At 61.9% G+C, this 56,915-nt stretch carries 50 protein-coding genes and 1 other RNA gene (2 of these 51 only partly in view); 22 read left to right on the forward strand and 29 right to left on the reverse strand.

Translation table 11 applies throughout. The features are described 5' to 3' along the window. The 5 genes from smc to ffs form a co-directional block, all read left to right on the forward strand. Window positions 1–3,216 carry the 3' portion of a chromosome segregation protein SMC gene (smc, locus tag AC07OJ_RS16095; RefSeq protein ID WP_106802954.1) on the forward strand. The gene continues 273 nt to the left of window position 1, outside the view, so 3,216 of the gene's 3,489 nt are visible here — the last part of the coding sequence; its start codon lies off the left edge, out of view; it ends in the stop codon at window positions 3,214–3,216. Between the two features lie 299 nt (window positions 3,217–3,515). Then, entirely contained in the window at window positions 3,516–4,379 is an 864-nt protein-coding gene (zipA, locus tag AC07OJ_RS16100) for a cell division protein ZipA (protein WP_065909559.1), read from the forward strand. A gap of 87 nt (window positions 4,380–4,466) precedes the next feature. After that, window positions 4,467–6,836, forward strand: coding sequence for an NAD-dependent DNA ligase LigA (ligA, locus tag AC07OJ_RS16105; RefSeq protein ID WP_495094802.1), 2,370 nt, complete (start codon window positions 4,467–4,469; stop codon window positions 6,834–6,836). Window positions 6,837–6,985: 149 nt separating this feature from the next. Further along, window positions 6,986–8,149 (forward strand): zinc-binding metallopeptidase family protein, encoded by a 1,164-nt coding sequence (locus AC07OJ_RS16110; RefSeq protein ID WP_065909563.1) that lies wholly within the window; start codon window positions 6,986–6,988, stop codon window positions 8,147–8,149. 142 nt (window positions 8,150–8,291) lie between these two features. Further along, window positions 8,292–8,388, forward strand: an RNA gene (gene ffs, locus AC07OJ_RS16115) — signal recognition particle sRNA small type. Between the two features lie 86 nt (window positions 8,389–8,474). Here the strand turns inward: ffs and AC07OJ_RS16120 are convergent. Continuing rightward, a complete protein-coding gene (locus tag AC07OJ_RS16120) occupies window positions 8,475–9,032 on the reverse strand; it encodes an HI_0983 family protein (RefSeq protein WP_495094803.1) in 558 nt (185 codons plus the stop codon). Between the two features lie 258 nt (window positions 9,033–9,290). Between AC07OJ_RS16120 and AC07OJ_RS16125 the strand changes: the two genes are divergently transcribed. Both AC07OJ_RS16125 and AC07OJ_RS16130 read left to right on the forward strand, forming a co-directional pair. Continuing rightward, window positions 9,291–10,337: an N-acetylmuramidase family protein gene (locus AC07OJ_RS16125; protein WP_065909567.1), complete on the forward strand. Its 1,047-nt coding sequence runs from the start codon at window positions 9,291–9,293 to the stop codon at window positions 10,335–10,337. 1 nt (window position 10,338) lies between these two features. Next, complete coding sequence (locus AC07OJ_RS16130; RefSeq protein ID WP_106802975.1) at window positions 10,339–10,926, forward strand: SH3 domain-containing protein; 588 nt, start codon at window positions 10,339–10,341, stop codon at window positions 10,924–10,926. 56 nt (window positions 10,927–10,982) lie between these two features. On the opposite strand, the gene AC07OJ_RS16135 is transcribed toward AC07OJ_RS16130, so the two are convergent. After that, window positions 10,983–11,885 carry a DUF2167 domain-containing protein gene (locus AC07OJ_RS16135; protein WP_065909570.1) on the reverse strand — a complete coding sequence of 301 codons (903 nt, stop codon included), beginning with the start codon at window positions 11,883–11,885 and terminating at the stop codon, window positions 10,983–10,985. A gap of 61 nt (window positions 11,886–11,946) precedes the next feature. Next, entirely contained in the window at window positions 11,947–12,810 is an 864-nt protein-coding gene (locus AC07OJ_RS16140; RefSeq protein ID WP_201145696.1) for a LysR family transcriptional regulator, read from the reverse strand. A gap of 101 nt (window positions 12,811–12,911) precedes the next feature. On the opposite strand from AC07OJ_RS16140, the gene AC07OJ_RS16145 reads away from it, so the two are divergent. Next, a complete protein-coding gene (locus AC07OJ_RS16145) occupies window positions 12,912–13,871 on the forward strand; it encodes a DMT family transporter (protein ID WP_495094804.1) in 960 nt (319 codons plus the stop codon). Here AC07OJ_RS16145 and AC07OJ_RS16150 read toward each other — a convergent pair. Then, the gene (locus AC07OJ_RS16150; RefSeq protein WP_065909579.1) at window positions 13,785–14,156 is read right to left on the reverse strand and encodes a VOC family protein; all 372 of its coding nucleotides are present in this window, start codon (window positions 14,154–14,156) and stop codon (window positions 13,785–13,787) included. The genes AC07OJ_RS16145 and AC07OJ_RS16150 overlap by 87 nt on opposite strands. 54 nt (window positions 14,157–14,210) lie before the next feature. Beyond that, window positions 14,211–14,978: a substrate-binding periplasmic protein gene (locus tag AC07OJ_RS16155; RefSeq protein ID WP_065909580.1), complete on the reverse strand. Its 768-nt coding sequence runs from the start codon at window positions 14,976–14,978 to the stop codon at window positions 14,211–14,213. A gap of 133 nt (window positions 14,979–15,111) precedes the next feature. Between AC07OJ_RS16155 and dnaX the strand changes: the two genes are divergently transcribed. The 5 genes from dnaX (at window position 15,112) to AC07OJ_RS16180 (ending at window position 20,788) form a co-directional block, all read left to right on the forward strand. Continuing rightward, window positions 15,112–17,172: a DNA polymerase III subunit gamma/tau gene (dnaX, locus tag AC07OJ_RS16160; RefSeq protein ID WP_495094805.1), complete on the forward strand. Its 2,061-nt coding sequence runs from the start codon at window positions 15,112–15,114 to the stop codon at window positions 17,170–17,172. A 43-nt stretch (window positions 17,173–17,215) separates the two neighbouring features. Next, window positions 17,216–17,554 carry a YbaB/EbfC family nucleoid-associated protein gene (locus tag AC07OJ_RS16165; protein ID WP_003193199.1) on the forward strand — a complete coding sequence of 113 codons (339 nt, stop codon included), beginning with the start codon at window positions 17,216–17,218 and terminating at the stop codon, window positions 17,552–17,554. A gap of 182 nt (window positions 17,555–17,736) precedes the next feature. Next, window positions 17,737–18,771 carry an NADPH-dependent curcumin/dihydrocurcumin reductase gene (gene curA / locus AC07OJ_RS16170; RefSeq protein ID WP_065909583.1) on the forward strand — a complete coding sequence of 345 codons (1,035 nt, stop codon included), beginning with the start codon at window positions 17,737–17,739 and terminating at the stop codon, window positions 18,769–18,771. A gap of 66 nt (window positions 18,772–18,837) precedes the next feature. Then, window positions 18,838–19,440 carry a recombination mediator RecR gene (gene recR / locus AC07OJ_RS16175; RefSeq protein ID WP_015885312.1) on the forward strand — a complete coding sequence of 201 codons (603 nt, stop codon included), beginning with the start codon at window positions 18,838–18,840 and terminating at the stop codon, window positions 19,438–19,440. A gap of 199 nt (window positions 19,441–19,639) precedes the next feature. Continuing rightward, entirely contained in the window at window positions 19,640–20,788 is a 1,149-nt protein-coding gene (locus tag AC07OJ_RS16180; RefSeq protein WP_495094806.1) for an acyl-CoA dehydrogenase family protein, read from the forward strand. A gap of 108 nt (window positions 20,789–20,896) precedes the next feature. Here the strand turns inward: AC07OJ_RS16180 and AC07OJ_RS16185 are convergent, their stop codons facing one another. After that, entirely contained in the window at window positions 20,897–21,445 is a 549-nt protein-coding gene (locus AC07OJ_RS16185) for an adenine phosphoribosyltransferase (RefSeq protein WP_495006252.1), read from the reverse strand. A gap of 81 nt (window positions 21,446–21,526) precedes the next feature. Beyond that, window positions 21,527–22,261, reverse strand: coding sequence for a fumarate/nitrate reduction transcriptional regulator Fnr (fnr, locus tag AC07OJ_RS16190; RefSeq protein WP_065909589.1), 735 nt, complete (start codon window positions 22,259–22,261; stop codon window positions 21,527–21,529). 153 nt (window positions 22,262–22,414) lie between these two features. Between fnr and AC07OJ_RS16195 the strand changes: the two genes are divergently transcribed. Next, entirely contained in the window at window positions 22,415–22,879 is a 465-nt protein-coding gene (locus tag AC07OJ_RS16195) for a hypothetical protein (RefSeq protein ID WP_201145692.1), read from the forward strand. Window positions 22,880–22,886: 7 nt separating this feature from the next. Here AC07OJ_RS16195 and hemN read toward each other — a convergent pair whose 3' ends face one another. From hemN to ccoN (AC07OJ_RS16275), 16 genes are all read right to left on the reverse strand, one after another. Beyond that, window positions 22,887–24,269: an oxygen-independent coproporphyrinogen III oxidase gene (gene hemN, locus AC07OJ_RS16200; protein ID WP_495094807.1), complete on the reverse strand. Its 1,383-nt coding sequence runs from the start codon at window positions 24,267–24,269 to the stop codon at window positions 22,887–22,889. A gap of 103 nt (window positions 24,270–24,372) precedes the next feature. Next, a complete protein-coding gene (locus tag AC07OJ_RS16205) occupies window positions 24,373–25,056 on the reverse strand; it encodes a sulfite exporter TauE/SafE family protein (protein WP_495094808.1) in 684 nt (227 codons plus the stop codon). Continuing rightward, window positions 25,049–25,267 (reverse strand): cbb3-type cytochrome oxidase assembly protein CcoS, encoded by a 219-nt coding sequence (gene ccoS, locus AC07OJ_RS16210; protein WP_282396990.1) that lies wholly within the window; start codon window positions 25,265–25,267, stop codon window positions 25,049–25,051. Before ccoS ends, AC07OJ_RS16205 begins: the two co-directional genes overlap by 8 nt. A 22-nt stretch (window positions 25,268–25,289) precedes the next feature. Next, window positions 25,290–27,740, reverse strand: coding sequence for a heavy metal translocating P-type ATPase (locus tag AC07OJ_RS16215; RefSeq protein WP_495094809.1), 2,451 nt, complete (start codon window positions 27,738–27,740; stop codon window positions 25,290–25,292). Between the two features lie 115 nt (window positions 27,741–27,855). Next, on the reverse strand, window positions 27,856–28,395 hold the full coding sequence (locus AC07OJ_RS16220; RefSeq protein ID WP_106802984.1) for a FixH family protein: 540 nt from the start codon (window positions 28,393–28,395) through the stop codon (window positions 27,856–27,858). Window positions 28,396–28,410: 15 nt separating this feature from the next. After that, window positions 28,411–29,826, reverse strand: a complete 1,416-nt coding sequence (ccoG, locus tag AC07OJ_RS16225; RefSeq protein ID WP_495094810.1) for a cytochrome c oxidase accessory protein CcoG — start codon at window positions 29,824–29,826, stop codon at window positions 28,411–28,413. 207 nt (window positions 29,827–30,033) lie between these two features. Continuing rightward, window positions 30,034–30,444, reverse strand: a complete 411-nt coding sequence (locus tag AC07OJ_RS16230; protein WP_065909602.1) for a type II toxin-antitoxin system VapC family toxin — start codon at window positions 30,442–30,444, stop codon at window positions 30,034–30,036. Next, window positions 30,445–30,699 (reverse strand): type II toxin-antitoxin system Phd/YefM family antitoxin, encoded by a 255-nt coding sequence (locus tag AC07OJ_RS16235; RefSeq protein ID WP_065909603.1) that lies wholly within the window; start codon window positions 30,697–30,699, stop codon window positions 30,445–30,447. Window positions 30,700–30,858: 159 nt separating this feature from the next. Further along, entirely contained in the window at window positions 30,859–31,836 is a 978-nt protein-coding gene (gene ccoP, locus AC07OJ_RS16240) for a cytochrome-c oxidase, cbb3-type subunit III (RefSeq protein WP_065909604.1), read from the reverse strand. Further along, window positions 31,833–32,018, reverse strand: coding sequence for a CcoQ/FixQ family Cbb3-type cytochrome c oxidase assembly chaperone (locus tag AC07OJ_RS16245; protein ID WP_005790274.1), 186 nt, complete (start codon window positions 32,016–32,018; stop codon window positions 31,833–31,835). Before AC07OJ_RS16245 ends, ccoP (AC07OJ_RS16240) begins: the two co-directional genes overlap by 4 nt. A gap of 5 nt (window positions 32,019–32,023) precedes the next feature. Beyond that, window positions 32,024–32,632 (reverse strand): cytochrome-c oxidase, cbb3-type subunit II, encoded by a 609-nt coding sequence (gene ccoO / locus AC07OJ_RS16250; protein WP_003193167.1) that lies wholly within the window; start codon window positions 32,630–32,632, stop codon window positions 32,024–32,026. Then, window positions 32,632–34,074 (reverse strand): cytochrome-c oxidase, cbb3-type subunit I, encoded by a 1,443-nt coding sequence (ccoN, locus tag AC07OJ_RS16255; RefSeq protein WP_065909606.1) that lies wholly within the window; start codon window positions 34,072–34,074, stop codon window positions 32,632–32,634. The genes ccoO (AC07OJ_RS16250) and ccoN (AC07OJ_RS16255) overlap by 1 nt, the downstream gene beginning before the upstream one ends. A gap of 417 nt (window positions 34,075–34,491) precedes the next feature. After that, window positions 34,492–35,406 carry a cytochrome-c oxidase, cbb3-type subunit III gene (gene ccoP, locus AC07OJ_RS16260; protein WP_065909608.1) on the reverse strand — a complete coding sequence of 305 codons (915 nt, stop codon included), beginning with the start codon at window positions 35,404–35,406 and terminating at the stop codon, window positions 34,492–34,494. After that, window positions 35,403–35,603: a cbb3-type cytochrome oxidase subunit 3 gene (locus AC07OJ_RS16265; RefSeq protein WP_495094811.1), complete on the reverse strand. Its 201-nt coding sequence runs from the start codon at window positions 35,601–35,603 to the stop codon at window positions 35,403–35,405. The genes ccoP (AC07OJ_RS16260) and AC07OJ_RS16265 overlap by 4 nt, the downstream gene beginning before the upstream one ends. Window positions 35,604–35,606: 3 nt before the next feature. After that, the gene (gene ccoO, locus AC07OJ_RS16270) at window positions 35,607–36,215 is read right to left on the reverse strand and encodes a cytochrome-c oxidase, cbb3-type subunit II (protein ID WP_017134815.1); all 609 of its coding nucleotides are present in this window, start codon (window positions 36,213–36,215) and stop codon (window positions 35,607–35,609) included. A 10-nt stretch (window positions 36,216–36,225) separates the two neighbouring features. Further along, entirely contained in the window at window positions 36,226–37,650 is a 1,425-nt protein-coding gene (ccoN, locus tag AC07OJ_RS16275; protein WP_065909616.1) for a cytochrome-c oxidase, cbb3-type subunit I, read from the reverse strand. A 79-nt stretch (window positions 37,651–37,729) separates the two neighbouring features. Between ccoN (AC07OJ_RS16275) and AC07OJ_RS16280 the strand changes: the two genes are divergently transcribed. Then, window positions 37,730–38,422, forward strand: a complete 693-nt coding sequence (locus AC07OJ_RS16280) for an alpha/beta family hydrolase (RefSeq protein WP_120449420.1) — start codon at window positions 37,730–37,732, stop codon at window positions 38,420–38,422. Window positions 38,423–38,506: 84 nt separating this feature from the next. On the opposite strand, the gene AC07OJ_RS16285 is transcribed toward AC07OJ_RS16280, so the two are convergent. Beyond that, a complete protein-coding gene (locus tag AC07OJ_RS16285) occupies window positions 38,507–40,072 on the reverse strand; it encodes a methyl-accepting chemotaxis protein (RefSeq protein ID WP_282396992.1) in 1,566 nt (521 codons plus the stop codon). Window positions 40,073–40,145: 73 nt separating this feature from the next. Continuing rightward, complete coding sequence (locus AC07OJ_RS16290; RefSeq protein ID WP_065909622.1) at window positions 40,146–40,937, reverse strand: CPBP family intramembrane glutamic endopeptidase; 792 nt, start codon at window positions 40,935–40,937, stop codon at window positions 40,146–40,148. A gap of 421 nt (window positions 40,938–41,358) precedes the next feature. On the opposite strand from AC07OJ_RS16290, the gene AC07OJ_RS16295 reads away from it, so the two are divergent. Continuing rightward, a complete protein-coding gene (locus AC07OJ_RS16295; protein WP_495094812.1) occupies window positions 41,359–42,219 on the forward strand; it encodes a DMT family transporter in 861 nt (286 codons plus the stop codon). 65 nt (window positions 42,220–42,284) lie between these two features. On the opposite strand, the gene AC07OJ_RS16300 is transcribed toward AC07OJ_RS16295, so the two are convergent. Both AC07OJ_RS16300 and AC07OJ_RS16305 read right to left on the reverse strand, forming a co-directional pair. Beyond that, a complete protein-coding gene (locus AC07OJ_RS16300) occupies window positions 42,285–43,172 on the reverse strand; it encodes a DMT family transporter (RefSeq protein ID WP_495094813.1) in 888 nt (295 codons plus the stop codon). A gap of 64 nt (window positions 43,173–43,236) precedes the next feature. Then, window positions 43,237–44,862 (reverse strand): methyl-accepting chemotaxis protein, encoded by a 1,626-nt coding sequence (locus AC07OJ_RS16305; RefSeq protein WP_106802989.1) that lies wholly within the window; start codon window positions 44,860–44,862, stop codon window positions 43,237–43,239. Window positions 44,863–45,254: 392 nt separating this feature from the next. Here AC07OJ_RS16305 and aceK point away from each other — a divergent pair, with 392 nt between their 5' ends. Beyond that, entirely contained in the window at window positions 45,255–46,976 is a 1,722-nt protein-coding gene (gene aceK / locus AC07OJ_RS16310) for a bifunctional isocitrate dehydrogenase kinase/phosphatase (protein ID WP_495094814.1), read from the forward strand. Between the two features lie 73 nt (window positions 46,977–47,049). On the opposite strand, the gene AC07OJ_RS16315 is transcribed toward aceK, so the two are convergent. Beyond that, complete coding sequence (locus AC07OJ_RS16315; protein WP_495094815.1) at window positions 47,050–47,664, reverse strand: hypothetical protein; 615 nt, start codon at window positions 47,662–47,664, stop codon at window positions 47,050–47,052. A 693-nt stretch (window positions 47,665–48,357) separates the two neighbouring features. On the opposite strand from AC07OJ_RS16315, the gene hrpA reads away from it, so the two are divergent. From hrpA to AC07OJ_RS16335, 4 genes are all read left to right on the forward strand, one after another. Then, on the forward strand, window positions 48,358–52,269 hold the full coding sequence (gene hrpA, locus AC07OJ_RS16320; protein ID WP_495094816.1) for an ATP-dependent RNA helicase HrpA: 3,912 nt from the start codon (window positions 48,358–48,360) through the stop codon (window positions 52,267–52,269). Window positions 52,270–52,889: 620 nt separating this feature from the next. Continuing rightward, complete coding sequence (locus tag AC07OJ_RS16325) at window positions 52,890–54,011, forward strand: beta-ketoacyl-ACP synthase III (protein WP_065909636.1); 1,122 nt, start codon at window positions 52,890–52,892, stop codon at window positions 54,009–54,011. Window positions 54,012–54,169: 158 nt separating this feature from the next. Then, window positions 54,170–54,784, forward strand: a complete 615-nt coding sequence (locus AC07OJ_RS16330) for an RNA polymerase sigma factor (protein ID WP_065909639.1) — start codon at window positions 54,170–54,172, stop codon at window positions 54,782–54,784. Next, window positions 54,778–55,023, forward strand: coding sequence for a zf-HC2 domain-containing protein (locus AC07OJ_RS16335; RefSeq protein ID WP_495094817.1), 246 nt, complete (start codon window positions 54,778–54,780; stop codon window positions 55,021–55,023). Before AC07OJ_RS16330 ends, AC07OJ_RS16335 begins: the two co-directional genes overlap by 7 nt. A gap of 107 nt (window positions 55,024–55,130) precedes the next feature. Here the strand turns inward: AC07OJ_RS16335 and AC07OJ_RS16340 are convergent, their stop codons facing one another. After that, the gene (locus tag AC07OJ_RS16340) at window positions 55,131–56,477 is read right to left on the reverse strand and encodes a putative porin (protein ID WP_065909643.1); all 1,347 of its coding nucleotides are present in this window, start codon (window positions 56,475–56,477) and stop codon (window positions 55,131–55,133) included. 283 nt (window positions 56,478–56,760) lie between these two features. Between AC07OJ_RS16340 and AC07OJ_RS16345 the strand changes: the two genes are divergently transcribed. Beyond that, window positions 56,761–56,915, forward strand: partial view of a GNAT family N-acetyltransferase gene (locus AC07OJ_RS16345; protein WP_282397832.1) — the beginning only. Its footprint extends 970 nt past the window's final position; 155 of the gene's 1,125 nt are visible here — the first part of the coding sequence; its start codon is at window positions 56,761–56,763; its stop codon lies beyond the right edge, outside the window.

Consider the following 56,915-nt stretch of genomic DNA (forward strand, 5'->3'; position numbering starts at 1 on the left):
ATCGGCGAGTACGCGGCCTACGCGGAAATCTCGATCCGCCGCAAAGTGACGCGCGACAGCCAGAACAGCTACTTCCTCAACGGCACCAAGTGCCGTCGCCGCGACATTACCGACATCTTCCTCGGCACCGGCCTGGGCCCGCGCAGCTACTCGATCATTGAGCAGGGCATGATCTCCAAGCTGATCGAAGCCAAGCCCGAAGACCTGCGCAACTTTATCGAAGAGGCGGCCGGCATCTCCAAGTACAAGGAGCGCCGCCGCGAGACCGAAAACCGCATTCGCCGCACCCACGAAAACCTCGCCCGCCTGACTGACCTGCGCGAAGAGCTGGAGCGCCAGTTGGAGCGCCTGCACCGCCAGGCCCAGGCGGCCGAGAAGTATCAGGAATACAAGGGCGAGGAGCGTCAGCTCAAGGCGCAACTCTCGGCCCTGCGCTGGCAGGCGCTGAATGATCAGGTCGGCCAGCGCGAAGCGATCATCGGCACCCAGGAAATCAGCTTCGAAGCGCTGGTGGCCGAGCAGCGCAATGCCGATGCGAGCATCGAGCGCCTGCGCGATGGCCACCATGACTTGTCCGAGCGCTTCAATCTGGTGCAGGGGCGCTTCTACTCGGTGGGGGGCGACATTGCACGCGTCGAGCAGAGCATCCAGCACGGCCAGCAGCGTCTGCGCCAGTTGCAGGACGATCTGAAGGAAGCCGAACGCGCGCGCCTGGAAACCGAATCGCACCTGGGTCATGACCGCACGTTGCTGCTGACCCTCGGCGAAGAGCTGGACATGCTCACCCCCGAGCAGGAAATCACCAACGCCGCCGCCGAAGAAGCTGCCGCCGCGCTGGAAGACTCCGAAACCACCATGCACGGCTGGCAGGAGCAGTGGGACACGTTCAACCTGCAATCCGCCGAGCCGCGCCGCCAGGCAGAGGTGCAGCAGTCGCGCATCCAGCAGCTGGAAACCAGCATGGAGCGCCTGGCCGAGCGCCAGCGTCGCCTGCAGGAAGAGCGCGTGCTGCTCGCCGCCGATCCGGAAGACGCGGCGATCATGGAGCTCAGCGAGCAACTCGCCGAAAGCGAGATGACCCTCGAGGAGCTGGAAGCCAGCGAAGAACAACAAGTGGAGCGCCTGGAGCAATTGCGTCAGCAACTGCAACAGGCGACCCAGGCCCAGCAGCAGGCCCAGGGCGATTTGCAGCGGCTCAACGGCCGGCTCGCCTCGCTCGAAGCCTTGCAGCAGGCCGCATTGGACCCAGGCACCGGCACCGCCGAGTGGCTGCGCGACCAGCATCTGGCCGAGCGCCCGCGCCTGGCCGAGGGCTTGAAGGTCGAAGCCGGTTGGGAGCTGGCGGTGGAAACCGTGCTCGGTGCCGACCTGCAGGCGGTGCTGGTAGATGATTTTGGCGGTTTCGACCTGGCCGGGTTTGCCCAGGGTGACCTGCGCCTGCTCAGCCCCGCCGCCGATGGCACACGGGTGCCAGGCAGTTTGCTGGATAAAGTCGAGGCCGCGATTGATCTGTCGCCGTGGCTGGGGCAGGTCAAGCCGGTTGAATCCCTTGAGCAAGCCTTGGCGCAGCGCGGTCAACTGGCGGTCGGTGAAAGCCTGATCAGCCGCGACGGCTATTGGGTTGGCCGGCATTTTCTGCGTGTGCGCCGCGCCAGTGAAGCGGAAAGCGGCGTATTGGCCCGTGGCCAGGAAATCGTCAACCTGATCGCCGAGCGTGAAGAGCGCGAGGCCACCCTGGAAAGCCTCGAGACCGAACTGCAAACCCTGCGCGCCACCCAGCGCCAGCAAGAGACCGGCCGCGAACACCTGCGCCGGCTGTTGCAGGACGAAGCGCGCCAGCAGGGCGAATTGAAAGCCCAGCTGTCGGCGAGCAAGGCCAAGGTCGAACAACTGACCCTGCGCCGCACCCGTCTTGACGAAGAAGTCGCCGAGATGGGCGAGCAGCGCGCCCTCGAACACGAACAGATCGGCGAAGCGCGCCTGCAACTGCAGGAAGCCCTCGACAGCATGGCGCTGGACACCGAGCAGCGCGAACTGCTGCTGGCCCAGCGCGACAGCCTGCGCGAGCGCCTCGACCGCGTACGCCAGGAAGCCCGGCAGCACAAGGATCACGCGCATCAATTGGCGGTGCGCCTCGGCTCGCTGCGCGCCCAGCACGCGTCGACGGCCCAGGCCCTTGAGCGCCTGGAGATGCAGTCCGAACGCCTCACCGAAAAGCGCGAGCAACTGAGCCTCAACCTCGAAGAGGGCGAAGCGCCGCTGGAAGAGTTGCGGCTCAAGCTGGAAGAGTTGCTCGACAAGCGCATGACCGTCGACGAAGAGCTCAAGACCGCGCAGATCGCCCTCGAAGACGCCGACCGCGAACTGCGCGACGCCGAAAAGCGCCGGACCCAGGCCGAGCAGCAATCCCAGCTGATTCGCGGCCAACTCGAACAACAGCGCATGGAATGGCAAGCCCTGACCGTGCGCCGCAAGACCCTGCAAGACCAATTGCTCGAAGACGGCTACGACCTGCACGGCGTGCTCAACACCCTGACCGCCCAGGCCAACGAAAAAGAAGCCGAAGAGGAACTTGAACGCATTGCCGCGCGTATCCAGCGACTCGGCGCGATCAACCTCGCGGCCATCGACGAGTACCAGCAACAGTCCGAGCGCAAACGTTATCTGGATGCCCAGGATGCCGACCTGGTCGAAGCCCTGGACACTCTGGAAAACGTGATCCGCAAGATCGACAAGGAAACCCGTAATCGCTTCAAAGATACCTTTGATCAGATTAATGGCGGTTTACAGGCGTTATTCCCGAAAGTTTTCGGTGGTGGCAGCGCTTACTTGGAACTGACGGGCGAAGATCTACTCGATACAGGGGTAACGATCATGGCGCGGCCACCGGGCAAGAAGAACAGCACCATCCATTTGTTGTCCGGCGGCGAGAAAGCCCTGACCGCATTGGCCCTGGTATTTGCCATCTTCAAGTTGAATCCGGCGCCGTTCTGCATGCTCGATGAAGTTGACGCCCCGCTGGATGACGCTAACGTTGGACGTTACGCACGACTGGTCAAGGAAATGTCCCAGACGGTGCAGTTCATCTATATCACCCACAACAAGATCGCCATGGAAATGGCCGATCAGTTGATGGGCGTGACGATGCACGAACCCGGTTGTTCGCGATTGGTCGCGGTGGATGTGGAAGAGGCGATGGCGATGGTGGACGCCTAGCGGCGAGTTGCTAGTTGTCAGCGGCTGGCGGCAAGTACTTGAGGCTTATAGCGTGCAGCTTGTAGCTCACAGTTGGCGTCGGGTGTAAGAGGTCGATCAGCGTGTCGAAAGATGGCAAATCGACACATTTCGCGCCAACTGTGTAAAGTTATCTTTGGTCGTGCTAGTTTAATGTCAATTTTTCGTATGCGTGGGCAAAACGTCAGTCAGAACATAGAGTTGGCGCCACGTTTTAAAGCGGTTTGCACGGTGCTAAACCCCTTATTTTTCAGCATTTTTTATTAGAGGCACGGGATTACATGGAAATCGGTCTGCGCGAGTGGCTGATCGTCATCGGCATTATTGTCATTGCCGGTATTCTTTTTGATGGCTGGCGCCGCATGCGCGGTGGCAAGGGCAAGCTCAAATTCCGTCTGGATCGCAACCTGTCCAACTTGCCCGACGACGACGGCGGCGCCGAGCTGCTGGGGCCGCCCCGTGTGCTGGATACCCATAAAGAACCACAACTGGACGAGCATGACTTGCCGTCGATGAGCGCGCCGGTGCGTGAAGCCCGCGAGCCGTCCTCCAAGCGTGGCAAGCGCGCCAACCCTGCCGTGGCCGAGCCACATCAGGGCGACCTCAACCTGGATGTGGACGAAGGCCCGAGCTTCAGCAGCCGCGACGACGACTTCCCGGACGAAAACGTCGGCAAGAATGCCCCGCGCCAATCGGTCAACGATCAGCCGGCCGCCGAAGAAGTGCTGGTGATCAGCGTGATCTGCCGCGACGCCGCTGGCTTCAAGGGGCCGGCGCTGCTGCAGAACATCCTCGAAAGCGGCCTGCGTTTCGGCGAGATGGACATCTTCCACCGTCACGAAAGTATGGCCGGCAACGGCGAAGTGCTGTTCTCCATGGCCAATGCGGTCAAGCCGGGCACCTTCGACCTGGATGATATCGACCTGTTCAGCACGCCGGCCGTGAGCTTCTTCCTCGGCCTGCCGGGTCCGCGTCACCCTAAACAGGCGTTCGATGTGATGGTGGCCGCCGCCCGCAAGCTGTCCCAGGAACTCAACGGCGAGCTCAAGGACGACCAGCGCAGCGTCCTGACCGCCCAGACCATCGAACACTACCGTCAGCGCATCGTCGAGTTCGAGCGTCGTGCACTGACACAGAAACGCTGAGGATTGGTCCTCAGCGTTGTCAGTAGAATAAGCGCACTAACATATTGAGCAGCTTCGGCTGCTCTTTTGCTTTCTGAGAGAACACCCATGACCGCCGCCCCTACCCGCATCCTCGAACTGCGCGCTGAACTGGATCAGCACAACTACCGTTACCACGTCCTCGACGAGCCGAGCATTCCGGACGCCGAATACGACCGGCTGTTCCACGAACTCAAGGCCCTGGAGGCCGAGCACCCGGAGCTGGTCACGCGTGATTCACCGACGCAGCGGGTCGGCAGCGCGGCACTCTCGGCCTTTACCCAGGTGCGCCACGAAATTCCGATGCTCAGCCTGGGCAACGCCTTCGATGAAACCACCATGCTCGAATTCGATCGGCGGGTCACCGAAGGGCTCGACCTGCCGGTGGGCGATCTGTTTGGGGGCGGCGCGGCGGTGGAGTACAGCTGCGAGCCGAAGCTGGACGGGCTGGCGGTCAGCCTGCTGTACCAGGATGGCGAGTTGGTGCGCGGCGCCACGCGCGGCGACGGTACGACCGGCGAGGACATCAGCGTCAACGTGCGCACCGTGCGCAATATCCCGCTGAAACTGCACGGCAGCGGCTGGCCGGCGACGCTCGAAGTGCGCGGTGAAGTGTTCATGTCCAAGGCCGGTTTCGAACGGCTCAATGCCTCGCAGCTGGAAGTCGGCGGCAAGACCTTCGCCAACCCGCGCAACGCCGCGGCCGGCAGCCTGCGCCAGCTGGACTCGAAGATTACCGCCAGCCGCCCGCTGGAATTCTGCTGCTATGGCATTGGCCAGGTGACGGCGGATATCAGCGACACCCATATCGGCAACCTCAAGCAGTTGCAGAAATGGGGCATGCCCATCAGCCATGAGTTGAAACTGGCCAAGGGCATCCAGGAATGCCTGGCGTACTACCACGACATTGGTGAGCGGCGTAACAGCCTGGCGTACGAAATCGACGGTGTGGTGTTCAAGGTCAACAGCATTGCTGCCCAGCGTGAACTGGGCTTTCGCGCGCGTGAGCCGCGTTGGGCGATCGCGCATAAATTCCCGGCCATGGAAGAGCTGACCGAGTTGCTCGATGTGGAATTCCAGGTCGGCCGCACCGGCGCCGTGACCCCGGTGGCGCGCTTGAAGCCGGTCAAGGTTGCGGGCGTCACTGTGTCCAACGCCACCCTGCACAACATGGATGAGGTTGCGCGCCTGGGCCTGATGATCGGTGACACAGTGATCATCCGCCGCGCCGGTGACGTGATTCCGCAGGTGGTCTCGGTGGTGCCCGAGCGCCGCCCGGAAAACGCCCGCGCGGTGCAGATCCCCGAGAGTTGCCCGGTGTGTGGCTCGCATGTGGAGCGCACGCAGCTGGTCAAGCGCAGCAAAGGCAAGGAAACCGTCAGCGAAGGCGCGGTGTACCGCTGCGTCGGGCGCCTGGCCTGCGGGGCGCAGCTCAAGCAGGCGATTATCCATTTTGTCTCGCGCCGCGCCATGGACATCGACGGTCTGGGCGACAAGACCATCGAGCAATTGGTGGATGAAAAACTCATCGGTTCGCCGGCCGACCTCTACAAGCTCAAATACGAGCAGATCATCGACCTGGAAGGCTTTGCCGATATCTCCAGCAAGAAGCTGATCACTGCTATCGAAAACAGCAAGTCGCCGACCCTGGCGCGCTTTATCTACGCGCTGGGCATTCCCGACGTGGGCGAGGAGACCGCCAAGGTGCTGGCACGCTCGCTGGCGTCCCTTGAGCGGGTGCAGAAGGCCTTGCCGGAAGTGCTGACGTACTTGCCGGACGTCGGCCTGGAAGTGGCGCACGAGATCCACAGCTTCTTCGAGGACAGCCACAACCAGGACGTGATCGGCGCGCTGCTGTCGCCGGATGAATGCGGCCTGCAACTGCAGGATCAAGGCGAGCTGAGCGCCGAGTTCGCCGCCAGCACCACGCTGGGTGGTCTGCTCGACAAGCTGCATGTGCCGAGTGTGGGCCCGGGCGCCGCGCAGAAACTCGCGGACAAGTTCGGCAGCCTCGAAGGCGTGATCAAGGCCGACTGGCTCGACATGCGCCAGGCGCTGCCCGAGAAGCAGGCCAAGGCGGTGCGCGAGTTCTTCGACAACGAGGACAACGCCAAACGCGCCCTGGCCATCGAGCAGCAGCTCAAGGACTTCGGCATGCACTGGCAGAGCGAGAAAAAGGTGGTCGAAGGCTTGCCAGAAGCCGGTCACACTTGGGTGCTCACCGGCTCCCTGGAGCTGATGAGCCGTGACGTGGCCAAGGACAAGCTCGAAAGCCTGGGCGCCAAGGTCGCCGGGTCCGTGTCGGCGAAAACCCACTGCGTGGTGGCAGGGCCAGGCGCCGGATCGAAACTGGCCAAGGCCAGCGAGCTGGGCCTGAAGGTCATGGACGAAGAGGCCTTTGTAGCCTTCCTGGCCAAGCACAACATCACTGTCGACTGACACCCCTCCACTGCAGGAGCCCGGCTTGCCGAATAGCGCCTTCACGTGCGCCATCGCCGGCAGCCGGGCTCCTGCAGGATATGGTTATATTTTCGGAACGTTCTTCGGCGCGAATTGATCTAGTCTTCGTCACCCAGGGAGAGACCGCCATGTTCCGCTACTTCGAGCAACTCAGTTCGCGCATCGCCGCGCCGTTCATGCCGGGCTCATCGCGCGATAGCAAGGTGTGGCAATGCCGTTGCGGGCAATCGCTGTTCTTTCGCAACAGCCAGTGCCTGGCCTGCCAGGCCGTGCTCGGCTACCAGCCGCAGCAAAGCCGCTTGTCCTCCCTGCAACCCGGCCCCGTCGCCGGCACGTGGCTGCAGGATGACAACCTTGACGCCGGCGCCTTCCGCCGCTGCGCCAACCTCGACACGCCGGCTGCCTGCAACTGGCTGATCCCTGCTCACAGCACCGCGCCACTGTGCGTGGCGTGCAGCCTCAACCGCACCATCCCGGACCTTTCTGTCGCGGAAAATCCCGAGCGCTGGCGCAAGGTCGAGACCGCCAAGCGCCGCCTGGTGGCGCAATTGATCAGCCTCGGCCTGCGCGTGGTGCCCAAGAGTGAGGATGAGGACAACGGCCTGGCCTTCGACTTCGTCGGCATCGACCTGGAAGGCAATGCGCCGATGACCGGCCATGCCAACGGCCTGATCACCCTCGACATCAAGGAGGCCGACGACGCCCATCGCGAGAAAATCCGCGTGCAGATGCGTGAGCCGTATCGCACGCTGCTCGGCCATTTTCGCCACGAGGTCGGCCATTATTATTGGGATCGCCTGATTGCCAATAGCCACTGGCTGGAGCCTTTTCGCCACCTGTTCGGCGACGAACGCGCCAGTTACGCGGATGCCCTCGACCAGCACTACCAGAACGGCCCGCGCCCCGACTGGCAGCAAACCTGCGTCAGTGCCTACGCCACCATGCATCCCTGGGAAGACTGGGCCGAAACCTGGGCTCACTACCTGCACATGATGGACGCCGTCGACACCGCGCTGGGCTTCGGCATGAGCGCCCGCGAGATGGACCTGGATTACCAGCCATTCCCGCTCTCCACCCTGTACGACCCTGAGCATCCCGGCGGCGTGGCGTTCCTGTCGTTCGTCAACGCCTGGATCGAACTGGCCGGCATGCTTAACGAACTGTCGCGCAGCATGGGCCAGCCGGATTTCTATCCCTTCGTGTTACCCCCCGCGGTGATCGCCAAGTTGCACTTCATTCATCTGGTCATCCAGGAAGAGGGCGGCCGCGCTGACGACGCGGTGATCCTGTAGGCGCCGGCAAGCCAGCTCCTACGGGTGGACACAAGTGCTTGAACCGTCGAATATTTTTAATCCGGCACCAACGGTTGTAACTTCCGATGAGATCGGTACAATGGCGCGGCTTGCCGAGAGGCCAGCGTCGTTATGGTGACCCCATCGGTCCCCCCGCAACGATTACCCGTGAACCTGGTCAGAGCCGGAAGGCAGCAGCCACAGCGGGAACATTGTGTGCCGGGGTGTGGCTGGTGGGGTTGCCTCCATAACGCTCTTGCGCAACTCCCCTCAAAAATCCTTTCAGTTCCAATCGCCATTGGCGAATCGATGTCTGCTGCGCGCTTTATGGCCGATACAGTGGAAAGGCCTTGAACGTCGGCACCAATTCCGCGCCCATCTTTTGCGTGCTCTCTACCGGGTCATCCGGTGTGGGAATATTCCTGGCGAAGTGAAAGATGATGATCTGGTCGGTGGCGCTGTCCTTGTAGTACTTGAAGAAGCTGATTTCAGAGAACTGCCCATCCTTGCGCAGTGACTTGGGGAAGAACAGCATCAGGTACAAGACCCCGGTCCTGTTGTCCGTCGTCAGGATCGCCGGCATGTTCGGGTTTTCCTGCTGGTGGAGTTGCACGGTGCGTTTGCCCAGGTCGAGCGGCTCGAAGCGGTTCTGATCGCGTGGGACGATGGTGAAGTCGAGCATTTCACTCCAGGCATCGACGCTTTCCTGCGGCGGGAAAAACTCCCACAGCCCCGGTTTGCGGAATTTGAGTACAAACGTCTTGCCAGCGAACTGCACCGACTGCGTGTCGGCGATGGAGGGGCGTGACAGGTCGGGCGTCGGTGTGGAGGCGCAGCCGGCCAGCAGGGCCACGAGCGACACGATAAGCAGGGTGGCTTTCATTTCAATCCTTGAATGTTTTCAGGTACGAGCGTCATGCGCCCGTGACAGTAGCCGAATGCGCCGGCAAATACCTCGCTTAATGGTCATTGCACGGTTTAACCGCACCCTGGTGAGGGCTCTTTCACAGGTTTTAATACTCACTCTGGACAACCCAAAACCACCTTGCTAGTTTGCGCCGGCTACTTGTTTCAGATTATGACAAGAGCACGCAATGATATTGAAGTGCTATCACTTCTTTAACTCACAAGGATGTCTGTGATGAAAAGCCTGCAAGGGTTGCCCCGTCTTATCAGTGCTTCGGTAGGTGCTCCCGGTAAAGCCCGTAACTTGCCCGCCGATGTTCAGTGCATCCAGTATCTATTCAACTTGATCATTCCCAAGATGGGCTTTCCACTGGCCGAAAACGGCAAGTGTGACGGCCAGTTGGTGCAGTGCATCAGCCAGTATCAGTTTCGTCACCTTAAATATGCCCACCCCGATGGCGTGATCGACCCCACCGGCCGGACCTTCAACAGTCTGATCGAAGAGGCGGTGAAGGTGCCGGTCAAAGCCTTCCCGACCCTGCGCATCCCCAGCTTCTTGAATGCGTTCGGCAATAACCAGGGCGATGCAGTGCAGGCGACGGTCAATGTGTACCTGGACCGCGTTCGCGCGACGATCGAGGCCGAGCGGCGTAACCGGCAGCTGATGATGCAGGCCACGTGCGACGGGGGCATGACGCTCAGCGATACAGACTTCCAGAACGCCGCCACGCAGTTGGGCAACGGTATTTCGGTGAATGTGATCAAGGCTTTCGCGACCATCGAGTCTGGCGGGCGCTTTGGGTTCGGGCCGGCCAAGTTGCCGATCATCGCCTTCGAAGGGCACCACTTTCGCAAGTACACCAATCATATCTACGACCAGGCGCACCCGCTGCTGTCTTACCGCTACAAGAGAAAAGCCGGGCCGCAGTGGCAGGTCAACAACAAGGACCAGGTCAAGGCCTGGGAAACCATGGCGACCGCCTTCGCCCTCGATCAGGAAGCGGCGTTGATGTCGGCGTCCTGGGGGATGTTTCAGGTCATGGGCTTCAACTTCGGATCGTGCGGTTACAAGACCGTGTTTGAATTCGTCGCGGCATTAAAGGTGAATGCCGGCAACCAACTTAAAGCGTACTTGAGTTTTTGCAGCAAGAGCCCGGCGCTGATGAAGGCAATGAAGGCCAAGGATTTTACCGCCATGGCCTACAACTATAACGGCGAGGACTACGGCAACTATGACGTCCTTATGAAAAAAGCCTACGAAGAATTTGAAAGGAAGAAATAAGATGATCCGTTTTCTTGCTGTTGGCGTGTTGTCATTGTGCGCGGTTGCGCCTGCATTTGCTGGCACCCCTGCGTTGCATTCGGGCAAGTACGAGGGCCTGATGTTGGCAGTGACGCCTGACCATCAAGTCGAAGGTTTCTACGCCGAGGAACTGGGCGAGGGCGTGACCCGCAGTTGCGCGTTTTACCTGCAAGGCCAGCCCGGCGCACTGACCACCTGGCACGACGAAGCCTACCCCGGCAGCGTGGCCCCGTCGTCCGACGGCGTTACCCTGACGGTGGAGCAGGGCCGCCAGCATCCCGGCTGCATGAACGTGCTGATGCCGGAGATTGCCACCGGCCTGGAGCTGACCCGGACCGCCAGCAAAAACTGGATCGGCCTGGTCACGGTGGCCGCCGACAAGGCGTATTTGCAGAAAACCCCTGGCGCCAAGGCCGCCAAGCGCCCGTATATCGTCAAGGGTGATGTGGTGGGCGTGCTGGCCGTCAAGGATGGCTGGGCCCAGGTCGAGTTCATCAATGCCCAGGACCGTTCGTTCAGCGGCTGGATCAGCCAGGGCCAATACAGCCGTCTCGCGCCGCCGCGCTGAGACCTCCCCAACGCCGCTGCGTGCCTGGCACGCAGCGGCGTTTTTGTGTCCGGGTTTCAGGCCTTGTTGCGGTTGAACAGCTTGCGCACACCGGCGAGCAGCGCCACGACGCCGATCACCAGAAACTTCTTCGCCGCCAGCAGGAAGATGCCGATCTTGGCGAACAAGCCGGCCTTGGCGGCAATCCCGCCGGCTACCAATGCCGCGAGGCCGTAAGTGGCCAGCTTGTCGGTTTTCGGGTTGAAGTCGGTGTAGAGGTTGCCGTCGGTGAAGTTGGTGAAGGCCAGGACCTTGGGCATTTCCTGCTTGATCGTGGACAGGTCGGCCATCGCGGCGACGGCATTGAGTTCCAGCACGCCTTCACGGCCCAGCACACGGATGCTGTAGTTGAGCGTGGTTTGCTCGGCGTCGTCGGCCTTCAGTTCGCGGGCCCAGTACATCTTGTGGGTGGTGTCGTCGTAGCGCGGCGGCTCGGCCCAGCCCAGCAGGTGCAGGCCCGCGTAGCCTTGTTTCTGGCGTTCCTGGTTCTCGGCTTCGTCTTCTTCCTGCATTTGCTTGAGCAGGTCGGCGTAGTCGATTTTCGCCGCATCCTCGTCGGAAATGTGCCCGTCGGCCTTGTAGCTGACGATCACGCCCCAGCCGCGCTCCGACAGCGGGCTGACGGCTTTCGGCACGATCATGCCCAGGGTCTTGAAGCCTGGCGGGTTGCCCCAGCCATCGGTCAGCAGACGCTCGGTGTCAGCCGGGTCGAGGTAGTAGAACTCGTCGTTGAGCTTGAGCGTGGCGATGCCGCTGGGCAGGCTGATGGTGCCGGTCTTCTGCTTGAGTGATGCAAGAAAGTGCTCAGCCGTTTCCGCGGGGGCGCTGGCTTCTACGGGGGCAGGTGGGGCGGCTGCGAAAGCGGGGGCGACAGGCAGGCTCAGGGCGGCCGCCGCCAGTAACAGGCGGAAGTAATTCATGGTAGTCCCTTACATTTTGAATTAATTTCGCGGGAGGATAATACGAAATAGCTGCTACGGGTTAGCCAAACGTCTCGCGCAGCAGCCCGGCGAAGGCGTCCCGTGCCAGGTGCCGCTGGGTGTCCTTATGCCAGAACAGCAGGTTGTCCACGGCCTGCAGTTCCTCGAACCGGTACGACGCCAACTGGTTGGCCTGCTCATAGCGGGCCAGGATGCCTTCGGGCGCGAGTGCCACGCCAATCCCGGCGCTGACGCAGCCGATAATCGTGCCCCAGCTGGCGTAACTGGCGATGGTCGGCTTGAAGTCATGGGGCTTGACCCAATTTTCGAGTGCCGCGCGGTAGGGGCAGCCGGGTGGCCAGACCAGCAAGGTGCGCCCGGCCAGGTCCTGGGCGCTCTGGATGGGGGCGCTGGAGGCACTGGCGATCAGCACCAGGCGCTCGCTGTAGACCACGCTGTGTTCCAGCTTCGCGCGTTTATTGCCCGAGGCCACCAGTGCCACGTCCAGGCGGTGGTGCTGCAGGTCATCGAGCAGCTGGCCCCAGGCACCGGTCACCAGTTCCAGGCTGACCTCCGGGTAGCGTCGATGATATTCCGCCAGCAGCGGCGGCAAGCGGCCGCTGGCGCTGGACTCCACCGCCCCGATCCGCAAGGTCCCACGCGGGATGGCATTCGCGTCCACGGCGCGTTTGGATTCATCCACCAGGGCGAGGATGCGCTCGCAGTATTCGAGGAAGATCTCACCGGCCGCGCTGATCGCCAGCCCGCGCCCGGCGCGGATGAACAGCGGGGTGCCCAGCTCGCTCTCCAGTTGCTTGATGCGCGTGGTGATATTGGACGGCACGCAGTGCAATTGCAGGGCGGCCTGGGCCACGCTGCCGGTTTGCGCCACGGCTCGCACCATTTTCAGTTGGGCCAGTTCCATCGCTCAGTTCCAGTGATTTCAGAAGTCAGAAACGGTTAATTGTCCTGCGCCTTGGCCGGGCCAAGACTGACGGCATTCCTTCTCAGTTCCGGATGCCGTCGATGAATACCCCGTCACCCGTAAAGCTTACGCTAGTCATCGCCAGCGTCATCCTCTGTTGGGCCTATTCGCCGATTGGCGTGCACATGGGGCTGCACAGCTACAGCCCCGGCCAGTTGGCGTTGCTGCGGTTCTTGATTGCCTCGGTGTTCATGGGCGCTGTAGCCCTGGTGCTGGGCATCGGCCGGCCGCGCCTGCGGGATGTGCCGTGGTTGCTGGTGCTGGGGTTCTTCGGGGTGTTCCTGCACCACACCAGCCTCAATTATGGGCAGCAATGGGTGACGGCGGCAGCCTCCAGTGTGCTGGCGCAGTCGGCGCCATTGTTCAGCGTGCTGATCGCGTTTGTCTGTCTCAAGGAGCGGGTCAGCCTGTGGCGTTGGAGCTGCGTCTTGCTGGGATTGCTCGGCGTGCTGGTGGTGATCTGGGGTGACCAGGGCATCAGTGATATCGACCCGCGAGGCTTGCTGATACTGCTCGCGGCAGTGTCGTGGAGCGTGTATTTCGCCATCCAGAAACACTATGCCCACCGCTACAGCCCGCTGACCATGGCGTGCTACATGGTGTGGGCCGGCACGCTGATGCTGTGCGTGAACCTGCCGGGCCTGCCCGCCGCCGTGGCGCAGGCACCGTTGGCGGAAAACCTGGCGGTGCTGGTCCTGGGTATCTTCCCCAGCGCCCTGGCCTACCTGGCCTGGGGCTACGTGTTGAAGCATGTCGAGGTCAGCCGTGCGTCGGTGGCGATGTACCTGATTCCACCGGTGGCCATGGTGATGGCCGCGACGCTGCTGGGCGAGCACATTGCCGTGCAAGTGATGCTCGGCGCGGTGATCGTGCTGGCCAGCGTCGCGGCCATCAGCCTGGAAGGGCGCTGGCGCTCAGTCGTTCAGGCTGAACGCACGCAGGCGGTGGCCGTCGAGGTCCTGGGCGACAAAGGTGTAGCCGAAATCCACGGCGGTCGGTGATTGAATGATCGTCGCGCCACGTTCGACCCACACGTCGTGCAACGCGTCCACGGCGCCGGTGTCGGGCAGCGAGAAGCCCACTTCACCACCGCCGCCGGTCAACTGCGCTGCCGGCGCCACGGTATGACGCGACCACAGCCCGAGTTTCACGCCATTGCCCAGAATGAACAGGGCAAACGTCGGGTTGAGTTCCACCGGCGGCTGGTCCAGCAGGCGGCTATAGAAGTTGGCGCTTGTGGCCGGGCTGTCGACGTACAGCAGGAAATAATGAGCGACGGTGTGCATGCTGGCTCCTTGAGGACGGGCGTTTGAGTGGGGCCAGTCTATAAGGCGGTACTGTCAGTTCCTGTCAGGAGTGTGCAGGGGCTGCGCGCCTTCCCCGGTGTACAGCTGGATGATGTCATCGATCTCGCCCGACATCTTCATCCGCAGCAGCGTGCGCAGGATGCGCTGCACCGGCACGTCCGGGTCATTGCGCACGGTGCAGCCGAGGTTCTGCTCATCGATCACCGCGACCTTGTGCAGCTTTTGGCCGATCGGCATGCGCTGGTTGAAACGGTCGAGAATCCATTCGTTGATCACCGCAAACTTGAAGCGCCCGGCCACCAGTTTGTGCAGCACCTGTTCTTCGCTGCGCGCATCGTCGCGGGTGAGTTGGCCGCTGGCAAACAGCGGGTCGAGCGTGGCATAGCGATAGTTGAGCACCGTGCCGATCGATTGCGCCGGCAACTGCTTTACATGGACCGGTTGCGCGGGCACCTGGGTGCTGACCAGCAGGTTGCGCTGCACCATCAGCGGGATGCTCCAGGTGTAATCACCGGACAGGTTATCGAACCAGGCCTGGGTGACATAACAGCGCACGTCGATCTCGCCGTGTTCCATGGCCGCCGAGATACGCGCCCGTGCCAGCACGTGGAATTGCGCCGGTCGGCCGACCTGGGTGGCCAGGCTCAACATCAAGTCATACAAAATCCCCTGGGTGGGCCGGCCGTCCTCCAGTTGCACCATGGGCATCGCCCAGCTGTCGGAAACCGAGAAGCGCAGCGGTGCGGGCGCCGCCAGGCTGGCCGAGGCAATCATCCATAAAGCGCCCAGGACTACGCGCATAGACTCTCCGGGTTCAGGCCTTTTCGGGGCCAATCAGCAGAGCTTAGTCAGATTAGACGAGCGTGCCGGATGCAATTTCCCCCTTGCTCCGCTAGCATTACCGGCTCCCGCTTCCCAGTTGCGACGGTTTTCGATGAGTTATCAGGTTCTTGCACGTAAATGGCGTCCGCGCTCGTTCCGCGAAATGGTCGGCCAGACCCATGTGCTCAAGGCTCTGATCAATGCCTTGGACAGCCAACGGCTGCACCACGCCTACCTGTTCACCGGTACTCGCGGGGTGGGCAAGACCACCATTGCGCGCATCATCGCCAAATGCCTGAACTGTGAAACCGGTATCACTTCCACGCCCTGTGGCACGTGTTCGGTGTGCCGGGAAATCGACGAAGGGCGTTTTGTCGACCTGATCGAGATCGACGCCGCGAGCCGCACCAAGGTCGAAGACACCCGCGAGCTGCTCGACAACGTGCAGTACGCGCCGAGCCGTGGTCGTTTCAAGGTCTACTTGATCGACGAAGTGCACATGCTTTCCAGCCACTCTTTCAACGCCCTGTTGAAGACGCTGGAAGAGCCGCCGCCCTACGTCAAGTTCATCCTGGCCACCACCGATCCGCAGAAACTCCCTGCAACGATTCTGTCGCGGTGCCTGCAGTTCTCCCTGAAAAACATGACCCCCGAGCGTGTGGTCGAGCATCTGACCCACGTGCTGGGCGTCGAGAACGTGCCGTTCGAAGACGACGCACTGTGGCTGCTCGGCCGTGCGGCGGATGGTTCGATGCGCGACGCCATGAGCCTCACCGACCAGGCCATCGCCTTTGGTGAAGGCAAGGTCATGGCCGCCGATGTGCGCGCCATGCTCGGTACCCTGGACCACGGCCAGGTGTTCGACGTGCTGCACGCGCTGATCGAAGGCGACGCCAAGGCGTTGCTCGAAGCCGTGCGCCACTTGTCGGAGCAAGGCCCGGACTGGAACGGCGTGCTCTCGGAAATCCTCAATGTGTTGCACCGCGTTGCCATCGCCCAGGCGTTGCCGGAAGGTGTCGACAACGGCCATGGCGACCGCGACCGCGTGTTGGCGCTGGCCCAGGCGCTGCCGGCCGAAGACGTGCAGTTCTACTACCAGATGGGCCTGATCGGGCGCCGCGACCTGCCGCTGGCGCCGGACCCGCGAGGTGGCTTCGAGATGGTCATGCTGCGAATGCTGGCCTTCCGGCCCGCTGACTCGGCGGACGCACCGAGACAGCCGCTAAAGCCAGTGGGGATCAGCCAGGCCACAGTTGATTCCGCCAAACCAGTGGCTGGCGCGGCGGTGGTTGCGCCAGTGGTTGCTGCACCTGTTGCGCCGGCGCCTGAGCCTGCGCCCGTGGTGGCAGCGCCGGTGGTTACGCCGCCTCCGGTGGCCGAGCCCGAGCCCGAGTCTGCGCCTGTTGTCGACCTGCCCTGGAATGATCCGGTAGAGCCTGAAGTCGAGCCCGAACTGCAGCCTGCGGTGGAGCCCGTGCTGGAAACGGCCGGCGAGCAGCCGGAACTGACGCCGATGCCCACGCCGACCCCTGACAGCGTGGTGCCGGATGCGCCGGAGTGGGTCGCCGCGCCTGTGCCGGAACCGACCGTCGCTCAGGTCGAGGCCGCCGTTCCAGGGATCGACCTGGATGACGAGCCGCCGCTGGACGAAGACTACATCGAGCCGGACATGGATTCGGCCTACAGCTACCTGGACGACCTGGCCAGCGAGCACACCGCCGAGCCGGCCCCGGAGCCCGAGGCCGAGCCCGCTGCGGCGCCGGCCACCGGCCTGGCCCTGCAATGGCTGGAGCTGTTCCCGAAGTTGCCGATCTCCGGCATGACCGGCAGTATTGCCGCCAACTGCACCCTGATTTCCATCGAGGGCGACCACTGGCTGTTGCACCTGGACCCGGCCCACAGTGCCCTGTTCAACGCGACCCAGCAACGTCGCCTCAACGATGCCCTGAACCAGTACCATGAGCGCACGCTGACCGTCGCCATCGAGCTGATCAAGCCTGAGCAGGAAACCCCGGCCCAGGCCGCGACCCGCCGGCGCATCAACCGCCAGCGCGAAGCCGAGGACTCGATCCAGGCTGATCCGCTCATCCAGCAAATGATGCAACAGTTCGGCGCCGTCGTTCGCCACGATACAATTGAACCTGTCGAAGCCCCGGTGCCCCAGGCGTCCTGACACCGGGCTACTAAATTGATCCACGTACTTTGAGGTGATTCCCATGATGAAAGGTGGCATGGCCGGCCTGATGAAGCAGGCGCAGCAGATGCAGGAAAAGATGGCCAAGATGCAGGAAGAACTGGCCAACGCCGAAGTCACCGGTAAAGCCGGTGGCGATATGGTCAGCGTGGTGATGACCGGTCGTCACGATATCAAGCGCGTGAGCATCGACCCAAGCGTGTTGCCAGGCGTGGGCGAAGATGACCTGGAAATGCTCGAGGCGCTGTTCGCCGCGGCCGTCAACGACGCCGTGCGCAAGATCGAAGCCAACAGCCAGGACAAAATGTCCGGCGTGACCGCTGGCATGCAATTGCCACCGGGCATGAAGCTGCCGTTCTGATCGGCGAGCTTTAGCTAGACTCCAGTGCCAGGCCTCGTGCCTGGCATTTTTTTTGGGTGTGACGTCGGTTTGCCACGCCGCTGCGATGCACACGCGGCGGGGCGATAGACGAAACATCGAACCGCAAGCGCTCTACCATGGTCTGCACCCTATACCGATGAATTCGATAAAGGAGCCCCCTGATGCCTCAAGAACCGATTCTTAACCAGCGCATCGTCCTGGTCTCACGCCCGCAGGGCGCCCCGACCCCGGAAAATTTCCGCCTGGAACGCGTGAACCTGCCGGAGTTGGCAGACGGCCAGGTTCTCCTGAAAACCCTGTACCTGTCCCTCGACCCCTACATGCGTGGCCGCATGAGCGATGCACCGTCCTACGCCGCGCCGGTGGAAATCGACGAGGTGATGACCGGTGGTGCTGTCAGCCGTGTCGAGCAGTCGCGTAATCCGAAATTTGAAGTGGGCGACCTCGTCGTCGGTTCCACCGGCTGGCAGAGCCACAGCATTTCCGATGGCCGCAACCTGATGCCGGTGCCGAAGGGCCTGGCCAGCCCGTCCATGGCCCTTGGGGTGCTGGGCATGCCGGGCATGACCGCGTACATGGGTCTCACGGACATTGGCCAGCCACAGGCCGGCGAAACCCTGGTGGTGGCGGCAGCGTCCGGCGCCGTGGGCTCGGTGGTGGGGCAGGTGGCCAAGCTCAAGGGCTTGCGTGTGGTAGGTGTGGCGGGAGGCGCGGACAAGTGCCGCTACGTGGTCGAGGAGTTGGGTTTTGACGCCTGCATTGACCACAAGAGCGCGGATTTTGCCAACGAGTTGGCCCTGGCGTGCTTCAAAGGTGTGGACATCTATTTCGAGAACGTCGGCGGCAAGGTGTTTGACGCGGTCGTGCCGCTGCTCAACCCCAAGGCGCGGATTCCGCTGTGTGGGCTGATTGCCGGTTATAACGCGCATGAACTGCCGAGTGGTCCTGACCGTCTGCCGGCGCTGCAGCGGACCTTGCTGACCAAGCGGGTGCGTATCCAGGGCTTTATCGTGTTCGACGACTACGGTGATCGCCATCCGGAGTTCATCAGTGCCATGGCGCCATGGGTGCGCGAGGGCAAAGTGAAATTTCGCGAAGACGTGGTCGATGGCCTGGAGCAGGCGCCCGAAGCGTTTATCGGTTTGCTGGAGGGACGCAACTTCGGCAAGTTGGTGGTACGTGTCGCGCAGGATTGAGGATTTGACGCTCATCCGGGGCGCGGGTATAAACCGCGTCTCGTTGTTTTGTCGGACCATTGCCCCATGAGCTTCAGCCCTCTGATTCGCCAACTGATCGACGCCTTGCGCACATTGCCGGGCGTTGGCCAGAAAACCGCCCAACGCATGGCGCTGCAGCTGCTGGAGCGTGACCGCAGCGGCGGCACCCGGCTGGCCCAGGCCCTGAGCCAGGCCATGACTGGCGTGGGTCACTGCCGCCAGTGCCGCACCCTCACCGAAGAAGAACTTTGCCCGCAATGCGCCGACCCGCGCCGCGATGACACCCTGCTGTGCGTGGTGGAAGGGCCGATGGATGTGTACGCGGTGGAACAGACCGGCTATCGCGGGCGCTACTTTGTGCTCAAGGGCCATCTGTCGCCGCTGGACGGCCTGGGCCCGGAGGCCATCGGCATTCCGCAACTGGTGGCGCGCATTGAAGAGCAGGGCACCTTTACCGAGGTGATCCTGGCGACCAACCCTACGGTGGAAGGTGAAGCCACGGCGCATTACATCGCGCAACTGTTGACCAACAAAGGCCTGATCACCTCGCGCATCGCCCACGGCGTGCCGCTGGGTGGCGAGCTGGAGCTGGTGGATGGCGGGACGCTGGCTCACTCGTTCGCAGGTCGCAAGCCGATCGCGCTGTAAAAAACACCGCAGCTCAAAATGTGGGAGCGGGCTTGCTCGTGAAAGCGGTCTGTCAGTGCCAAATGCACTGACTGTTCCACTGCTTTCGCGAGCAAGCCCGCTCCCACAGTGGTTTTGTATTGTCAGCAGAATGTGCGCATAACTTGATAACCAAGCAAGCGCTTGGTAAGTTCGCTCCACCTCACCGTGGAGCTTGCCGATGTCTGCCTACCAGGACTACTTCGACCCCAGCCACCAAATGGTCCGCGACAGCGTGCGCCGTTTTGTCGAGCGCGAAATGCTGCCGGACATCGAGCAATGGGAGGAGGCCCACAGCTTTCCCCGTGAGCTGTACCTCAAGGCCGGTGCGGCGGGAATCCTGGGGATTGGTTATCCCGAGGCCCTTGGCGGTAGCCATGAAGGTGACCTGTTCGCCAAGGTGGCAGCCAGCGAGGAGCTGATGCGCTGCGGTTCCGGCGGGGTAGTGGCGGGCTTGGGGTCGTTGGATATCGGCTTGCCGCCGATAGTCAAATGGGCGTTGCCATCGGTGCGCGACCGGGTGGCACCCCAGGTGCTGTCGGGCGAGAAGATCATCGCCCTGGCGGTGACCGAGCCGGGCGGCGGCTCCGATGTGGCCAGCCTGCAGACCCGGGCCATTCGGGAGGGCGAGCATTACCGCGTCAGCGGCAGCAAGACCTTTATCACCAGCGGCAGCCGTGCCGACTTCTACACCGTTGCCGTACGCACCGGCGGGCCGGGCTTTGCCGGTATCAGCCTGCTGCTGATCGAGAAAAACACCGCCGGTTTCACCGTTGGCCAGCCCCTGAAGAAAATGGGCTGGTGGGCGTCGGACACCGCTGAATTATTCTTCGACGATTGCCGCGTGCCCGTAGGCAATCTGATTGGCGCCGAGAACATGGGCTTCGCCTGCATCATGGGCAACTTTCAGAGCGAACGCCTGGCGCTGGCATTGATGGCCAACATGACTGCGCAGATGGCGCTGGAGGAAAGCCTCAAGTGGGCTTCCCAGCGCGAAGCATTCGGCAAACCCATCGGCAAGTTCCAGGTGCTCAAGCATCGCCTGGCGGAAATGGCTACCGCTGTGGAGGTGTCCCGCGAGTTCACCTACCGCCAGGCGGCGAAGATGGCGGCCGGCAAAAGTGTGATCAAGGAAATCTCCATGGCCAAGAACCTCGCCACCGACACCGCCGACCGCGTCACCTATGACGCTGTGCAAATCCTCGGCGGCCAGGGCTACATGCGCGGCAACCTGGTGGAGCGGCTGTACCGCGACAACCGCATCCTGTCCATCGGCGGGGGCACCCGCGAGGTGATGAATGAGATCATCAGCAAGCAGATGGGGTTGTGATCATGGGTACTCTCTCGAGCGCTATCGCTGGCAAGCCAGCGCCTACGGGTAGGCGCATGCCAACGTGGGAGCCGGGCTTGCCCGCGATGAGGCCGGTGCAGGCAGCGATTAACGTTCGTCCAACGCGAACCGCGTCAGGCAGAAGGTCGGGATACCCATGTCTTCCAGGCGTTGCGACCCACCCAGCTCCGGCAGGTCGATGATCGCCGCCGCTTCGAAGATCTTCGCCCCCATGCGCCGCACCAGGTTGGCCGCCGCAATCAGGGTGCCACCGGTGGCGATCAGGTCATCGAACATCAGTACCGAGTCGCCCTCGCAGAGGCTGTCGGCGTGGACTTCCAGGAACGCTTCGCCGTATTCCGTCTGGTAACCCTCGGCCAGGACGTCAGCCGGCAGCTTGCCCTGCTTGCGGAACAGGATCAGCGGTTTGTTCAGTTGATAGGCGATGATCGAACCGATCAGGAAGCCCCGCGCATCCATCGCGCCGATATGGCTGAAATCGGCCTCGACGTAACGGTGAGCAAAGGTGTCGGCCACCAGGCGCAGGGCCTTGGGCGATTGGAACAAGGGCGTGATGTCACGAAAGATCACCCCAGGCTTGGGGAAGTCGATGACGGGACGGATCAGGGATTTGATGTCGAACGAATCGAAGGTCATCGGCGCAGAGTCCTGGGCGTGGAAAACGGACGCCAAGTATACCTGCGGCCTTGCCAATTGGCGCGGCCGCAGGCGTCTGCCTCAGGTCTCCAGGGAGCCACCGGCGAGTGCGCACAACTGGATCGGATCGAGGATATGCACTTCCTTGCCTTCGGCGGCGATCAGCTCGTTCTGCTGGAAGCGGGTAAACACGCGAGACACGGTTTCCACGGCGAGGCCCAGGTAGTTGCCGATTTCATTGCGCGACATGCTCAGGCGGAACTGGTTGGCCGAGAAACCCCTGGCGCGAAAACGTGCTGACAGGTTGACCAGGAACGTGGCGATACGCTCGTCGGCGGTTTTCTTCGACAACAGCAGCATCATTTGCTGGTCGTCGCGAATCTCGCGGCTCATCACGCGCATCAACTGGCGGCGCAGTTGCGGCAACTGCAGGGCCAATTCGTCGAGGCGCTCGAAGGGAATTTCGCACACCGACGTCGTCTCCAGCGCCTGGGCCGACACAGGGTGAATCTCGGTGTCCATGCCCGACAAGCCGACCAGTTCGCTGGGCAGGTGGAAACCGGTGATCTGTTCCTCGCCGCCGTCGCTCAGGCTGAACGTCTTCAGGGCGCCCGACCGTACTGCATAGACGGAGTCGAACTTGTCGCCCTGGCGAAACAGAAACTCGCCTTTTTTCAGTGGGCGACCGCGTTTAACGATCTCGTCCAGCGCATCCATGTCTTCCAGATTCAGCGAAAGTGGCAGGCAGAGGGGGGCCAGGCTGCAATCCTTGCAATGAGCCTGGCTGTGAGCGCGCAGTTTAACTGGCTCGGACATTTCTTAAATCCTTGTGGGAAAACACACATAAGACGTAAGGGTAACGCACTGGGGGGCGCCGAGGCCAGCCTGTACAAAAAACCGGCAGCGGTATAAAGGTTTTTGTAACAGGGTCGATACAGTGGTGTACCTCCATGAGCCGGAGCTCAGAACATGTCCGTTATCGCTGCCAACAACCCTGCCATCCGCCTGCCGATCGTGCCGGATACGAAACCTGCCGCAGGGGCCGATGAAAAGGCCGAAGCCCCCGCGCCTGCTGCTGAAACCAAGGCGGTCGAGGGTGTGGCGGTGAAGATTTCCAGTGCCGGTTTCCAGGCTGCCAAAGCCGATTCCAACAAGGACATCGACGACAGCAACCTGAAGGACAGCATCAAGCAACTGCTGAAAATGATTCGTGAGCTGAAGAAGCAGATTGCCGACAAGATGGCCGAAATCGCGGCGGCTTCGGCGGATAACTCCTTGACCCCCGAAGCGCGCCAGGCGCGGGTCGGCAACCTGCAGGCCTCGCTGGCGGCCTTGCAAAGCGGCCTGACGATGGCCCAGATGCAACTGGGCAAGGCCTTGAAGGACGAGCCAGCCGACGCGCAGATGCAAGCCATGAGCCTGGCATCGAAGTAGCGCCCGCTCAGATCACCCGCGAAAATCGCTGCCTGTTCTGATGTTCCAGATAGGCATCGAACACCATGCACACTGAGCGTACCAACAGCCTGCCAGCCGGCAGCACGCGGATGCCCTGCGCGTCCAGTTCGATCAGGCCGTCCTGCGCCATGGTCTCGAGTTGGGGCCAGACGTCGTCAAAATAACCGCGAAAATCAATGTTGAAAGCCTGCTCGACCCGATCGAAGGCCAGGCTGAAATTGCAGATCAATTGCTGAATCACCTCGCGTCGCAGCCGATCATCGGTGGTGCACAGCAAGCCACGGCTGGTGGCCAGTTGAGCGCCGGCGAGGGTGTTCTGGTAGCCATTGAGGTCGCTGGTGTTCTGGCAGTACAGGTCACCGATCTGGCTGATGGCGGACACGCCGAGCCCGATCAGGTCGCAGTGCCCATGGGTGGTGTAGCCCTGGAAGTTGCGCTGCAGGGTGCCTTCTTCCTGGGCGACGGCGAGTTCGTCGTCCGGCAGGGCGAAGTGGTCCATGCCGATGTAGCGATAGCCGGCCTGGGTCAGTTGTTCGATGGTGGTTTGCAGCATCAGCAACTTGGACGCCGGTGACGGCAGTTCGTCGGTGTTGATCCGCCGCTGGGGCATGAAGCGCTCAGGCAGGTGGGCATAGTTGAATACCGACAGGCGGTCCGGTTGCAGCCTGATCACTTCCTCCACGGTGCGCGCGAAATTGATCGGCGTCTGCTTGGGCAGGCCGTAGATCAGGTCGATATTGATCGAGCGAAACTGCAGGGTGCGCGCCGCATCGATCACCGCGCGGGTCTCTTCCAGGCTTTGCAGGCGGTTGACCGCGCGCTGCACGTCCGGGTCGAGGTCCTGCACGCCGATGCTGACGCGGTTGAAGCCCAGTTCGCGCAGCAGGCCCATGGTCGCCCAGTCGGCCTCGCGCGGGTCGATCTCGATGCCGTAGTCGCCGGAGTCATCGTCAAGCAGATTGAAGTGCCGGCGCAGGCTGCCCATGACCTGGCGCAGTTCGTCGTGGCTGAGAAAGGTCGGAGTGCCGCCGCCCAGGTGCAGTTGTTCCACCGGCTGCTTGGGGTCGAGGTGGCAGGCCACCAGTTGGATCTCCTGCTCCAGGCGTTGCAGGTACGCCTGGGCGCGGCCACGGTCCTTGGTGATCACCTTGTTGCAGGCGCAGTAGTAGCAAATGTTCGCGCAGAACGGCACATGCACATACAGCGACAGCGGGCGCACCGCCTTGCGGCTGTCGCGCAGGGCGTGGAGCAGGTCGAAAGTGCCGACCTGGCTGTCGAATTGTACGGCGGTGGGGTAGGACGTGTAGCGCGGTCCCGCCAGGTCGTAGCGGTGAATCAGATCGGTGTCCCAACGAATGGCGTCGAGCATGCGGGCGTTCCCCCGGATAGGCTAGTGGGCCGAGTCTAGGGGTGTGACCTGGAGGGCATGTTGATTTGCATCAACGGGGAGCGGCGCTATGCCACATGGCCTTTTAATGGCCCATTAGCCAGTGCTGATGCGGGCCGGGCAATGTCCAGACGCCGAACAGGATCACCAGCAAGCCGCCGGCCATGCGCACACTGCGTTTGCGCAATAACGAAGTGACCCGTTCCGCTGCCAGGCCGGTGGCCAGCAGCACTGGCCAGGTGCCCAAGCCGAATGCCAGCATCAGCAACGCGCTGTCCAGCGCATTGCCCTGGCTCGCCGCCCACAGCAGGGTGCTGTAGACCAACCCGCACGGCAACCAGCCCCACAGCGCGCCCAGCAGCAATGCGCGGGGCAGGCTGGACACCGGCAGCAAACGGTTCGCCACCGGCTGTATATAGCGCCACAGGCCGCGTCCGAGGCTTTCGATGCGCGTCAGGCCGCTCCACCAGCCGGCCAGGTACAACCCCATGCTGATCAACAGCAACCCTGCGAGTACTCGCATGAACATCGCCGCCGGGCTGTTGGCCACGGCCCAGCCGGCCAGGCCGATCAACAACCCCGCCGTGGCATAGCTGAGAATGCGCCCCAGGTTGTACGCCAGCAGCAGGCGAAAGCGGCGGCTGCGTTGCTCCTTGGGAATCGCCAGGGTCAGCGCGCCCATCAGCCCGCCGCACATGCCCAGGCAGTGGCCACCGCCCAGCAGGCCGAGAATCAGCGCGGAGACCAGCAGCGGCGCGAGTTCAAGCATGGGGCGGATCTTTGGGCGCGGGCGGCTGCTCGGGGCCGTTGGCCTCGTCGATGGCGGCCAGGTGGTTGGGGTCCTGATCGTCGAACAGCACGCTGTGGGCCGGGCCGTCGAGGTCATCGTACTGGCCGCTGTCCACCGCCCAGAAGAAGACGTAGATAGCGACACCGACTAACAGCAGCGCCGCCGGAATCATCACGTATAGAGCTGGCATCTGCACTCCATGCCCGCGCGGCTCAAGCCGGCAGCGGGCGGGTTACTGAGGGGGCGCTGTGGGCCGGCGCGCTCGGCAGGCGAGTCAGGCGCAGGGCGTTGAGCACCACGGTCAACGAACTGAGGGACATGCCGATCGCCGCCCAGATCGGGGTGATCCAACCGAGGGCGGCAAACGGCAGCATCAGGCCATTGTACAGCCCGGCCCACAGCAGGTTCTCAATGATTACCCGGCGGGTGCGCCGCGCCAGGCTGAAGGCTTGCACCAGCGCGTCGAGGCGGTTGGAGAGCAACACCGCATCGGCGCTGGTTTTGGCCAGATCAGTGGCCGAGCCCATGGCCACGCTGATATCGGCAGCGGCGAGCACCGGCACATCGTTGACGCCATCGCCGAGCATCAGCACCGTGCGGCCTTGCTGGTGCAAGCGTTGCAACACCTGCAGTTTGTCGTCGGGGCGCAGGCCGCCGTGGGCTTCGTCGATGCCCAGCTCAGCGGCGACACTCGCGACCATCGGCGAGGTGTCCCCCGACAGCAGCAGCGTGCGCCAGCCACGCGCCTTGCACGCGGCCAGCAACGCGGGTGCGTCGCTGCGCAGGCGGTCGTCCAGCACGAACCAGGCGAGGGCGCCGTCACGGTCACCGAGCAGCAGCCATTGGCCGGCTTCGTTCGGCGAGGCCGGCATCGGGCAGCCACTGAGTTCGCAGACAAACCCCGGCTGGCCGATGCGCAGCAGGCTTTCACCGACGCGGCCTTCCAGGCCGAGCCCGGGGAAACTCAGCACTTCATCGGCGGCCATGGGCGCGCGGCCAAACGCGCGGGCAATCGGGTGTTCGGAGCGATTTTCGAGGGCGGCGGCGAGGGCCAGGCACAAGTCGCTGCTGGTGGCGCCCAAGGTGCGGATGGCTTTGAGTGCCAGGCGGCCTTCAGTGAGGGTGCCGGTCTTGTCGAAAATCACCGTGTCGATCTGGTTCAAGCCTTCGAGCACGTGGCCCCGGGTCAGCAGCAGGCCGAGTTTGTGCAGGGTGCCGGTGGCGGCGGTGAGGGCGGTCGGCGTGGCCAGGGACAGCGCGCACGGGCAGGTCGCAACCAGCATCGCCAGCACGATCCAGAACGCCCGCGACGCATCCAGCTCCCACCACACCAGGCCGATCACCGCCGCGGCGATCAGCGAGCACAACAGGAACCACTGCGCGGCGCGGTCGGCGATCTGCGCCAGGCGCGGTTTCTCGGCCTGGGCTCGCTCCAGCAGGCGCACGATGGCGGACAGGCGCGTGTCGTGGCCCAAGGCCCGCACCTCGACCTTCAGGGCGCCTTCGACATTCAGGGTGCCGGCAGTCACCGCATCGCCCGTGCGCCGGGGTTGCGGCAGGTATTCGCCGGTGAGCAGCGACTCATCGATGCTCGATTGACCGTCGAGGATCACCCCGTCCGCAGGCAGTACCGCGCCAGGATGCACCAGCACCCGGTCGCCCACCGCCAGTTCGCTCAAGAGGATGCGCTCGCTCTGGCCATCCCCCTTGAGGCGCAGGCACGAGGCCGGCAGCAGGTTGACCAATTGCGCGGTGGCCGCCGCCGTCCGCTCGCGTGCGCGGCGCTCCAGGTAACGCCCGGCGAGCAGGAACAGGGCGAACATGCCGACGGCGTCGAAGTACAACTCGCCGACCCCGGTGATCGCCGTCCAGATACCGGCCAGATAGGCCCCGCCAATCGCCAGGGAGACCGATACATCCATGGTCAGGTGGCGCGTGCGCAGATCGCGCAGGGCGCCTTTGAAAAACGGCGCACAGCTGTAGAACACGATGGGTGTTGTCAGAAACATCGCCACCCAACGCAGGATCACGTGCAGCTCGGGGCTCAGGTCGATATTGAATTCCGGCCAGGTGGCCATGGTCGCCATCATCGCCTGGAACCACAGCAAGCCGGCCACGCCCAATTGGCGCAGGGCCAGGCGGTTTTCGCTGGCCAATTGCTCGGCGGCACGGTCGGCCTGATACGGGTGCGCGGCGTAGCCGATGTGGCGCAGTTCGCTGAGCAGTTGGCTCAACGGCAACTGGCCATCGGCCCAGCGCACCTGCAGGCGATGGTTGGACAGGTTCAACCGCGCCTCGGCGACGGCGGGCAGGCTGCGCAGGTGTTTTTCGATCAGCCAGCCACAGGCGGCGCAACTGATGCCTTCCATCAACAGCGTCGCTTCGGCGAGATCGCCGTCGTGGCGCACGAAGGGTTTTTGCACGTCGGCGCGGTCATACAGCGCCAGTTCGTCGACCAGTTGCACGGGCAGCGCCTCGGGGTTGGCCGAGGCTTCGCTGCGGTGCTGGTAATAGCTTTCCAGGCCCCCGGCCACGATGGCTTCGGCCACGGCCTGGCAGCCGGGGCAGCACAGCTCGCGGCGCTCGCCGAGGATCACCGCCGTGAAGCGGCTGCCGGGCGGGACGGGGAGGGCGCAGTGGTAGCAGGGGGTTGGGCTGGTCATGGGTAGGGATTCTAGCCGGCTGGAAGGGCCGCATCGCCGGCAAGCCGGCTCCTGCAGGGTAACGCGTCAGGCCTGTAGGCGCCGGCTTGCCGGCGATGCGCGAAGCGCAGGTGGATTATTTTTTCAGGTCTTCGGCACCCTGCAGTGGCTCATCACCCAACAGCAAGTCCTTGTCGTGGCTGACCTGTTCTTCTTCGAACATGCGCCAGGTGCGGTCACCTTCCACGCCGAGCAACTCGACGAAACGACGGCCTTCGACTTTGTCGGTGACCTGGCCGATGTAGCGGCCGGCTTCGCTGTCGCTGCGGGCCAGGTTGATCTTGCGATCCTTTTCCGGCTGGGTCGGGGAGATCAGGTTCAGTTCCAGGGTCGCCGGGTTGCTGTTGCCGGTCAGGTGCACGTCGACTTCGCCGGTCAGTTCGTCCAGATGCACCTTGGCGCGCAGTTGCAGGGTCTGGGCCAGCAGTTCGCGGTCCAGTGAGCGGTTGATGCCTTTGCCGGCCTCGTAGTAGTTGTCGTTGACCAGGTTGTCCGGGTTGTTCACCGCGATGGTCACCATGGACAAGGTCAAGGTCACCGAGCAGGCCAGGATCCCAATGATGATCCAGGGCCAGAGGTGCTTGTACCAGGGGCTTGCGGCAGTAGCTACGGACATTCTCATGCTCTCTGTTTAACGGACTTGTGGGCCGATGAATCGGCTCTTGGCTTCGATCTGGACGCTGGTGTCATCAGCATCGCGCAGGATGAAGGTCACCTCGTTGGTGCTCGACGGCAACTGCTCCGGTGCACTCGACAACTCCACCGGCATGCTGACGATATCGCCGGCGGCCACCTTGATTTCGCGCCGGCCCTGCAGCTTGAGATCCGGCAGGCCGGCGGCGTCGAGCAGGTAGGTGTGGTCGCGCTGGTCCTTGTTCATGATCTTCAGGCTGTAGACGTTTTCGATCCGGCCCTCGGCGTTTTCGCGGTACAGCACGCGGTCTTTGCTGACGTCGAAACCCACCAGCGAGCGCATGAAAAATGCCCCGACCAGCAGCCCTATCATCGCCAGCAACACCAGCGCGTAACCGATCAGGCGCGGGCGCAATTTGTGGGTCTTCTGCCCGGACAGATTGTGCTCGGTGGTGTAGCTGATCAGCCCGCGCGGGTACTCCATCTTGTCCATGATGTTGTCGCAGGCATCGATGCAGGCGGCGCAACCGATGCACTCGATTTGCAGGCCGTCGCGGATGTCGATGCCGGTGGGGCAGACCTGCACGCACATCGTGCAGTCGATGCAATCGCCGAGGCCCTGGGCCTTGTAGTCGACACCCTTTTTACGCGGGCCACGCACTTCGCCACGGCGGGGGTCGTAGGAGACGATCAGGGTGTCCTTGTCGAACATCACGCTCTGGAAGCGCGCATACGGGCACATGTAGATACACACCTGTTCGCGCAGCCAGCCGGCATTGCCGTAGGTGGCGAGGGTGAAGAACCCGACCCAGAAATACGACCAGCCATCGGCCTGGCCGGTGAAGAAGTCGAACACCAGTTCGCGGATCGGCGAGAAGTAGCCGACAAAGGTCATGCCAGTGACAAACCCGATCAACAGCCACAGGGTGTGCTTGCTGAATTTGCGCAGGAACTTGTTGATGCCCATTGGCGCTTTATCGAGCTTGATGCGCTGGTTGCGGTCGCCTTCGGTGACTTTTTCGCACCACATGAAGATCCACGTCCACACGCTTTGCGGGCAGGTATAACCACACCACACGCGGCCGGCGTACACCGTGATGAAGAACAGGCCAAACGCCGCCACGATGAGGATGCCCGAGAGCAGGATGAAGTCCTGGGGCCAGAAGGTTGCGCCAAAAATGAAGAACTTGCGCTCCGGCAGGTTCCACCACACTGCCTGGTGTCCGCCCCAGTTCAGCCACACCGTGCCGAAGTAGAGCAGGAACAGGCCGGCGCCACCGAGCATGCGCAAGTTGCGGAACAGGCCGGTGAAGGCGCGGGTGTAGATTTTCTCTCGCGACGCATAAAGGTCGACGGATTGACTGGCGTTTTTGGCAGGCGGGGTAACGTCATGTACCGGTATCTGGTTGCTCATCATTGCATCCCACGGCGGTGGAGATTTGCCTCGGCCAGTACGTGCCAACCGGGGTCAAATTAAGGGTGTTGCAGTGGTCTAATGATACGCCCCCGACAGTGCGCAAAGGGTGCGACCTTTGGTCGCGTTGGGGGAAATCAATTGATGGTGTACGTGACCTGGATCAATTGACTTGAGAAGTATGGACGGTTTTTGCCGGTGAGCAGGTCATTCGTCCCACGGATTTATCAGGGCAACACCGCTGGACTTGAAGTCGCTGATGTTACGCGTCACCACGGTGAGCCCATGCACCAGCGCAGTTGCGGCAATCAATGCGTCACTTTCGTTAGCTTGGTCCGGCACCTGAAGATGGGCGCAACGCAGCGCAACGGCGGCATCAACCGGCAATATTCTGGCATCGAACGCTGGCATTACATGACGTTTGAGCCACGTACGCAGCACTTTCCCCTGGGCCGGGTCTCGGCGCTCCATCCGCAGTACGCCGGTTTCCAGTTCTTTCAGCGTAATTGCTGAGATAAACATGCGCGGGGCGATAACGCTTTTTGCCCAGGCGACCACTCTTGCGTCAGCCTGAGGTTTACGAAGTTCAGAGATTACGTTGGTGTCGAGTAGGTACATTCAAGAGAAGTCCACGGGGCGGTGAGTGACCACGGCACGTTCGGTTTCAAAGTCGATTTCGGCCGCTTCCGGCATCACCAACAGGTCAACGATGTCGACATTCAGACCTGTCAGTTTCTGGTAGTCCTCAATGCTTAGCAGTACATGGGCTGGCTTGCCGCGATCAGTGATAAAAACCGGCCCCTGACGGGCGGCTTTTTTGGCACCGCTTGTGTCTTGGTTGAATTCCCGACTGGAAATGGTGGTGATAGTCATGGGCATCCCCCCTTCGGTAGATTTAATGTAGTTACGTTACTACTTTGTGGCGGTGGGCGACAAGCTCGATATTACGAGCGGTTGAGCATTCGGCCGTTGAAATGGCAGCAGCCAGAAACGACAAAGCCCCGTGATTCGGGGCTTTGTCATGACTAAGGCTTACTGCTCTTCAGTCTTCTTGTCCCCATGGGACAAGCTGTACACATACGCCGCCAGCAGGTGCACCTTGTCGTTGCCCTGCAGTTGCTCCTGCGCAGGCATCTGGCCCTGGCGGCCCCAGCGGATGGTCTGCTGCAGTTGCGCGAAGCTCGAGCCGTAGATGAACGCGCCCGGGTGAGTCAGGTCGGGTGCGCCCATGGCGGGGGTACCTTTGCCGGCCGGGCCGTGGCAGGCCACGCAGTTGGCGGCGAAGAGTTTCTCGCCGTTGGCCACGTCGGCCTTGGTGCCTTCCGGCAGCTTGCGCCCATCGAGGTTGGTGACGACGAAGGCAGCCACATCGGCCACGCCCTGTTCCTTGAGGATATCCAGCCAGGCCGGCATCACCGCATGGCGGCCCTTCATGATGGTTTCCTTGATGGTGGCCGGCTCGCCACCCCAACGCCAGTCGGCGTCGGTCAGGTTGGGGAAGCCATAGGCACCCTTGGCGTCGGAGCCGTGGCAGACCGAGCAGTTGGAGGCGAACAGGCGGCCACCCATCTTCAGGGCCTGTGGGTCCTTGGCGACTTCCTCAATTGGCATCGACGCGAATTTGGCGAAGATCGGCCCGAACTTGGCGTCCGACCTGGCCATTTCCTTTTCCCATTCGTGCACGCCGGTCCAGCCGGTCTGGCCGTTGGCGAAGGGGGTTTGCTTGTCGTTGTCGAGGTAGTTGTAGCCCGGCAGCAGGCCTTTCCAGTTGCCCAGGCCGGGGTAGAGCGCCAGGTAACCGAGGGCGAAAATGATGGTGCCGACGAACAGCATGAACCACCACTTGGGCAGCGGGTTGTCGTACTCCTCGATGCCGTCGAACGAGTGGCCGACGGTCTCGTCGGTCTGCTCGGCGCGCTGGCCCTTGCGGGTCGACAGCAGCAGCCAGGTCAGGGCGAAGATGGTACCCAGACTGAGGACTGTGACGTACAGACTCCAGAACGTAGTCATTCTTTGTTACTCCTAGAAGCTTGCTCGACGTGCTTGATGGCTTCGGGATCATCCGCAAAGGGCAGCATGGTCGCGTCGTCAAACTCCGACTTGCGTCGCGGGCTGAATACCCACAGCGCCAGGCCGACAAAGGCCACCATCACTACAACGGTGCCCAGGCCTCGAATCATCCCGATATCCATGTAGGTCACCGTTTGCTTTTGATGATGGTGCCAAGGCCTTGCAGGTAGGCCACCAATGCGTCCATTTCAGTCTTGCCCTTCACGGCTGCAGCGGCACCGGCGATGTCTTCGTCGGTGTAGGGCACGCCCAGGGTGCGCAAGACTTCCATCTTCTTCGCGGTGTCCTTGCCGTCGAGCTTGTTTTCCACGAGGAACGGGTACGCTGGCATTTTCGACTCAGGCACCACGTTGCGCGGGTTGTACAAGTGCGCACGTTGCCAGTCATCGGAGTAACGCCCGCCGACACGGGCCAGGTCCGGGCCGGTGCGCTTGGAACCCCACAGGAACGGGTGGTCCCATACGCTTTCGCCGGCAACCGAGTAGTGGCCGTAGCGTTCGGTCTCGGCGCGGAACGGGCGGATCATCTGCGAGTGGCAGCCGACACAGCCGTTGGCGATGTAGACGTCGCGGCCTTCCAGTTCAAGTGCGGTGCGCGGCTTCATGCCTTCGACCGGCTTGTTGGTCACGTCCTGGAAAAACAGCGGGACGATCTGGGTCAGGCCGCCGATGCTCACGGCGATGACCATGAAGAAGGCCAGCAGGCCGATATTCTTCTCGACTACTTCATGCTTCATCAGTGGGCTCCCACAACGGCGATCTTGGCGGCGGCTTCGGCTTCTGCAGGGTCGGAGGCGCGCACGGTGCGCCAGACGTTGTAGGCCATGAACAGCATGCCGGCGGCAAAGAACGTACCGCCCAGGGCGCGGACGATGTAGCCCGGGTGGCTGGCTTGCAGCGCTTCGACGAAGGAGTAGGTGAGGGTGCCGTCATCGTTGATCGCACGCCACATCAGGCCCTGGGTGATGCCGTTGACCCACATCGAGGCGATGTAGAGCACGGTGCCGATGGTGGCCAGCCAGAAGTGCGTGTTGATCAGCCCGACGCTGTGCATCTGCGCACGGCCGAACAGTTTCGGGATCATGTGGTACAGCGCGCCGATGGAGATCATAGCTACCCAGCCGAGGGCGCCGGCATGAACGTGGCCGATGGTCCAGTCGGTGTAGTGGGAGAGCGAGTTGACGGTCTTGATTGCCATCATCGGCCCTTCGAAGGTCGACATGCCGTAGAACGCCAGCGAGACCACGAGAAAACGCAGGATCGGGTCGGTGCGCAACTTATGCCAGGCGCCCGACAGGGTCATCATGCCGTTGATCATGCCGCCCCAGCTCGGGGCCAGGAGGATGATCGACATCGCCATGCCCAGCGACTGCGCCCAGTCCGGCAGCGCGGTGTAGTGCAGGTGGTGCGGGCCGGCCCAGATGTACAGGGTGATCAGCGCCCAGAAGTGCACGATGGACAGGCGGTACGAGTAAATAGGACGTTCGGCCTGTTTCGGCACGAAGTAATACATCATCCCGAGGAAACCGGTGGTCAGGAAGAAACCCACGGCGTTGTGGCCGTACCACCACTGGATCATCGCATCCGTCGCCCCGGCGTAGGCCGAGTAGGACTTGAACAGGTTCACCGGCAACGAAGCGTGGTTGACGATGTGCAGCATCGCCGTGACCAGGATGAAGGCACCGTAGAACCAGTTACCGACATAGATGTGCTTGGTCTTGCGCTTGACGATGGTGCCGAAGAACACCACCGCATAGGTCACCCAGACGATGGCGAGCAGGATCGCGATCGGCCATTCCAGCTCGGCGTATTCCTTGGTGGTGGTGTAGCCCAGCGGCAGGGTGACAATGGCGCTGACGATGACCGCTTGCCAACCCCAGAAGGTGAAGGCCGCGAGACTGTCGGAGATCAGTCGCGTCTGGCAGGTGCGCTGCACGACATAATAGGAGGTGGCAAACAATGCACATCCGCCGAAGGCGAAAATCACCAGGTTGGTGTGCAGCGGGCGCAGGCGGCCGAAGGTCGTCCAGGGCAAGCCGAAATTCAATTCCGGCCAGACCAGTTGCGAGGCGATGAACACCCCGAGCCCCATGCCAAGGATCCCCCAGACCACCGTCATGATGGCGAACTGGCGGACTACCTTATAGTTATAAGCAGTCGGACTGATTGCTGTGCTCATTCTAAGGTTCCACGGTTTAGGTTTTTTTATAGGTAAAATCGGCCGCAAGTATGTAGAAAGCGAGGGGCCATTGCAACGCAATGACTGACCTGTATCAATGCGTTCCACGCCAGATTCTGCGCCCTTTCCATGTTTTGCGTAGGGACAAAATCCGAAATCGAAAGCTGATCAAGTGGACAAGAATTTTCACAGGCCGCAGCGGGCAACGCCGTGCGCTCTGAACCGGTCCACTGTGCAAGGAAGCGTAGACCCGATTGGCAGGGGGGGAAAGTGGTGCTTTGGAAGGGTGTGACGAACTGACGCAGAGCGGCAGCTATAAGCGGCAAGTTGCATGCCGCAGGAAAAAACGGCTGCAAGATCCAAGTTGGGAACTCTTCTCTTGCAGCCTGAAGCTTGAAGCTTCCCGCTCACCGACTGCTATTGATGGGACAGGCTATACACGTATGCCGCCAGCAGGTGCACCTTGTCATTGCCCTGCAGCACTTCCTGTGCCGGCATCTGGCCCTGACGGCCGTGACGGATGGTCTGCTGCAACTGTGCGAGGCTGGTACCGTAGATGTAGCCGGCCGGTTTGGTCAGGTCAGGCGCGCCCATCGCTTCCATGCCGTGGCCTTGCGGTCCGTGGCAGGCGACACAGGTGGTGTTGAACGCGGTTTGGCCCGCAGCCAGGTCGGCACTGCTGTCGGCCGGCAAGGGCAACTTGGCCAGGTCGTGACGCACATAGGCGGCGACGTTTTTCACCCCCTCGTCACCCAGCATGTCACCCCAGGCCGGCATCGCCGCGTGGCGGCCGTTGAGGATGGTGGTCTTGATCGCCTCGGCCGAACCGCCCCAGCGCCAGATGTTGTCGGCCAGGTTCGGGAAGCCGAACGCGCCCTTGGCATCCGAGCCGTGGCACACCGCGCAGTTGGAGGCGAACAGGCGTGCGCCCATCTTCAGCGCCTGCGGGTCCTTGGCGACCTCTTCCAGCGGCATGGCCGAGAATTTGGCGAAGATCGGCCCGAACTTGGCGTCGGCCCTGGCCATTTCCTTGTCCCATTCCTTGGTCTGGGTCCAGCCGTCTTCATAGCCCGGCAGCACACCTTTCCAGTTGCCCAGGCCCGGGTAGAGGATCAGGTAGCCGACGGCAAACACCAGGGTGCCGGCGAACAGCATGAACCACCACTGGGGCAGCGGGTTGTCGTATTCCTCGATGCCATCGAAGGCGTGGCCCATCGTCTGGTCGACGCTGCCCTTGGTCTCGCCCTTGCGGGTGCCGATCAACAGCCAGGTCAGGCCGATCAGGCTGCCGAGGGTCAGTACGCAGATCCATGTACTCCAGAATAGGGTCATGGCCGGTTGCTCCTTGTTGCAAGCTCTTCTTGAGCGTCGGATGGAGTGGGTTCATCGGCGAAGGGCAGCAGGCGCGCCTGCTCGAATTCCGCATTGCGCCGGTTGTTGAACACCCACAGCGACAAGCCGATAAAGGCGATGGCGACCACCAGCGTGCCGAGGCCGCGGATGGTGCCTGCATCGAATTCAAATCCCATGGCTCACCTCTTGCTCTTGATGGCGGTGCCGAGCACTTGCAGGTACGAAACTAGTGCGTCCATCTCGGTCTTGCCCTTGAGGCTGGCGACCGCACCACTGATGTCGTCGTCGGTGTACGGCACGCCGAGGGTGCGCATCACTTTCAGCTTGGTCTCGGTGTGGCTGCTGTCGACGGGAGCGGTGACCAGCCACGGATAGGCCGGCATCTTCGACTCGGGCACCACGTTGCGCGGGTTGTACAAGTGCGCGCGGTGCCAGTCGTCCGAGTAGCGTGCGCCGACGCGCGCCAGGTCCGGGCCGGTGCGCTTGGAACCCCACAGGAACGGGTGGTCCCACACGCTTTCGCCGGCGACCGAGTAGTGGCCGTAGCGTTCGGTCTCGGCGCGGAACGGGCGGATCATCTGCGAGTGGCACTGTACGCAGCCTTCGCGGATGTAGATGTCGCGACCTTCCAGTTGCAGCGCGGTATAGGGCTTCATGCCCTCGACCGGCTTGTTGGTCACGTCCTGGAAGAACAGCGGGACGATCTGGGTCAGGCCGCCGATGCTGACGGCGAGCACCATGAGCAGCATCAACAGGCCGACGTTCTTTTCAATCGTTTCGTGTTTCATCACAGACTCCTCAGGCCAGCTGCGCAGTGGTGGCGGCTTCGGCGGGTTGCGCCGAGCGCACGGTGCGCCATGTGTTGTAAGCCATCAGGAACATGCCGCTGAGGAACACCGCACCGCCTACCAGCCGCACGATGAAGCCAGGGTGGCTGGCCACCAGGGTTTCGACGAAGGAGTAGGTCAGGGTGCCGTCTTCGTTGACCGCACGCCACATCAGGCCCTGGGCGATACCGTTGACCCACATCGAGGCGATGTAGAGCACGGTGCCGATGGTGGCCAGCCAGAAGTGCGCGTTGATCAGGCCGAGGCTGTACATCTGCTCGCGACCGAAGATTTTCGGGATCATGTGGTACAGCGCGCCGATGGAGATCATCGCCACCCAGCCGAGGGCGCCGGCGTGTACGTGGCCGATGGTCCAGTCGGTGTAGTGGGAGAGGGCGTTGACGGTCTTGATCGCCATCATCGGGCCTTCGAAGGTCGACATGCCGTAGAACGCCAGGGAGACCACCAGGAAGCGCAGGATCGGGTCGCTGCGCAATTTATGCCAGGCGCCCGACAGGGTCATCATGCCGTTGATCATGCCGCCCCAGCTCGGTGCCAGCAGGACCAGCGACATCACCATGCCCAGCGACTGTGCCCAGTCCGGCAGCGCGGTGTAGTGCAGGTGGTGCGGGCCGGCCCAGATGTACAGGGTGATCAGCGCCCAGAAGTGCACGATGGACAGGCGATAGGAGTACACCGGACGCTCGGCCTGCTTGGGCACGAAGTAGTACATCATCCCCAGGAAGCCCGCAGTGAGGAAGAAACCTACCGCGTTGTGTCCGTACCACCACTGCACCATGGCATCCGTCGCACCGCCGTACAGCGAGTAGGACTTGGTCAGGCTGACCGGGATTTCCAGGTTGTTGACAATGTGCAGGATGGCCACGGTGATGATGAACGCACCGAAGAACCAGTTGCCGACGTAGATGTGCTTGGTGTTGCGCTTCATCACCGTGCCGAAAAACACGATGGCGTAGGCCACCCAGACGATGGTGATGAGGATGTCGATCGGCCATTCCAGCTCGGCGTATTCCTTGGAACTGGTGTAGCCCAGCGGCAACGTGATCGCGGCCAGCAGGATCACCAATTGCCAGCCCCAGAAGCAGAACGCGGCGATTTTCGGCGCGAACAGCTGCGTCTGGCAGGTGCGTTGCACCGAGTAGAAGGAGCTGGCGAACAGCGCACAGCCGCCGAAGGCGAAGATCACCGCGTTGGTGTGCAGCGGGCGCAAGCGGCCGAAGCTGGTCCAGGGCAGGTCGAAGTTGAGCGCAGGCCAAACCAATTGGGCAGCGAGAAAAACCCCGAGCCCCATGCCGACGATGCCCCACACCACCGTCATAATGGCGAATTGGCGGACCACCTTGTAGTTATAGGCGGTACTTAAAGTAGTGTTCATGGTTCCCCATCCACGGTTCAACCCAAGCAGATGCGGCACTTGGGCTGGAGTTATAGGCAGACTAAAAAGCGAGGCAAGCATGGGCAAAGAGCACAAGGCCAGTATTGACGGGGATCAATGGGCGCACTGTGTGCGCGAACGCGGCTGGCTGTGGGATGTCGCGGCGGGCGAGGCGTCGGGGGCGCCTGTCACGTTGATCCTGGCCCACGGCGCCGGCGCACCGATGGACTCATCGTTCATGAACGACATGGCTGCACGCCTTGCCGGGCACGGCGTGAACGTGTTGCGCTTCGAATTTGCGTACATGGCCCAGCGCCGGGTAGACGGCGTTAAACGCCCGCCGAACCCGGCGCCGAAACTGCAGGAGGCGTGGCGCGAGGTGCATGCCGAGGTGCGACGTCATGTCGCTGGGAAACTGGCGATTGGCGGCAAATCCATGGGCGGGCGCATGGCCAGTTTAGTCGCGGATGAACTGGGCGCCGATGGGCTGGTGTGCCTGGGTTATCCGTTTTATGCGGTGGGCAAGCCAGAGAAGCCACGGGTCGAGCACTTGGCCGGGCTGAAGACGCCGACCTTGATCGTGCAGGGCGAGCGCGATGCGTTGGGCAATCGGGCGGCGGTGGAGGGGTATGGCTTGTCGCCGAGCATCGAGGTGATGTGGCTGGTGGCGGGGGATCATGACTTGAAGCCGTTGAAGGCATCGGGGTTCAGTCATGAGCAGCATCTGGAGGCAGCGGCGGTGAAGGTCTCAAGCTTTCTTGCTGGCCTTTAGGGCCTCATCGCAGGTAAGCCAGCTCCCACATTTTGATGTGTGAACACCGTCGAATGTGGGACCTGGCTTGCCTGCGATAGCGATCTATCGGTTAAACCGCTCTACCAGCGAGTACTGGGTATTGGCGGTATGCGTCAGCTCTTCACTCAACTGCGCCGAGTTCAACGCCTGCTCCGAGGTCTGGTCCGCCAGCAGCGCAATGGTGCTGATATTGCGGCTGATCTCTTCGGCCACCGAGCTTTGCTCTTCGGTCGCGGCGGCGATCTGGGTGGTCATGTCGGTGATGTGCGCCACGGCTTCGCTGATGCCGACCAGCGCCTGGTCCGCTTCCATCACCCGTGCCACACCTTCTTCGGCCTGGCGATGCCCGGCGTCCATGGTTTGCACGGCGGCCGCGGCGGTTTGCTGCAGCTTGGCGATCAGGGCATGGATCTGCCCGGTGGATTCGGCGGTGCGTTGCGCCAACTGACGGACTTCATCCGCCACGACGGCAAAACCACGGCCCATCTCACCGGCGCGGGCCGCTTCGATGGCGGCGTTCAGCGCCAGCAGGTTGGTCTGGTCGGCGATGCCTTTGATCACGTCGACCACGCCGCCGATTTCATCGCTGTCCTTGGCCAGTTGGGTGACGGTCACGCCGGTCTCGCCCACGGCCACCGACAGGCGCTGGATCGCCTCGCGGGTTTCCCCGGCGATATCGCGGCCGCGGCCGGTCAGGCGATTGGCTTCCTGGGTGGCATCGGCGGTGCGCTGCACGTGGCTGGCGACTTCCTGGGTGGTCGCGGCCATCTGGTTGACTGCCGTGGCCACCTGCTCGGTTTCCACGCGCTGGCGCTCCAGGCCGGTAGAGCTGTTATGCGCCAGGGTATTGGACTGTGCAGCCTGGTCGTTGAGGTGCTCGGCCGTGTCCTGCAAGCGCGTGAGGCAGGTCTTCAGGCGCGCCTCCTGGCTGAGGATCGACATCTCCAGACGCGCCTGGGCACCCCGGCTGTCGGTGTACATCTGCGCGATCAGCGGGTCGGACGTGGTCTGCTCGGCCAGGCGCAGCAGGCGCTTGAGGCCGCGTTGTTGCCAGCTCAGGCCCAGCAGGCCCAACGGCACCGACAGCCCGGCCGCCAAGGCGAAGCCCCAGTGGGAGTTGAGCGAGGCGCCGATCATGAAGCTCAGCTGGCTCACCAGGATAAATGGCAGCCAGTCCTGCAGCACCGGCAGCCACTTGTCGCGCTGGGGAATGGCCGACTTGCCCTGGTTGATGCGTTGATAGAGCGCTTCGGCACGGCGGATCTGCTCGGAGGTGGGCTTGATGCGCACCGATTCGTAGCCGACCACCTGGTTGCCTTCGAAGACCGGCGTCACATAGGCGTTGACCCAGTAGTGATCGCCGCTCTTGCAGCGGTTCTTGACGATGCCCATCCATGGCAAGCCTTGTTTGAGCGTGGACCACATGTGCGCGAACACCGCTGCCGGTACATCCGGGTGACGCACCAGGTTGTGCGGCGCGCGAAGCAGCTCTTCGCGGGTGAACCCACTGATCTCGACAAACGCGTCGTTACAGTAGGTGATCACACCCTTGGCATCCGTGGTGGAGATCAACCGTTGCTGAGCGGGGAAGGTACGTTCGCGCTGGGTAACGGGTTGGTTATTACGCATGATTGTTCAATCCGCAAGGCTTTCAGGGGGTATCGGCCATGGCGGGCATTTATTTAACTTATTTTTGCAACAATCATCCCGCCAGCATCGGGTAGGTAAACAACCCGAAGTGAAGCAGGTTCAAGCCAAAGTGCGTGGCAATCGCTGCACCCAGGCCACCGAAGCGATAGGCCAGGCCATAACCGACCCCGGCAATGCTCGCCAGCAACACCCAGTGCCAGCCCGCGCCCAGGTGCACCAGGCCGAACAGCAGTGAAGCCAGCAACAGCGCCAGGTTCTCGCCGTAAGGCAGATGCTGGAAGCGCTGGCGCAGGCCGCCCTGGATGTAGCCACGAAACAGTGCCTCTTCCACCAGGGTCACCAGCAGCAGGTTGTTGAGCACCCACAGCCAGGCCTGTTCCGGCCATTTCGGCGCCCAACTGATCACCCCCAGCAAGGCGGCGCCACCGAGTGCAGCAATGGCCGTGAGGGTCAGGGCCAGGGCCGTGACACACAGCGACAGGCGCAGGCTGCGCCGCGCCACAATCCACGGGCAGGCCAACAGCAGCCAGAAGCCGATCAGCGGTTTGTCCTGGTTCAGGTACATCGAGAAGGGCACGGCGTCGGGGGTGAATTGCTGCGAGCCGATGCCGCGCCCGTTGTAGAACCCCGGCAGCCAGTGCATGGCCAGGCTCACGGCGAGGACGATAAACAAACCATGACCGAGGTAACGGGCCCACGGCGTGCGCTGCTGGCGTACCGCGTACCCGGCGATCAGCAGCAGGGCCACGGACACCAGCGCCAGCGCGCCGAGTTGCCCGTAGGCCAGGGCCATCACATAGCCAATGGAAAGAAGCGCCAGGTACAGCCAGGGCAATGCGAGCATGGGAAATCCTTGGAAAAAAATCGGGCGCATTATAGCGACGCCCCCACGCCATCACTGTGAAAACTGCGCCAGGCAAAAACGCGTTGGCCAAGTCATTGCCATACCTGTCGCCGGCTGGGTATAGTCGGCGCGTCTTTATCCCTTCAAAAAGATCAGCACATGCCAGCTTCCTTGCACATAGCGGTAGTCGATTCAGCGGTCAACGCTGCGGTCGTGCCGTGCGAGGACAAGCAGCCTGCGCAGATCAGCCACTACCCCCCACCTGTCAGTAGCACGCCGGTGTACGCAGTCGTATCACCGCCGGGTGTTGGCATTTCGGGCTGATCAGCGATTCGCTGTGTCCCTCTGCCTGCCTGAAAAAAACCTACTGAGTTTCAGCTTCAGCTGAATTGGCTTTTTTGCCTGATTACAGGTGGTAACCATGTCTGTCATTTCGAAACAATCCGTGGCCGCGGCGGCCTCGACGAGCTTGTTCGTCCTGCTCTGGAGCAGTGGGGCGATCTTCTCCAAGCTGGGCCTGGCCCATGCTTCGCCCTTTGCGTTTTTGCTCATCCGTTTTGCCATCGCCCTGGTGGGTCTGGTGTTCCTGGTGCCGATCCTCAAGTTGCAATGGCCGCGCCCCGGCAAGCCGATGCTGTACGCGGCGGCGACCGGGCTGGTGTTGTTGGGGGCGTACCAGATTTTCTACCTGCTGGCCCTGGACCTCAAAGTCACACCCGGAATGATGGCCACCATCATGGGCGTGCAGCCGATCCTCACGGTGGTGCTGATCGAGCGCCAGCGTTCCTGGCGGCGGCTGTTCGGCCTCGGGCTGGGCCTGGCGGGGTTGATCATGGTGGTCTACCAGGGCATCGGGCTGGCGGGCATGTCCCTGGCCGGGATGCTGTTCGGGCTGCTGGCCCTGGCGAGCATGACCTTTGGCTCGATCATGCAAAAGCGCATCACCGACAACCCATTGGGCACGCTGCCCGTGCAGTACCTGGCGGGCTTGCTGCTGTGTTCGGTGTTTGTGCCGTTCCAGCCGTTCCATTTTGAACACAGCGCCGGCTTTTACCTGCCGGTACTGTGGATGGGCGTGGTGGTGTCGTTATTGGCGACACTTTTGCTGTACCGCTTGATCGCCCGCGGCAACCTGGTGAATGTCACCAGCCTGTTCTACCTGGTGCCGGCGGTAACGGCGGTGATGGACTACCTGATCTTCGGCAACCGGCTCGCGCTGCTGAGCCTGCTGGGGATGGGATTGATCATCATCGGCCTGGTGTTCGTCTTCCGTAAGGCCTGACACCGCCCCGTCCTGTAGGCGCCCGGCTTGCCGGCGATGAACACCATCGTCGGCAAGCCGGGTTCCTACAGGATTTTTTTCGGCCGCAAGACCAGCCACAGCGCCCCCGCGATCAACACCCCGCCATACACGTGCGCCATCGACAGCGGCTCATCCAGCAGCAACGCGCCCCACAGCACGCCGAATGGCGGAATCATGAAGGTTACGGTCATCGACTTGACCGGCCCGATGGATGACAGCAGCCGGAAATAGAGGATGTAGGCAAGTGCCGTGCACACCAGTCCCAACCCCAGCAACGACAACCACACCTGCCACCCACCCCAACTGGCGGGCGGCTGGCTGATCGCGCTGTAGGCAAAGAACGGCAACAGGAACAGGGTGGCGCCGAGCATGCTGCCCAGGGCCGACAGGCGGCTGTCCAGGCCACCGCGCTGATCCAGCCAGCGCCGTGCCAGGAACCCGGCAAACCCATAACAGGTCGTCGCCAGCAGGCAGGCCAGCGCGCCCATCAACAACTCCAGGTCGAACGCCACCGGCCCCGCGCGGGTCAGCACGCCCACGCCCAGCAGGCCCAGGGACACCCCGGCGACTTTCGAAGGCGTGAGGCGCTCGCTGAAGAACAGCCCGCCAATCAGCACGCCCATCAGCGGCGTGGTGGCATTGAAGATCGCCGAGTAACCCGCCGGCAGCACCTGGGCCGCCACCGAGTACATGGTCGCCGGGATCCCGGAGTTGATCACCCCCAGCAGCAGGACCGTCTTGAGCTTGCCCTGGAAATCCCAGCTCACCCGCATCAGCGCCAGGATGACCAGCAACCCGGCGGCGGCAATCGACACGCGGAAAAACGCGGTCGGCACGCTGCCGATCTCCGGCGCGATGATGCGCATGAACAGAAAGCTCGCGCCCCAGATGGCGGCGAGCCCGAGCAAATACAGGGTGTCGACAGGTCTCACGGAAAACTCCTATGCGAACAAGGCCGCGAGTGTGCCCAGTGACTTGGCCCTGCACAATCACTGTTTAAAGGATAAACCGCGTCACCATGCCATTGAGGTCCACCGCCAGGCGCGACAGTTCCTGGCTGGCCGCCGAGGTCTGCGTGGCGCCGGCGGCGGTCTGGGTGGACAGGTCGCGAATGTTCACCAGGCTGCGGTCCACATCGCGCGCCACCAGCGCTTGCTGCTCGGCGGCACTGGCAATGACCAGGTTGCGCTCGCTGATCTGCGAAATCGCCGCGGTGATTTTTTCCAGCGCGCTACCCGCACTGTTGGCCCGCTGCAGCGTCTGGCCGGCGTGTTCGGCACTGCTGTTGAGCGCGTCGACGGTGTCCTGGGTGCCTTGCTGGATGCCGGTGATCATCTGCTCGATTTCTTCGGTGGAGTCCTGGGTGCGCTGCGCCAGCGAGCGCACTTCGTCGGCGACCACTGCAAAACCACGCCCGGCCTCACCCGCACGGGCGGCTTCGATGGCGGCGTTGAGCGCCAGCAGGTTGGTTTGCCCGGCGATGCCACGAATCACTTCCAGCACTTTGCTGATGTCCTGGGCCTGCACGGCCAGGCCTTCGGCCTTGTTCGACGCGCCGAGCACTTCATCCACCAGGTTCTGGATCGAACTGATGGTTTCGCTGATCTGGTAGTGGCCGTGCTTGCTGTCTTCATCGGAAGCCTTGGAGGCTTCGGCGCTGGACACTGCGTTGCCGGCCACCTCGTCCACTGCCGAACTCATTTCGGTCACGGCCGTCGCGGCCTGCTCGATCTCGTCGTTCTGTGCCTGCAGGCCACGGGTGCTCTGCTCCATCACCGAGCTCATCTCTTCGGCGGCGGAAGCCAGTTGTTGGGCGGATTCACTGATGCCACGAATGGTGCTTTGCAACTGTTCCTGCATGGTCGCCAGGGCGCCCAGCAGTTGCGCCGGCTCGTCATGGCCGTGCACCACGATCGGCTGGCTGAGGTCGCCGCCGGCGATGGTACGCGCCACGATCAACGCCTGGCCGAGCGGCGCGGTGATGCTGCGGGTCAGCAGCCACGCCAGCAGCAAGGTGGCAATCAGCGCGACCACGATGATCAGCCCGACAACCCACTGCGCGCTCGAATAGGTCTCGGCAGCCGCGTCGGCTGCCGCTTCGACACCTTTCTGGTTGAACGCGATCAGGTCTTCCAGGTTCTGGTTGAGGGCCATGCCCTGGGGCGCCAGGCGCACGTTCAGCAGGTCGATGGCGTCTTGTTGCTGGTCCTTGTCGACCAGAGCAACCATCTGGCCGACGGTGCCCAGGTAGGTCGCCACATTGCTTTTTGCCTGCTGGAGCATTTCACGCTCTGCATCGTTGTTCAGCAGGCTTTCGTGACGCTCCAGCAGCGCTTGCAATTCACTGGTGTTGCGCGTGATCAAGGCCCTGCTGGTGTCGCGTATCCGCGATTCGTCGGTGGTGACCAGGCGCAGGCCTTCCAGGCGAATGTTGGCGACGTAGGCGGCGATGTCGTGGGCGTTCTCGATGCTCGGCATCCACGCGTCTTCGATGACCAGCGCGCTCTCGCGCAGCTTGGCCATCTGGCCCAGGCCAAACAGGCCGACAATTACCAGCAGACTGGCCAATACCCCAAAGCTCAATCCGGCACGCAGGCCGATTTTCATATTCCTCAATGACATCTCAATGCTCCTTGGGCAATTAAAACCTGATCCCGGATCGGTCTTTGGACCTTGTTAGGGTGGGAAAGGGCGCGCTATATATCAAAGTGCCATCAAGGTGGTAATCAGGGTTTCCCTTAGTTGGATCCAAAGCTCTGCTAGGGGTATGTACCCTCGAGGCGCCGCGCGATTTTCCTGGCTCACGCTGGCAGGCCACGTCGATGAAGGCCTGGGGTGAAAACGGCGTGCGACTTTTTGGTGCGTTTATTGACCGTACAGTCGAAATAAATAAATTGAAAATAAATGTACAAAGTGAACGAAGTTGTACAACAGGGCGCTGAAAGTGGCCCTTCTCCTGTCTCCCTACACTGGCTAAGCTCAGGGCTTCCCGATGCCCGTTCGAGGTTTCCCGCATGTCGCTCACCACGCCCGCACTCGCCATTGCCCGCACGATCCTTGAAGGGTTCGACGACTACCGTGAGCACTTTCGCCAGATCACCGACGGTGCCCGCGAGCGTTTCGAAAAGGCCCAGTGGCAATTGGGGCAGGCGGCCTCGGCGGCGCGTATCAACCTGTATGAAGAGAAGGTCGGCGAGGTGACCGCACGCCTGCGGGCAAATTTTGCCGACGCGGCATTGCTCGATATCGAGGTGTGGCCGTTGGTGAAAAGCGCCTACATCGGCCTGATCGACCTGCGTTTCGACGATGAGCTGTCCGAGACCTGGTACAACTCGATTTTCTGCGGCCTATTCAGCCATGACCTGATCAGCGATGGCTGCATGTTTATCCACACCACCCGGCCCAGCCTGCGCCGGGCACGGGCGGCGCAGACGCGCACGTATACGCCGGGCGGCCAGATCGCCGAGATGCTGGCGCAGATCTTCGCCGATTACCGTTTCAGCGAACCCTACGCGGACCTCGCCGCCGACCTGCATCGCCTCGAAGTGCAACTGCGCGAAAACCTGCCGGACTGGGTGTGCAAGGACCCGGACCTCAATGTCGAGCTGTTTTCCTCGGTGCTTTACCGCAACAAGGGCGCCTACCTTGTAGGACGTATCTACACCCGCGACGAGCAGTGGCCGTTGGTGATCCCGCTGCTGCACCGTGAAGGGCAGGGCATCCAGATTGATGCACTGATCACCGACGAAGCCGATGTGTCGATCATCTTTTCGTTTACCCGTTCCTACTTCATGGTCGACGTGCCGGTGCCGGCGGAATTCATCGGTTTTCTCAAGCGCATCCTGCCGGGCAAGCACATTGCCGAGCTGTACACCTCCATCGGCTTCTACAAGCACGGCAAATCCGAGTTCTACCGCGCGCTGATCAACCACCTGGCGACCACCGACGACCGCTTTATCATGGCCCCCGGCGTTCGTGGCATGGTCATGAGCGTGTTTACGCTGCCCGGCTTCAACACCGTGTTCAAGATCATCAAGGACCGCTTTTCGCCGTCGAAAAATGTCAACCGCGCCACGGTGATCGAGAAGTACCGCCTGGTCAAAAGCGTCGACCGCGTCGGGCGCATGGCCGACACCCAGGAATTCGCCGACTTCCGCTTCCCCTTGAGCAAATTCGAGCCGGAGTGCCTGGCCGAGTTGCTCGAAGTCGCCGCCGGCACCGTCGAAGTCGAAGGCGACACTGTGCTGATTCGCCACTGCTGGACCGAACGGCGCATGACCCCGCTCAACCTATATCTCGACAACGCCAACGACGCCCAGGTGCGCGAAGCCCTGGAAGACTACGGCCTGGCGATCAAGCAACTGGCGGCGGCGAATATCTTCCCTGGCGACATGCTGCTGAAGAACTTCGGCGTCACCCGCCACGGCCGCGTGGTGTTCTACGACTACGACGAAATCTGCTTTCTCACCGAAGCCAACTTCCGCCATATTCCTGCGCCGCGCACGCCCGAGGACGAAATGGCCTCTGAACCCTGGTACTCCATCGGCCCGCTGGACGTGTTCCCGGAAGAATTTCCGCCGTTCCTGTTCGCCGATGCGGGCCAGCGCAAGTTGTTCAATGAACTGCATGGCGAGTTGTACAACGCCGATTACTGGAAAGGTTTGCAGGACGCGATTCGCGCGGGGAAGGTGATTGATGTGTTTCCGTATCGGCGTAAAGAACGCACTCACTCCTGAAGAGTGAGTGCGCCTGTGGACGAAAACAGCAGCGTTCCTTGTGTCGTTATTTAAATTTCGCCCGGGCAGGACATTATGTTTTGCGGTTTTCCTTGCGTATTTCGCCAAACCAAGGCGTGCCACGACCCATCAGCGTTAAGGCCTCGAGGGCTATCTCGCCATCTGCTCCGTTGACTTTTGCTTCTGGCTGTTTGAGTTTTTGTTTCTCCCAATCAGGAATTAGTTCAGTCTTAAAAGCCGTCCTTTCCGCTTGTCTATATAAGCCCATCATTGACTTATTGTATTCGGCGTCAAGTTGTTTGTGTGCATGTGAATTAGTTATTTTCTTCAGTGGATTTTTACTTTCCGGCGTGTCTTCACTTTTTCTGATGATTTGTTCCAGTAAATTGGTCGGCTTCTGGAAAAGCTCCTTAGGTAGATCCGGGCGCGAGTACTTATTCGCCATTCCCTCCAGCGTTTCTTTGGTCTTCTTTAATTGATCAAGTTCTTTTTGCTTGGCCGGACTCATTGCTGAGTGTGGCTGTTTGGCGATGAGAGGGGTCCACGAGCTGCTACTGGTAGCGGGGGTGTCCTGCTCCCAGGAGCTTTTTCGTCTGTAGGTTTCAGGCGCGATACTTTGGTGTTTAGTGGCGTATCGTCCAGCGTAGTCGCTGGGGCTGTAGCTATAACGACCGGAGTCAATGGGCATACTAAGGTCCTTTAACGAGCGAGCTCGATATGTCTAGTGGTGCATCACCGTGAATCGCTCGGCTATAGAGCGAACATGAAATTTATTTCTCGATTTGCCTGGCTCGGGGTCATAGTCATTAAATAGCCTTTAAATGAAATAGAGGGCACCTCTGTGTTTTCTAGTGTGGATCTGCGCTGCTCATCCGAGCCGTCATTTTAAACGCGAGACAATAAGCTCATCAGTCCGTTCGTAACGCTGTTTGCGATTCGATTCGCCGTCAGGTTGGTGGCCGGCGCGGATGGATCATGGCTATTACGGGGCGAAGGCTGAATGCCTGTTGCTTGCGCAGGTTCATAGGGCGGCGGGCTCTCAGGGCGCATTGCTTCAGCGTAAGAGGGCGGTTTATCTGGGCGCGTAGTGGTCGGCGGGATCAGCATGGAAGCTCCGGTTCACGTTAAAAAATAGAAGCTGTTGTCTGGAAGTCTCATTTAACCTTTCCTATGCCCTCCACCCCATCGGACTTCTGCTGTTAAAAACGCCGAATGATCCACTCAATGTCGTAGTAAATGTCGCCGTAAGCGGTAGGTCACCTCAGTCATGATTGACTGACCATCTCCCTACTTGTCGAAATCTGCGACAATCCCCATCCTCTCTGATGACTTACGCTGCGCAGGCCTCACCTGCCTCACCCAAAAGACCCTTGCCGCCCTGATGACTGACCAAGCGCCCGCTATCGACCAACTGCTGAAAAACCTCGATCACGCCATGCTCGCCGACCGCCATCGCTTGCGGCGGCAGTTGCTCGAGCTGCGCAAGAAACCCGACGAGGAGAAGTTGGCGCAGTGGGTGACGCGCATGCAGGCGTCCTGTGCCCAGGTGACGGCGCGGCGCGCCAGCCTGCCGGTGATTCGTTACGACGACAGCCTGCCGATTGCGGCCAAGCGTGACGAGATCAAGGATGCGCTGAACAAGCATCAGGTGCTGATCATTGCCGGTGAAACCGGTTCGGGTAAAACCACCCAGTTGCCGAAGATCTGCCTGGAAATCGGCCGCGGCCAGTACGGCCTGATCGGCCACACCCAGCCGCGCCGGATTGCCGCGCGCAGCGTTGCCAGCCGGGTTGCCGAAGAGTTGGCGACGCCGTTGGGCGCGCTGGTCGGTTATCAGGTGCGCTTTGAAGACCAGAGCGATTCCAACACCCTGATCAAGCTGATGACCGATGGCATCCTGCTCGCCGAAACCCAGAACGATCGGTATCTGGAACGCTACGACACGATCATCGTCGACGAAGCCCACGAACGCAGCCTCAATATCGACTTCCTGCTGGGTTACCTGAAAACCCTGCTGCCGCGTCGCCCCGACCTGAAAGTCATCATCACGTCGGCGACCATCGACCTGGAGCGTTTCTCCAAACATTTCGACGATGCACCGATTGTCGAAGTCTCGGGTCGCACCTTCCCGGTCGATACCTGGTACCGCCCACTGACCCTGGAGCAAGACGAGGAGGGCAACCGCGTCGAGGACGACTTGACAGTCGACCAGGCGATCCTCGCCACCCTCGATGAAATTGCCGCCTATGAGCGCAGCGAGCGCCGCAGCCCCGGCGACGTACTGGTGTTTTTGCCCGGCGAGCGCGAGATCCGTGACGCTGCCGAGATGCTGCGCAAGGCCCAACTCAAGCACACCGAAATTTTGCCGTTGTACGCGCGGCTGTCACCGGCCGAACAGCAGCGGATTTTCCAGTCCCACCCTGGACGGCGCGTGGTACTGGCGACCAACGTCGCCGAAACCTCGCTGACCGTGCCGGGCATCCGCTATGTCATCGACAGCGGCACCGCGCGCATCAGCCGCTACAGTTACCGCGCCAAAGTGCAGCGCCTGCCGATCGAGGCGATTTCCCAGGCCAGTGCCAACCAGCGTAAAGGCCGGTGCGGGCGGGTTGAGCCGGGCATCTGCGTGCGCTTGTACAGCGAAGAAGATTTTATCGCCCGTCCGGAATTCACCGACCCGGAGATCCTGCGCACCAACCTCGCCGCCGTGATCCTGCAGATGCTGCACCTGCGCCTGGGCGAAATCACCGATTTTCCGTTTATCGAACCGCCGGATGGCAAGGCGATCAGCGACGGTTTCAATTTGCTGCAAGAACTCTCGGCGGTAGACCGCAACAGCCAGCTGACGCCGCTGGGCCGCCAACTGGCGCGCCTGCCGGTGGACCCGCGCATGGGCCGCATGCTGCTGGAAGCGGCCAAGCTCGGCAGCCTGCAGGAAGTGTTGATTGTCGCCAGCGCCATGTCGATCCAGGACCCGCGCGAGCGTCCGCCGGAACGCCAGCAAGCCGCCGACCAGGCGCACGCCCAGTGGAAAGACGCCGACTCGGACTTCGCTGGGTTGGTCAATCTGTGGCGCGGCTTTGAAGAGCAGCGCCAGGCATTGACCGCCAGCCCGCTGCGCAACTGGTGCCGCAAGAACTTCCTGAATTATCTGCGCCTGCGCGAGTGGCGTGATTCCCACCGCCAGTTGAGCCTGATCTGCCGCGACATGCAGCTGACCGTCAATAAAGAACCGGCGGACTTCCCGAAACTGCACAAGGCGGTGCTGTCCGGCCTGCTCAGCCAGATCGGCCAGAAGACTGAAGAGGGCGATTACCTCGGTGCACGCCAGCGACGCTTCTGGATTCACCCGTCCTCGGGCATCGGCAAAAAGCGCCCGCAATGGCTGATGACCGCCGAGCTGGTGGAAACCACCAAGCTCTACGCGCGCATGGTGGCGAAGATCGATGCCGACTGGATCGAGCCGCTGGCCGGGCACCTGATCAAGAAAAACCACTTCGAACCGCATTGGGAAAAGAAGCGCGGCCAGGTCGTCGCCTTTGAACAGATCACCCTCTTCGGGCTGATCGTGGTCGGGCGTCGTCCGGTGCATTACGGGCCGATTGACCCGGTGGTGTCGCGCGAGCTGTTTATCCGCGAAGGCCTGGTGCGTGGCGAAATTCAGTCGCGGGCCAAGTGCCTCACGGCCAATCAGCAACTGCTTGAACAGCTCGATGAGCTGGAGGCCAAGGCGCGCCGTCGGGATATCCTCGCCGACGAAGAAACCCTGTACGCCTTCTACGATGCGCGCCTGCCGGCGGAGATCCACCAGACCGCCACGTTCGACAGCTGGTACAAGGTCAACAGCCAGAAAGACCCGCAACTGCTGATCATGCGCGAAGAAGATGTGCTGGCCCGCGAGGCCAGCGAGGTCACCGCCGCGCATTATCCGGACACCCTGCACCTGGGCGACCTGGCGCTGGCCTTGAGTTACCACTTCGAGCCCAATCATCCACGCGACGGCGTAACCCTGCGCGTCCCCGCTCCGCTGCTGCCGGCGTTGCCGCCGGAGCGCCTGGAATGGCTGGTGCCCGGGGTGATCGAAGCCAAATGTATCGCCCTGGTGCGCAACTTGCCGAAGGCGTTGCGCAAGAACTTCGTACCGGTGCCGGATTTCGTCAAGGCGGCGTTGCAGCGCATTGAATTCGGCCAGGGCTCGCTGCCCCAGGCCCTGGGCCGGGAACTGTTGCGCATGACCGGCGCACGAGTCAGCGATGAAGCCTGGGCCGAGGCCGCGCAGCAGGTGGACAGCCACCTGAAGATGAACCTGGAAGTGGTCGATGGCGAGGGTAAGTTCCTCGGCGAAGGCCGCGACCTGGCGGAGCTGACGGCACGTTTTGCGCAAGCCAGCCAAGCGGCCTTGGCGGTACCGAAGACCGCGAAAAGCCAGCAGCCGGTGGAGGCCAAGGTGTTCGCCGCGGTGGCCGAGAAGACCCAGCAGAACATCGCCGGCCTGTCGATGACCGTCTACCCGGCGCTCGTGGAGGAAAACGGCACGGTCAAGGAAGGGCGTTTCTCCACCGCTGCCGAAGCCGAGTTCCAGCATCGCCGCGCGTTGCAGCGCCTGCTGATGCAGCAACTGGCGGAACCGGCGAAATTCCTGCGCGGCAAATTGCCCGGCCTCACTGAATTGGGCCTGATGTACCGCGAACTGGGGCGCATCGACGCGCTGGTCGAAGACATCCTGCTGGCCAGCCTCGACAGCTGCGTGCTGGAAGGCGAAGCCAGCTTGCCGCGTGACGGCGCCGGCCTCGCCGCGTTGGCCGAACGCAAGCGTGGCAGTTGGACCGAACATGCCGAACGCCTGGCACGCTTGACCCTGGAGGTGTTGAAACTCTGGCATGGCCTGCAAAAGCGCTTCAAGGGCAAGATCGACCTGGCCCAGGCGGTGGCCCTCAACGACATCAAGCAACAATTGAGTAACCTGGTGTATCCCGGTTTTGTGCGCGAAACCCCGGCGCAGTGGTTCAAGGAGCTGCCGCGATTCCTCAAGGCCATCGAATTGCGTGTGGAGAAACTGCCGAGCCAGGTGCAAAAGGATCGGGTGTGGAGCACCGAACTGAGCGGCCTGTGGGCGCAATACCAGAACCGCCTGAACAAACACACCCAGGAAGGCAAGCGCGACCCGCAGCTGGAGCTCTATCGCTGGTGGCTGGAGGAGTATCGGGTGTCGTTGTTCGCCCAGCAGCTCGGCACCAAAGTGCCGATTTCCGACAAGCGCCTGAGCAAGCAATGGAGCCTGGTCGAGGCTTGAAATTGTGGTGAGCGGGCTTGCTAAGGCTGGTGGGCTTGTTGGGGCAGATGGGTTTTCTTGGTGGTGAGTGGCCTTTTTGTGGTGAGCAGGCTTGTTGGGGTGAGCAGCCCTGTGTGGTGAGTAGGCCTGTTGAGGTGAGCAGGCTTGTTGTGGCTGGCGGGCTTTTTGTGGTGAGCAGGCTTGCCCTGCGTTGGGCTGCGAAGCAGCCCTAAAACCAGCTCACCGGATCTATCTGGCAGACCGAGGAGGTTGGACTGGGGCTGCTGCGCAGCCCAACGCAGGGCAAGCCTGCTCGCCACAACAAGCCTGCTCACCACAAAAAGTCTGCTTGCCACCACAGGCTCGCCAGCCACAACAAGGCCGCTCATCAAGACAAGCCTGCTTGCCACAGGGCCAACACCACTGCACAGCAGGTTTATCGGGCACATGGCGCCAAATCCCAGGGTTTGTGGCAAACTTCGCGGTTATAAATGCCGGGATCGTCGGGATGGGCTGGCGTACAGCCACGGCGCGATGGAATAAAGCGTTGCCAGTTTGATGCCGCTGGACGGAATCGAACGACTTACAGTTTGGTACGACGGTACCAATATCTTCTGCCTGACAGATTTAGAGGAACGACCGTGCATAACGTCGTCATCAGCGGCACTGGCCTGTATACCCCGGCCAACAGCATCTCCAACGAAGAGCTGGTGCAGTCTTTCAATACCTACGTGCAGCAGTTCAACGCCGACAACGCCGCCGCCATCGAGCGTGGTGACGTTCAGCCGCTGACCGAATCCAGCGCCGCCTTTATCGAAAAAGCCTCGGGCATCAAGAGCCGCTTTGTCATGGACAAGGACGGCATTCTCGACCCGCAGCGCATGGCCCCGCGTCTGCCCGAGCGCAGCAATGACGAGTGGTCGGTGCTTTGCCAGATGGCCGTCGGCGCTGCCGAACAGGCCCTGCAGCGCGCCGGCAAGACCGCCGCCGACATCGACGGCGTGATCGTCGCCTGCTCCAACCTGCAGCGCGCCTATCCGGCCATTGCCATCGAAGTCCAAGAAGCCCTGGGCATCGAAGGGTTCGGTTTCGACATGAACGTGGCGTGTTCCTCGGCGACCTTTGGCATCCAGAACGCCGCCAACAGCATTCAGCTGGGCCAGGCGCGGGCGATCCTGATGGTCAACCCGGAAGTCTGCACCGGCCACCTGAATTTCCGTGACCGCGACAGCCACTTCATCTTCGGCGACGCCGCCACCGCGGTGATCCTCGAGCGTGCCGACCTGGCCACCTCCGAGCACCAGTTCGACGTGGTCAGCACCAAGCTGCTGACCAAGTTCTCGAACAACATCCGCAACAACTTCGGTTTCCTCAACCGCGCGGCGGAAGAGGGCATCGGCGCGCCCGACAAGCTGTTCGTGCAGGAAGGCCGCAAAGTGTTCCGCGATGTCTGCCCGATGGTCGCCGAGCTGATCGGTGTGCACCTGGAAGAAAACCAGTTGAACGTGGCAGACGTGAAGCGCTTCTGGCTGCACCAGGCCAACCTGAGCATGAACCACCTGATTGTGAAGAAACTGCTGGGCCGCGAAGCCTCGGTGGAAGAAGCGCCGGTGATTCTCGATACTTACGCCAACACCAGCTCGGCCGGCTCGGTGATTGCGTTCCACACCTACCAGGACGATCTGCCCAAGGGCGCCGTCGCGGTACTCAGTTCGTTTGGCGCAGGCTATTCGATCGGTAGCGTGATCCTGCGCAAGCGCTGATCTACCGGGGTAACGCCGTCCCTGTAGGCGACGGCTTGCCAGCGATCGCATCAGCGCGGTGCGACTGAATCACCCAGGTGCCTGCATCGCTGGCAAGCCAGCTCTTACCAGGCCTGGTTGCTGCATTAGCGGGTTTGCACAGTGGAATCGAGGTAGACATGGCAGCAGCGGACGACGCGCACCTGCTTGAACGTTTGCTCAAGGGTGAGCAGCGGGCCTACAAGGAATTGGTCACCACCTATCAAAGCGCGATGCGCGCGGTGGCCTATGCCATTGTCGGGCAGCGCCATGCCGATGAGGTGGTGCAGGACGCCTGGCTGTCGGTGGTACGCAACCTGGCCCGGTTCGAGGGGCGCTCCAGCCTCAAGACCTGGCTGCTGACCATTACGGCCAACGCCGCCAAGGGTCGCTATAAGCAGAATCGCCGGGAAGTGCTGCTCGACGACCTGCCTTCGCCCCATGGCACCATTGGCGACGACCGTTTTACCCCCGATGATGGCCACTGGGCCGTCGCGCCCTACGCCTGGCACCAGGACACCCCCGAAGCCTTGCTGACCGAGGATGAACTGCGCAAGTGCCTGGAGCATACGTTGCTGAACCTGTCTGATTTGCAAAGCAGCGTGCTGGTATTGCGCGAACGCCAGGGCCTGGAGTTGGAAGAGATCTGTAATCTTCTGACACTCTCGCTCTCCAATGTCCGTGTGCTGTTGCATCGAGCACGGCTTAAAGTCTTCGCCACGGTGGAGCATTTTGAGGAAACGGGCGAATGTTGACCTGTAAAGAGCAAGTGGCGCGGTCCAGTGACTATCTCGACGGGCAATTGACCTTTCGCGAGCGTCTGCTGGTGCGTCATCACTTGATGTTCTGCCCGAACTGCCGACGGTTCATCCGTCAGATGCGCCTGATGCAGGCGACGCTGAAGATCATGCCGCAAGCGCCGGTACAGGATGTGGATGCCTTGGCGCAGCGCCTGGCTGACGAGCGACTCAAGGATCAGAAAGACAGGGAATAGGCAGGCTCGCGTGGGTGGGGCGAACGGATGATGGGGATCTCCCCGCCCACGCAAGACTGTTACAACCACCTCGGGCCGTCCTGGCCCAAGGTGTTCAACGCTGACACTTAGAACTTGGCTTCTGCATCCAGCTGCAGGGTATTGGCGTTCGCGTCGCGGTAGCCCGGGGCGCTGGCGTAATCGGCCTTGGTCAGGAAGTACGTGGCGCCGATGGCGAAGTTCTTGTCGATGTCGTAGCCGACCTTGAACTTGTGACCGCGCGCACCGGTGAAGCCGCCGGCGAAATCGGAGTCGGTGAAGGCGCCGACCACTGCGTAGCGCTGTACGTCGCGGTAGTTGTAGTCCAGGTTGAAGCCGAACACCTTGGACTTGGCACCCAGCAACCAGGCAGTGTCCTGATCTTTCTGAGTGGCTTCGTTGTTCTTCACGTATTGACCGTAGAACGACAACGGTACGGCCAGGCCGCCGATATCGACTTGGCTGAAGCCTTCATACAAACGGTACTCGCTGGCATTGCCGGCTGCGGTGTTGGCAATGGTTTCGGCCGGCGTCAGGCATTGAGTCGAGCCAGCGGTGGGGCAGCGGCTGTCCTGGTCGTTCTGAAAGGCGTAGACGCTGCCACCCAGGGTGACTTTCAGGTTGTCGGTGAGGGAGAAACGCGAGCCCAACTGGCCGGCCGTCATGCGCAGGTCATTGCGAAATTGCACGCCTTCGCCGTTGACGTTGTCCTTGAGGGTGTAGTTACCCAGGCTGCCGAACAGCTCGGCGCTGGTGCCCAATGGGTATTTGTAGGTCACCGCCAGGCCTTCCGGGTTGACATCGCTGTCCCAGATCACATCGCCCATGCTGACCCAGGGTTGCAACATCTTGCCGCCAATCACGTGCAGGTTCTTGATCTGGTCCGGGTGATAGTCGATGTAGCCGAGGTCCAGCCACAGCGACTTCTTGTTGAAGTAGCTGTCCAGGTCCTGGTTGGTGGAGCGCGCGTCTTCGCTGTTGCCGGTGGCGATACGGATACCGGTGTCGACTTGCGAGTTGATTTCGGTATAGGCGCCCAGGCGGGCACGGATGCGCTGGCGATCCTTGTCCTTGCCACCGTTGTTGGGAGTGCCGTCGATCTTGACGGTTTCCTGGCGGAAACGCACATCACCCTTGAGCTGAGTCTTGGCGGCCCAGGCCAGCTTCTGGTCGAACACGCTGAGGTCGTTGGTTTTTTTCGCGGTGGCCGCGATCTGTTCGTTGGTCTCTTGTTGAGCTTGCTGTGCGATCTGCTTTTCTTTCTGATCCTTGGCCAGTTCCGCTTGCAGCTCGGTGTACTGCGCCGCAGTGATCTGGCCATTGGCCTTGAGCATGTCGAGCAATTTAGCGTCGACTGCAGCGCTGGCCGGAACGCTCAGGGCCAGTAACAGGCCGCCGCACAGGACCGCCGCAGTTTTAGTGGAAGCAAGACGCATATCAATCTCCGAAAGTGAGGAGGGATGGCAAACCATCCAGGACACAACCGACCGATGACGGACGGAAAAATAACCACCTGTTAGAACCAGGCGCTCTAAAAACAGGCGTCAGTATCACGATCGTTTATGACGCAACAGTGGCGAAGTGATGTCATCTAGATGACAAATTATTTAAGAATGGAACTATCGGTTTAGAGCCTTGTCCGGCGATTTGAGGGTGTGCTGGGCTCGGCGATAAGCGATACTCGCGAGGCTTTCACGCCATGACGTAGTGAGGATGCCGATGCCGTTGCAACGCCTGGACAGCCTGTCCGAAATCGCCCCGCAGGTTTGGGATGCACTGGTGCCGCAGGCCCAACCTTTCGTGCGACACGCCTTCCTCAGCGCGCTGGAAGACAGCGCCAGCCTGGGCCCCCAATCGGGCTGGCAACCGGAGCA

This window comes from Pseudomonas sp. GW821-FHT09C08 (genome assembly GCF_059418125.1).

Coding starts and splice junctions, on each gene's coding strand:
- AC07OJ_RS16215 (WP_495094809.1), bottom strand. CDS start 27,740: ATGACCAGCCCAACCCCCTGCTACCACTGCGCCCTCCCCGTCCCGCCC.
- AC07OJ_RS16120 (WP_495094803.1), bottom strand. CDS start 9,032: ATGAAAGCCACCCTGCTTATCGTGTCGCTCGTGGCCCTGCTGGCCGGC.
- ccoG (WP_495094810.1), bottom strand. CDS start 29,826: ATGAGCAACCAGATACCGGTACATGACGTTACCCCGCCTGCCAAAAAC.
- zipA (WP_065909559.1), top strand. CDS start 3,516: ATGGAAATCGGTCTGCGCGAGTGGCTGATCGTCATCGGCATTATTGTC.
- AC07OJ_RS16235 (WP_065909603.1), bottom strand. CDS start 30,699: ATGACTATCACCACCATTTCCAGTCGGGAATTCAACCAAGACACAAGC.
- ccoN (WP_065909606.1), bottom strand. CDS start 34,074: ATGAGCACAGCAATCAGTCCGACTGCTTATAACTATAAGGTAGTCCGC.
- fnr (WP_065909589.1), bottom strand. CDS start 22,261: ATGTCCGAGCCAGTTAAACTGCGCGCTCACAGCCAGGCTCATTGCAAG.
- AC07OJ_RS16185 (WP_495006252.1), bottom strand. CDS start 21,445: ATGACCTTCGATTCGTTCGACATCAAATCCCTGATCCGTCCCGTCATC.
- AC07OJ_RS16180 (WP_495094806.1), top strand. CDS start 19,640: ATGTCTGCCTACCAGGACTACTTCGACCCCAGCCACCAAATGGTCCGC.
- AC07OJ_RS16330 (WP_065909639.1), top strand. CDS start 54,170: ATGGCAGCAGCGGACGACGCGCACCTGCTTGAACGTTTGCTCAAGGGT.
- AC07OJ_RS16295 (WP_495094812.1), top strand. CDS start 41,359: ATGTCTGTCATTTCGAAACAATCCGTGGCCGCGGCGGCCTCGACGAGC.
- AC07OJ_RS16285 (WP_282396992.1), bottom strand. CDS start 40,072: ATGCGTAATAACCAACCCGTTACCCAGCGCGAACGTACCTTCCCCGCT.
- AC07OJ_RS16315 (WP_495094815.1), bottom strand. CDS start 47,664: ATGCCCATTGACTCCGGTCGTTATAGCTACAGCCCCAGCGACTACGCT.
- ccoS (WP_282396990.1), bottom strand. CDS start 25,267: ATGCCAGCTCTATACGTGATGATTCCGGCGGCGCTGCTGTTAGTCGGT.
- ccoP (WP_065909604.1), bottom strand. CDS start 31,836: ATGACTACGTTCTGGAGTCTGTACGTCACAGTCCTCAGTCTGGGTACC.
- ccoO (WP_003193167.1), bottom strand. CDS start 32,632: ATGAAGCATGAAGTAGTCGAGAAGAATATCGGCCTGCTGGCCTTCTTC.
- AC07OJ_RS16265 (WP_495094811.1), bottom strand. CDS start 35,603: ATGGGATTTGAATTCGATGCAGGCACCATCCGCGGCCTCGGCACGCTG.
- recR (WP_015885312.1), top strand. CDS start 18,838: ATGAGCTTCAGCCCTCTGATTCGCCAACTGATCGACGCCTTGCGCACA.
- AC07OJ_RS16125 (WP_065909567.1), top strand. CDS start 9,291: ATGAAAAGCCTGCAAGGGTTGCCCCGTCTTATCAGTGCTTCGGTAGGT.
- AC07OJ_RS16335 (WP_495094817.1), top strand. CDS start 54,778: ATGTTGACCTGTAAAGAGCAAGTGGCGCGGTCCAGTGACTATCTCGAC.
- AC07OJ_RS16145 (WP_495094804.1), top strand. CDS start 12,912: ATGAATACCCCGTCACCCGTAAAGCTTACGCTAGTCATCGCCAGCGTC.
- AC07OJ_RS16280 (WP_120449420.1), top strand. CDS start 37,730: ATGGGCAAAGAGCACAAGGCCAGTATTGACGGGGATCAATGGGCGCAC.
- AC07OJ_RS16155 (WP_065909580.1), bottom strand. CDS start 14,978: ATGCGCGTAGTCCTGGGCGCTTTATGGATGATTGCCTCGGCCAGCCTG.
- ccoN (WP_065909616.1), bottom strand. CDS start 37,650: ATGAACACTACTTTAAGTACCGCCTATAACTACAAGGTGGTCCGCCAA.
- AC07OJ_RS16135 (WP_065909570.1), bottom strand. CDS start 11,885: ATGAATTACTTCCGCCTGTTACTGGCGGCGGCCGCCCTGAGCCTGCCT.
- dnaX (WP_495094805.1), top strand. CDS start 15,112: ATGAGTTATCAGGTTCTTGCACGTAAATGGCGTCCGCGCTCGTTCCGC.
- ccoO (WP_017134815.1), bottom strand. CDS start 36,215: ATGAAACACGAAACGATTGAAAAGAACGTCGGCCTGTTGATGCTGCTC.
- AC07OJ_RS16290 (WP_065909622.1), bottom strand. CDS start 40,937: ATGCTCGCATTGCCCTGGCTGTACCTGGCGCTTCTTTCCATTGGCTAT.
- aceK (WP_495094814.1), top strand. CDS start 45,255: ATGTCGCTCACCACGCCCGCACTCGCCATTGCCCGCACGATCCTTGAA.
- hemN (WP_495094807.1), bottom strand. CDS start 24,269: ATGCTCGACGCCATTCGTTGGGACACCGATCTGATTCACCGCTACGAC.
- AC07OJ_RS16245 (WP_005790274.1), bottom strand. CDS start 32,018: ATGGATATCGGGATGATTCGAGGCCTGGGCACCGTTGTAGTGATGGTG.
- AC07OJ_RS16150 (WP_065909579.1), bottom strand. CDS start 14,156: ATGCACACCGTCGCTCATTATTTCCTGCTGTACGTCGACAGCCCGGCC.
- AC07OJ_RS16305 (WP_106802989.1), bottom strand. CDS start 44,862: ATGTCATTGAGGAATATGAAAATCGGCCTGCGTGCCGGATTGAGCTTT.
- hrpA (WP_495094816.1), top strand. CDS start 48,358: ATGACTGACCAAGCGCCCGCTATCGACCAACTGCTGAAAAACCTCGAT.
- ccoP (WP_065909608.1), bottom strand. CDS start 35,406: ATGACCCTATTCTGGAGTACATGGATCTGCGTACTGACCCTCGGCAGC.
- AC07OJ_RS16110 (WP_065909563.1), top strand. CDS start 6,986: ATGTTCCGCTACTTCGAGCAACTCAGTTCGCGCATCGCCGCGCCGTTC.
- curA (WP_065909583.1), top strand. CDS start 17,737: ATGCCTCAAGAACCGATTCTTAACCAGCGCATCGTCCTGGTCTCACGC.
- AC07OJ_RS16205 (WP_495094808.1), bottom strand. CDS start 25,056: ATGCTTGAACTCGCGCCGCTGCTGGTCTCCGCGCTGATTCTCGGCCTG.
- AC07OJ_RS16195 (WP_201145692.1), top strand. CDS start 22,415: ATGTCCGTTATCGCTGCCAACAACCCTGCCATCCGCCTGCCGATCGTG.
- AC07OJ_RS16220 (WP_106802984.1), bottom strand. CDS start 28,395: ATGTCCGTAGCTACTGCCGCAAGCCCCTGGTACAAGCACCTCTGGCCC.
- AC07OJ_RS16340 (WP_065909643.1), bottom strand. CDS start 56,477: ATGCGTCTTGCTTCCACTAAAACTGCGGCGGTCCTGTGCGGCGGCCTG.
- ligA (WP_495094802.1), top strand. CDS start 4,467: ATGACCGCCGCCCCTACCCGCATCCTCGAACTGCGCGCTGAACTGGAT.
- AC07OJ_RS16230 (WP_065909602.1), bottom strand. CDS start 30,444: ATGTACCTACTCGACACCAACGTAATCTCTGAACTTCGTAAACCTCAG.
- AC07OJ_RS16140 (WP_201145696.1), bottom strand. CDS start 12,810: ATGGAACTGGCCCAACTGAAAATGGTGCGAGCCGTGGCGCAAACCGGC.
- AC07OJ_RS16165 (WP_003193199.1), top strand. CDS start 17,216: ATGATGAAAGGTGGCATGGCCGGCCTGATGAAGCAGGCGCAGCAGATG.
- AC07OJ_RS16130 (WP_106802975.1), top strand. CDS start 10,339: ATGATCCGTTTTCTTGCTGTTGGCGTGTTGTCATTGTGCGCGGTTGCG.